Origin of the sequence: Geodermatophilus marinus (assembly GCF_003428645.1) — a bacterium.
In the GTDB taxonomy this organism is placed as follows: domain Bacteria; phylum Actinomycetota; class Actinomycetes; order Mycobacteriales; family Geodermatophilaceae; genus Geodermatophilus.
On the sequence record NZ_QVQH01000007.1, the window covers coordinates 1 to 56,218 of the forward strand.

Annotated in this window: 55 protein-coding genes and 1 pseudogene (1 of these 56 cut by a window edge); 32 read left to right on the top strand and 24 right to left on the bottom strand. The window is 76.1% G+C overall.

Translation table 11 applies throughout. From position 1 onward, the window contains the following. The 6 genes from D0Z06_RS09675 to D0Z06_RS09700 all read right to left on the bottom strand — a co-directional run. Positions 1–641: alpha/beta hydrolase (locus D0Z06_RS09675; RefSeq protein ID WP_117377175.1), on the bottom strand; the 641-nt coding region annotated here is incomplete at its 3' end. Positions 642–660: 19 nt separating this feature from the next. Further along, entirely contained in the window at positions 661–1,425 is a 765-nt protein-coding gene (locus tag D0Z06_RS09680) for an SDR family NAD(P)-dependent oxidoreductase (protein WP_199522234.1), read from the bottom strand. Then, positions 1,422–2,402, bottom strand: coding sequence for a fumarylacetoacetate hydrolase family protein (locus D0Z06_RS09685; RefSeq protein ID WP_117377176.1), 981 nt, complete (start codon positions 2,400–2,402; stop codon positions 1,422–1,424). Before D0Z06_RS09685 ends, D0Z06_RS09680 begins: the two co-directional genes overlap by 4 nt. Next, complete coding sequence (locus D0Z06_RS09690) at positions 2,402–3,340, bottom strand: VOC family protein (protein ID WP_117377177.1); 939 nt, start codon at positions 3,338–3,340, stop codon at positions 2,402–2,404. Before D0Z06_RS09690 ends, D0Z06_RS09685 begins: the two co-directional genes overlap by 1 nt. Before the next feature lie 114 nt (positions 3,341–3,454). Further along, on the bottom strand, positions 3,455–4,585 hold the full coding sequence (locus D0Z06_RS09695; RefSeq protein WP_117377178.1) for an FAD-dependent oxidoreductase: 1,131 nt from the start codon (positions 4,583–4,585) through the stop codon (positions 3,455–3,457). Positions 4,586–4,595: 10 nt separating this feature from the next. Beyond that, positions 4,596–5,600: a cyclase family protein gene (locus D0Z06_RS09700; protein WP_117377179.1), complete on the bottom strand. Its 1,005-nt coding sequence runs from the start codon at positions 5,598–5,600 to the stop codon at positions 4,596–4,598. 85 nt (positions 5,601–5,685) lie between these two features. On the opposite strand from D0Z06_RS09700, the gene D0Z06_RS09705 reads away from it, so the two are divergent. Together D0Z06_RS09705 and D0Z06_RS09710 are read left to right on the top strand one after the other, a co-directional pair. Next, positions 5,686–6,606, top strand: a complete 921-nt coding sequence (locus D0Z06_RS09705) for a LysR family transcriptional regulator (protein ID WP_117377180.1) — start codon at positions 5,686–5,688, stop codon at positions 6,604–6,606. 140 nt (positions 6,607–6,746) lie between these two features. Then, positions 6,747–7,976: an MFS transporter gene (locus D0Z06_RS09710; RefSeq protein WP_199522235.1), complete on the top strand. Its 1,230-nt coding sequence runs from the start codon at positions 6,747–6,749 to the stop codon at positions 7,974–7,976. A gap of 105 nt (positions 7,977–8,081) precedes the next feature. On the opposite strand, the gene D0Z06_RS09715 is transcribed toward D0Z06_RS09710, so the two are convergent. Continuing rightward, positions 8,082–9,422: an HNH endonuclease signature motif containing protein gene (locus tag D0Z06_RS09715; RefSeq protein ID WP_233517575.1), complete on the bottom strand. Its 1,341-nt coding sequence runs from the start codon at positions 9,420–9,422 to the stop codon at positions 8,082–8,084. After that, positions 9,404–9,715: a hypothetical protein gene (locus D0Z06_RS26265; protein ID WP_233517576.1), complete on the bottom strand. Its 312-nt coding sequence runs from the start codon at positions 9,713–9,715 to the stop codon at positions 9,404–9,406. The genes D0Z06_RS09715 and D0Z06_RS26265 overlap by 19 nt, the downstream gene beginning before the upstream one ends. Before the next feature lie 171 nt (positions 9,716–9,886). Between D0Z06_RS26265 and D0Z06_RS09720 the strand changes: the two genes are divergently transcribed. Next, on the top strand, positions 9,887–10,447 hold the full coding sequence (locus tag D0Z06_RS09720; protein WP_117377182.1) for a dihydrofolate reductase family protein: 561 nt from the start codon (positions 9,887–9,889) through the stop codon (positions 10,445–10,447). A gap of 2 nt (positions 10,448–10,449) precedes the next feature. Here the strand turns inward: D0Z06_RS09720 and D0Z06_RS09725 are convergent, their stop codons facing one another. Beyond that, positions 10,450–10,647, bottom strand: a complete 198-nt coding sequence (locus tag D0Z06_RS09725; RefSeq protein ID WP_117377183.1) for a helix-hairpin-helix domain-containing protein — start codon at positions 10,645–10,647, stop codon at positions 10,450–10,452. Between the two features lie 106 nt (positions 10,648–10,753). Between D0Z06_RS09725 and D0Z06_RS25310 the strand changes: the two genes are divergently transcribed. From D0Z06_RS25310 to D0Z06_RS09740, 3 genes and pseudogenes are all read left to right on the top strand, one after another. Beyond that, complete coding sequence (locus tag D0Z06_RS25310) at positions 10,754–11,437, top strand: peptidyl-tRNA hydrolase (protein WP_158579927.1); 684 nt, start codon at positions 10,754–10,756, stop codon at positions 11,435–11,437. Between the two features lie 199 nt (positions 11,438–11,636). Then, positions 11,637–12,599: pseudogene (locus D0Z06_RS09735) on the top strand (PDR/VanB family oxidoreductase); the annotation flags it as partial. A 13-nt stretch (positions 12,600–12,612) separates the two neighbouring features. Continuing rightward, positions 12,613–13,818, top strand: a complete 1,206-nt coding sequence (locus tag D0Z06_RS09740) for a cytochrome P450 (protein ID WP_117377185.1) — start codon at positions 12,613–12,615, stop codon at positions 13,816–13,818. 10 nt (positions 13,819–13,828) lie between these two features. On the opposite strand, the gene D0Z06_RS09745 is transcribed toward D0Z06_RS09740, so the two are convergent. Further along, the gene (locus D0Z06_RS09745) at positions 13,829–14,416 is read right to left on the bottom strand and encodes a TVP38/TMEM64 family protein (protein WP_233517577.1); all 588 of its coding nucleotides are present in this window, start codon (positions 14,414–14,416) and stop codon (positions 13,829–13,831) included. A 56-nt stretch (positions 14,417–14,472) separates the two neighbouring features. On the opposite strand from D0Z06_RS09745, the gene D0Z06_RS09750 reads away from it, so the two are divergent. The 3 genes from D0Z06_RS09750 to D0Z06_RS09760 are packed head-to-tail and all read left to right on the top strand — an operon-like array spanning position 14,473 to position 17,328. After that, positions 14,473–15,600, top strand: coding sequence for a hypothetical protein (locus tag D0Z06_RS09750; protein ID WP_117377186.1), 1,128 nt, complete (start codon positions 14,473–14,475; stop codon positions 15,598–15,600). Positions 15,601–15,621: 21 nt separating this feature from the next. Continuing rightward, positions 15,622–16,161 (top strand): GNAT family N-acetyltransferase, encoded by a 540-nt coding sequence (locus D0Z06_RS09755; protein ID WP_117377187.1) that lies wholly within the window; start codon positions 15,622–15,624, stop codon positions 16,159–16,161. Positions 16,162–16,176: 15 nt separating this feature from the next. Beyond that, complete coding sequence (locus D0Z06_RS09760) at positions 16,177–17,328, top strand: acyl-CoA dehydrogenase family protein (RefSeq protein WP_117377188.1); 1,152 nt, start codon at positions 16,177–16,179, stop codon at positions 17,326–17,328. On the opposite strand, the gene D0Z06_RS09765 is transcribed toward D0Z06_RS09760, so the two are convergent. The 3 genes from D0Z06_RS09765 to D0Z06_RS09775 all read right to left on the bottom strand — a co-directional run bounded on the left by D0Z06_RS09765 (position 17,291) and on the right by D0Z06_RS09775 (position 20,981). Further along, positions 17,291–18,283, bottom strand: coding sequence for an NAD(P)H-dependent flavin oxidoreductase (locus D0Z06_RS09765; RefSeq protein WP_117377189.1), 993 nt, complete (start codon positions 18,281–18,283; stop codon positions 17,291–17,293). The two genes, D0Z06_RS09760 and D0Z06_RS09765, sit on opposite strands and share 38 nt — an antisense overlap. A gap of 77 nt (positions 18,284–18,360) precedes the next feature. Next, positions 18,361–19,728, bottom strand: a complete 1,368-nt coding sequence (locus D0Z06_RS09770; protein ID WP_117377190.1) for a phosphotransferase family protein — start codon at positions 19,726–19,728, stop codon at positions 18,361–18,363. Continuing rightward, the gene (locus D0Z06_RS09775; protein WP_117377191.1) at positions 19,725–20,981 is read right to left on the bottom strand and encodes an acyl-CoA dehydrogenase family protein; all 1,257 of its coding nucleotides are present in this window, start codon (positions 20,979–20,981) and stop codon (positions 19,725–19,727) included. Before D0Z06_RS09775 ends, D0Z06_RS09770 begins: the two co-directional genes overlap by 4 nt. A 185-nt stretch (positions 20,982–21,166) precedes the next feature. On the opposite strand from D0Z06_RS09775, the gene D0Z06_RS09780 reads away from it, so the two are divergent. From D0Z06_RS09780 to D0Z06_RS09830, 11 genes are all read left to right on the top strand, one after another. Next, on the top strand, positions 21,167–22,213 hold the full coding sequence (locus tag D0Z06_RS09780) for an LLM class F420-dependent oxidoreductase (RefSeq protein ID WP_117377192.1): 1,047 nt from the start codon (positions 21,167–21,169) through the stop codon (positions 22,211–22,213). After that, on the top strand, positions 22,210–23,016 hold the full coding sequence (locus tag D0Z06_RS09785) for an enoyl-CoA hydratase/isomerase family protein (protein ID WP_117377193.1): 807 nt from the start codon (positions 22,210–22,212) through the stop codon (positions 23,014–23,016). The genes D0Z06_RS09780 and D0Z06_RS09785 overlap by 4 nt, the downstream gene beginning before the upstream one ends. A gap of 20 nt (positions 23,017–23,036) precedes the next feature. Then, positions 23,037–23,909 (top strand): enoyl-CoA hydratase/isomerase family protein, encoded by an 873-nt coding sequence (locus D0Z06_RS09790; RefSeq protein ID WP_117377194.1) that lies wholly within the window; start codon positions 23,037–23,039, stop codon positions 23,907–23,909. An 11-nt stretch (positions 23,910–23,920) separates the two neighbouring features. After that, complete coding sequence (locus tag D0Z06_RS09795) at positions 23,921–25,102, top strand: acyl-CoA dehydrogenase family protein (RefSeq protein ID WP_233517578.1); 1,182 nt, start codon at positions 23,921–23,923, stop codon at positions 25,100–25,102. After that, entirely contained in the window at positions 25,095–25,874 is a 780-nt protein-coding gene (locus D0Z06_RS09800) for an SDR family NAD(P)-dependent oxidoreductase (protein WP_199522236.1), read from the top strand. Before D0Z06_RS09795 ends, D0Z06_RS09800 begins: the two co-directional genes overlap by 8 nt. Next, on the top strand, positions 25,874–27,016 hold the full coding sequence (locus D0Z06_RS09805; RefSeq protein ID WP_117377196.1) for an acyl-CoA dehydrogenase family protein: 1,143 nt from the start codon (positions 25,874–25,876) through the stop codon (positions 27,014–27,016). The genes D0Z06_RS09800 and D0Z06_RS09805 overlap by 1 nt, the downstream gene beginning before the upstream one ends. Positions 27,017–27,194: 178 nt before the next feature. Beyond that, positions 27,195–27,908: a TetR/AcrR family transcriptional regulator gene (locus D0Z06_RS09810; protein ID WP_117377370.1), complete on the top strand. Its 714-nt coding sequence runs from the start codon at positions 27,195–27,197 to the stop codon at positions 27,906–27,908. A 273-nt stretch (positions 27,909–28,181) separates the two neighbouring features. Then, positions 28,182–31,415: a fused isobutyryl-CoA mutase/GTPase IcmF gene (icmF, locus tag D0Z06_RS09815; protein ID WP_117377197.1), complete on the top strand. Its 3,234-nt coding sequence runs from the start codon at positions 28,182–28,184 to the stop codon at positions 31,413–31,415. Between the two features lie 103 nt (positions 31,416–31,518). Continuing rightward, on the top strand, positions 31,519–32,280 hold the full coding sequence (locus D0Z06_RS09820; protein WP_117377198.1) for a helical backbone metal receptor: 762 nt from the start codon (positions 31,519–31,521) through the stop codon (positions 32,278–32,280). Between the two features lie 128 nt (positions 32,281–32,408). Then, positions 32,409–33,548: a globin domain-containing protein gene (locus D0Z06_RS09825; protein WP_117377371.1), complete on the top strand. Its 1,140-nt coding sequence runs from the start codon at positions 32,409–32,411 to the stop codon at positions 33,546–33,548. Next, a complete protein-coding gene (locus D0Z06_RS09830) occupies positions 33,545–34,243 on the top strand; it encodes a DivIVA domain-containing protein (protein WP_117377199.1) in 699 nt (232 codons plus the stop codon). Before D0Z06_RS09825 ends, D0Z06_RS09830 begins: the two co-directional genes overlap by 4 nt. Positions 34,244–34,281: 38 nt before the next feature. Here D0Z06_RS09830 and D0Z06_RS09835 read toward each other — a convergent pair whose 3' ends face one another. From D0Z06_RS09835 to D0Z06_RS09850, 4 genes are all read right to left on the bottom strand, one after another. After that, positions 34,282–34,866: a hypothetical protein gene (locus D0Z06_RS09835; RefSeq protein WP_117377200.1), complete on the bottom strand. Its 585-nt coding sequence runs from the start codon at positions 34,864–34,866 to the stop codon at positions 34,282–34,284. An 86-nt stretch (positions 34,867–34,952) separates the two neighbouring features. Further along, the gene (locus D0Z06_RS09840) at positions 34,953–35,291 is read right to left on the bottom strand and encodes a hypothetical protein (protein WP_117377201.1); all 339 of its coding nucleotides are present in this window, start codon (positions 35,289–35,291) and stop codon (positions 34,953–34,955) included. A gap of 134 nt (positions 35,292–35,425) precedes the next feature. Then, positions 35,426–36,985 (bottom strand): acyl-CoA synthetase, encoded by a 1,560-nt coding sequence (locus D0Z06_RS09845; protein WP_117377202.1) that lies wholly within the window; start codon positions 36,983–36,985, stop codon positions 35,426–35,428. Between the two features lie 9 nt (positions 36,986–36,994). Further along, positions 36,995–37,456: a MaoC family dehydratase gene (locus D0Z06_RS09850; protein ID WP_117377203.1), complete on the bottom strand. Its 462-nt coding sequence runs from the start codon at positions 37,454–37,456 to the stop codon at positions 36,995–36,997. Positions 37,457–37,589: 133 nt separating this feature from the next. Here D0Z06_RS09850 and D0Z06_RS09860 point away from each other — a divergent pair, with 133 nt between their 5' ends. Genes D0Z06_RS09860 through D0Z06_RS09870 form a run of 3 tightly spaced genes read left to right on the top strand, consistent with a single transcriptional unit; the run spans position 37,590 to position 40,847 of the window. Continuing rightward, a complete protein-coding gene (locus D0Z06_RS09860) occupies positions 37,590–38,741 on the top strand; it encodes a CaiB/BaiF CoA transferase family protein (RefSeq protein ID WP_117377204.1) in 1,152 nt (383 codons plus the stop codon). Between the two features lie 29 nt (positions 38,742–38,770). After that, positions 38,771–39,535 carry a crotonase/enoyl-CoA hydratase family protein gene (locus D0Z06_RS09865; RefSeq protein ID WP_117377205.1) on the top strand — a complete coding sequence of 255 codons (765 nt, stop codon included), beginning with the start codon at positions 38,771–38,773 and terminating at the stop codon, positions 39,533–39,535. Positions 39,536–39,560: 25 nt separating this feature from the next. Continuing rightward, positions 39,561–40,847 carry an MFS transporter gene (locus tag D0Z06_RS09870; protein ID WP_117377206.1) on the top strand — a complete coding sequence of 429 codons (1,287 nt, stop codon included), beginning with the start codon at positions 39,561–39,563 and terminating at the stop codon, positions 40,845–40,847. A 1-nt stretch (position 40,848) separates the two neighbouring features. Here D0Z06_RS09870 and D0Z06_RS09875 read toward each other — a convergent pair whose 3' ends face one another. Continuing rightward, positions 40,849–41,241 carry an ester cyclase gene (locus tag D0Z06_RS09875; RefSeq protein WP_158579928.1) on the bottom strand — a complete coding sequence of 131 codons (393 nt, stop codon included), beginning with the start codon at positions 41,239–41,241 and terminating at the stop codon, positions 40,849–40,851. Between the two features lie 107 nt (positions 41,242–41,348). On the opposite strand from D0Z06_RS09875, the gene D0Z06_RS09880 reads away from it, so the two are divergent. Both D0Z06_RS09880 and D0Z06_RS09885 read left to right on the top strand, forming a co-directional pair. Further along, entirely contained in the window at positions 41,349–42,497 is a 1,149-nt protein-coding gene (locus tag D0Z06_RS09880) for a thiolase family protein (protein WP_117377208.1), read from the top strand. 16 nt (positions 42,498–42,513) lie between these two features. Continuing rightward, the gene (locus D0Z06_RS09885; RefSeq protein WP_117377209.1) at positions 42,514–43,644 is read left to right on the top strand and encodes a DUF2332 family protein; all 1,131 of its coding nucleotides are present in this window, start codon (positions 42,514–42,516) and stop codon (positions 43,642–43,644) included. Here the strand turns inward: D0Z06_RS09885 and D0Z06_RS09890 are convergent. Both D0Z06_RS09890 and D0Z06_RS09895 read right to left on the bottom strand, forming a co-directional pair. Continuing rightward, the gene (locus tag D0Z06_RS09890) at positions 43,641–44,465 is read right to left on the bottom strand and encodes an IclR family transcriptional regulator domain-containing protein (protein WP_117377210.1); all 825 of its coding nucleotides are present in this window, start codon (positions 44,463–44,465) and stop codon (positions 43,641–43,643) included. The genes D0Z06_RS09885 and D0Z06_RS09890 overlap by 4 nt on opposite strands. 135 nt (positions 44,466–44,600) lie before the next feature. Next, on the bottom strand, positions 44,601–46,094 hold the full coding sequence (locus D0Z06_RS09895) for an amidohydrolase family protein (protein WP_117377211.1): 1,494 nt from the start codon (positions 46,092–46,094) through the stop codon (positions 44,601–44,603). Positions 46,095–46,316: 222 nt separating this feature from the next. Here D0Z06_RS09895 and D0Z06_RS09900 point away from each other — a divergent pair, with 222 nt between their 5' ends. The 5 genes from D0Z06_RS09900 to D0Z06_RS09920 are packed head-to-tail and all read left to right on the top strand — an operon-like array spanning position 46,317 to position 50,544. After that, the gene (locus D0Z06_RS09900; RefSeq protein ID WP_117377212.1) at positions 46,317–47,498 is read left to right on the top strand and encodes a CaiB/BaiF CoA transferase family protein; all 1,182 of its coding nucleotides are present in this window, start codon (positions 46,317–46,319) and stop codon (positions 47,496–47,498) included. Then, a complete protein-coding gene (locus tag D0Z06_RS09905; RefSeq protein ID WP_117377213.1) occupies positions 47,495–48,328 on the top strand; it encodes a citryl-CoA lyase in 834 nt (277 codons plus the stop codon). The genes D0Z06_RS09900 and D0Z06_RS09905 overlap by 4 nt, the downstream gene beginning before the upstream one ends. Beyond that, entirely contained in the window at positions 48,321–49,214 is an 894-nt protein-coding gene (locus tag D0Z06_RS09910; protein WP_117377214.1) for a DODA-type extradiol aromatic ring-opening family dioxygenase, read from the top strand. The genes D0Z06_RS09905 and D0Z06_RS09910 overlap by 8 nt, the downstream gene beginning before the upstream one ends. After that, the gene (locus tag D0Z06_RS09915; protein WP_117377215.1) at positions 49,211–49,570 is read left to right on the top strand and encodes a hypothetical protein; all 360 of its coding nucleotides are present in this window, start codon (positions 49,211–49,213) and stop codon (positions 49,568–49,570) included. Before D0Z06_RS09910 ends, D0Z06_RS09915 begins: the two co-directional genes overlap by 4 nt. 2 nt (positions 49,571–49,572) lie before the next feature. Next, positions 49,573–50,544 (top strand): quinone oxidoreductase family protein, encoded by a 972-nt coding sequence (locus D0Z06_RS09920; RefSeq protein WP_117377216.1) that lies wholly within the window; start codon positions 49,573–49,575, stop codon positions 50,542–50,544. On the opposite strand, the gene D0Z06_RS09925 is transcribed toward D0Z06_RS09920, so the two are convergent. Beyond that, positions 50,534–50,872, bottom strand: a complete 339-nt coding sequence (locus D0Z06_RS09925; RefSeq protein ID WP_158579929.1) for an STAS domain-containing protein — start codon at positions 50,870–50,872, stop codon at positions 50,534–50,536. The genes D0Z06_RS09920 and D0Z06_RS09925 overlap by 11 nt on opposite strands. Positions 50,873–51,160: 288 nt before the next feature. On the opposite strand from D0Z06_RS09925, the gene D0Z06_RS09930 reads away from it, so the two are divergent. Both D0Z06_RS09930 and D0Z06_RS09935 read left to right on the top strand, forming a co-directional pair. Continuing rightward, the gene (locus D0Z06_RS09930; RefSeq protein ID WP_117377218.1) at positions 51,161–52,189 is read left to right on the top strand and encodes a chemotaxis protein CheB; all 1,029 of its coding nucleotides are present in this window, start codon (positions 51,161–51,163) and stop codon (positions 52,187–52,189) included. Continuing rightward, on the top strand, positions 52,179–54,080 hold the full coding sequence (locus D0Z06_RS09935) for a CheR family methyltransferase (RefSeq protein ID WP_199522237.1): 1,902 nt from the start codon (positions 52,179–52,181) through the stop codon (positions 54,078–54,080). Before D0Z06_RS09930 ends, D0Z06_RS09935 begins: the two co-directional genes overlap by 11 nt. Before the next feature lie 12 nt (positions 54,081–54,092). Here the strand turns inward: D0Z06_RS09935 and D0Z06_RS09940 are convergent, their stop codons facing one another. The 3 genes in view from D0Z06_RS09940 to D0Z06_RS09950 are tightly spaced (at most 59 nt apart) and all read right to left on the bottom strand, a layout consistent with a single transcriptional unit that may run on beyond the window. Further along, positions 54,093–55,430, bottom strand: coding sequence for an ANTAR domain-containing protein (locus D0Z06_RS09940; protein WP_117377219.1), 1,338 nt, complete (start codon positions 55,428–55,430; stop codon positions 54,093–54,095). Beyond that, positions 55,427–55,840, bottom strand: coding sequence for a hypothetical protein (locus D0Z06_RS09945; RefSeq protein WP_147332008.1), 414 nt, complete (start codon positions 55,838–55,840; stop codon positions 55,427–55,429). Before D0Z06_RS09945 ends, D0Z06_RS09940 begins: the two co-directional genes overlap by 4 nt. Before the next feature lie 59 nt (positions 55,841–55,899). Then, positions 55,900–56,218, bottom strand: partial view of an LLM class flavin-dependent oxidoreductase gene (locus tag D0Z06_RS09950; RefSeq protein ID WP_117377221.1) — the final stretch only. 593 nt of this gene lie beyond the right edge of the window; the window shows 319 of its 912 coding nt (coding positions 594–912); its start codon lies off the right edge, out of view — the gene reads right to left on this strand; its stop codon occupies positions 55,900–55,902.

A 56,218-nucleotide genomic window follows, 5' to 3' on the forward strand; every position in this document is an offset into this window, starting at 1 on the left:
GCCGCGCCGGCCCAGGCCTCGGTGTCGATGCGGGCGGTCAACCCCTGCAGCCGCAGGGCCTCGCCGGTGCCGGGCTGGTCGAGCATCAGGCAGGAGATGCCGCGGGCCGCCAGCTCCGCCCAGTGGTTCGAGGCGTACATGTGCTCCTTGGTGGAGTCCAGCCCGTTGACCAGCACGACGACCGGCGCGGGACCGTGCTCGGTGGCCGGCGCGGCGCTGAAGTAGGCCGGCAGCGTCGTCCCCTCGTAGGGGACGGCCACCCGGGACACCCGCGGGCTGTGCGTCTCGAACGCCTTCTGCGCGATCTCCAGCAGGCGCCGGTAGGTGGGTACCCGGTCCGGATCGGAGTGGGCCAGCATCCGCTCGGCCTGGGCCAGGTAGTTGCTGGCCCGGAACCACAGCTGGCCGGCGGTGCGGGTGTGCCCGGCCTTCTCCGCTGTCTCCGCCTGCCCGACCAGCTGGTCGGTGAGCGCGGTCCAGGCGCGCAGGAAGTCCGGCGTCCCGGCGTCCTCGCCGGCATTCGCCGCGTCCCTGATCGGCCGGCAGGCCCGGTCCACCTCGTCGATCAGCCCGCCGGAGTTCAGCGTGGCGACGACGGACAGGTTCCAGGTGTAGGGGCCGGTGGGGAAGTACTCGAACACGGGGGTTCCTCTCGGTGGTTCAGGAAGCGGTGCGGACGGCGTCGCTGATGGACTTCACGCCGCCGTGGGCGGACAGCCCGCCGTCCACGGGGATCTCGGCGCCGGTGACGAACGAGGCGTCCTCGCTGAGCAGGAAGACGACCAGCGGGGCCACCTCGTCGGCGGTGCCGGTGCGGCCGAGCGGGGTCTCGGCGACGTTCGCGGCGCGGAACGCCGGGGCCGCGGACGCGGTCATGGGGGTCTCGATGTAGCCGGGGTGCACCGTGTTGACCCGGATGCCGCGGGGCCCCAGCTCGACGCAGGCGGCCTTGGCCAGCCCGCGCAGCGCCCACTTGCTGGCCGTGTAGGCGACCGGGAAGTGGCCGGTGAGCGCGGCGACGGAACCCACCACGACGACCGAGCCGCCCTCGGGCATCAGCGGGGTGAGCGCCTGGACACCCAGCAGGACCCCGGCGACGTTGACCTCGTATGCCCGGGCCAGGTCGGCGGCGTCGAGGTCCGCCAGCCGGGCCCGCCGGGTGATCCCGGCGCTGGCCACGAGGCCGTCCACGCGGCCGAACCGGCTGCGGAGGTCGGCGGCCACCGCATCCCACCCGGGGGCGTCGGTGACGTCGAGCTGCTGGTACTCGATCCCGGGGAGGGCCCCGGCCGGCGCCTCCCCGAGATCGAGAGCCACGACGGTCGCGCCCTCGGTGGCCAGCAGCCTCGCCGCGGCCGCGCCCAGGCCCTGCGCGGCACCCGTGACGACGACGACCTTGCCGGCGACCCGGCCGCTGCGGATCACCGGGCGGTGCCCGCGGGCCGCGTCCGGGTGCGGGGCCGGGGCCGGGCCGCGCGCACCGGGGGGAGCTGCCGGCCCTCGACGACGCGGTTGCGGATGGTGCCGATGCCCTCCACGGTCATCTCCACCACGTCGCCCGGCCGCAGCGGCGGGGGAGCGGCCTCCCCGCGCACGCCCCACAGCTCGGCCAGGCAGCCGCCGTTGCCGCAGGTGCCCGAGCCGAGGACGTCACCGGCGCGCACCTCGGTGCCGCGGGAGGCGTAGGCGATGAGCTCCTCGAAGGGCCAGCCCATGTTGGACAGCAGGTCCTGGCCGACCTCGACGTCGTCGACCGACACCCGCAGGTCGAGGGCCAGGAAGCCGTCACCGTCGCGGTAGGGCTCGAGCTCGTCGGCGGTGACGAGGCAGGGGCCCAGCGTGGTGGCGGAGTCCTTGCCCTTGGCCGGGCCGAGGTTGACCTTCATCTCCCGGGCCTGCAGGTCGCGGGCGGACCAGTCGTTCAGGATCGTGTAGCCGAAGACGTGCTCGCGGGCCTGCTCCGGCGTCAGCGAGGCGCCGTCCCTCCCCACGACGACGGCGACCTCGAGCTCGAAGTCGAACCGCTGCGACCCCGGCGGGATCGGGACGTCGTCGTGCGCGCCGATGAGCGCGTACGGGTTGGTGAAGTAGAACGTCGGCGCCTGGTACCACTCCGGCGGCACCTCGGCGACGCCGTCGATCGCCTTGCGCACCCCCTCGACGTGCTCCTCGAAGGCGACGAAGTCGCGCACGGTCGGGGCCTGCAGCGGCGGCAGCAGCCGGACCTCCGCCGGCGGCACCGGCGGCGCGGACAGCGCCGCCAGCCCCGCGTCGAGCGCCGCCGGCAGCCCGGCGCGCACGAGGTCGAGCACGGTGACGTCGGGCGGCAGGGCGTGCAGCCCGTGCTCGCCGACGACGCCGGCGGTGACGACCCCGCCGTCGTCCCAGGTGGCGAAGCGCATCAGACCGGCGGGGCCACGAACAGGCCCTTGTCCGGGTCGTTGAACGACTTCTGCGCGACGAACTCGTTCATGGCGTTCGCCGTGCCCCACTGGTCCGAGACCTCGGGGTTGCTGATGTCGTAGAGGTGCGGATGCCAGGTGTCCTCGTCGATGGTCTCCAGCTCGGTCGTGTACTCGACGGTGTTGCCGTGCGGGTCGAGGAAGTAGCTGAACGTGTTGTTGCCGGCCAGGTGCCGGCCCGGCCCCCAGACCTTCTCCACGCCCGCGCGCAGCAGCCGGCCCGTGCCCCTCATGTACTCGTCGAGGCCGCGCATCTCGAACGAGGCGTGGTGCAGGGAGGGGTGCGGACCCCGCGCGATGGCCATGCTGTGGTGCCAGGCGTTGGTGCGGAGGAACCACATCATGTTGCCCATCCGCGGGTGCATGAGCGTGTCCGACAGCGAGAAGGCCAGGTGCTTGTCGTAGAACGCGACGGTCCCCTCGGGGTCCGCCGAGTTGATCACCACGTGCGACAGGCGCACCGGGATCGACTCCCCCTCCTCGATCGTGCGGTGCTGCCGCACCTCGACGTCGGAGCTGACCTCGATGGTCCGGCCCTCGTTGTCGAAGAAGCGGAAGCCGTAGCCGCCGCCGGGGGTCTGCAGGTCGCGCGGCTCGTGCACCAGCTGTACGCCGTCGCGCGCGAGGGTGCCGGCGAGGGTGTCGACGTCGGCCCGGTCCTTCGCGCCGAAGGAGATGAGGTCGATCCGCTTGTCGGTGGCCTCGCGCAACCGCACGATGTACTGCTCGGGCGAGCCCTCGGCGGCGAGGAAGGCCAGGCCGGGATCGGTGTGCTCGGGCGTGAGGCCCCAGATGCCGGCGTAGAAGTCGAGCTGCTCGGCGAAGTCCGGCACGGCGAGGTCGACGTGCCGCAGGTGGGTGATCAGGCGCTGGGTCATCGGGTGTCCTTCGGTGATCCGTGTCGGCCCCGTCCAGAGGCTCGCCGCGAGCGGGCGAGCGGTGAGGAGGACGGGGTCCTCTTACGAGCGCTGGGGGGGCAGGAGGATCCTCTGTCAGGCGGGCTGGCTGGTGAGCATGGCGATGGAGCGCATCAGGGACGGGATGTCGCCCTGCACGTGGTCGAGCTGCCACTGGGCCAGTGAGTCGGAGGCCTCGACGACGGTCCTGGCGCGCTCGTACCTGCGGGCGTGGAAGGCGTTCCACAGGTCCTGGTCGAGCGCGGCCCGCCCGGTGAGCAGCTCGGCCAGGACGACGGCGTCCTCCAGGGCCATGGCGCCGCCCTGGGCGATGGTCGGCGGGCAGGTGTGCGCCGCGTCGCCGACCAGCACCACGCGGCCGCGGTTCCAGGGGGCCTCGAGGAGGTGCGTCTCGAACCAGGTGTAGTTGACCCGGGAGGGGGCGGTGAGCGTCCCCCGGATCTCGTCCCACGGGCCGTGGTAGGCCTCCGACAGCCGCCGCATCGTGGCCAGCTGCTCCTCGGGGGTGAGGCCGCTGCGGTCCTGGGCGTCCTCGACGATGTAGGCGTAGAGGGTGTCCTCGCCGGTCGGGCAGTAGCCGGCGATGTAGGAGGGCCCGCCGTAGTAGAGGTCGGTGCGGGTGACCGACGCCGGGCGGGGGCCGAAGGCGCGCCAGATGCCCATGCCGACCGACCTGGTCTCCAGGTGGATGCCCAGCGCCCGGCGGGTCCACGAGCGGACGCCGTCGGCACCGACGACCAGGTCGTAGCGCCCGGTCGACCCGTCGGAGAAGGTGACGTCGACGCCGGTGTCGTCCTGGGCCAGCTCGGTGGAGGTGGTGCCGAGCCGCACCTTGACGCCCACCTCGGTCGCGCGGTCGACCAGGAGGCGGGCCAGCTCGGGGCGCGGCATGCCCATGGCGGCGGGCAGGTCGGGCCCGCCGGTCCGGGCGTCGGGGATCTCGGCGACGACGCTGCCGTGCGGGTCGGGTGCGCGGATGCCGGTGACGTCGAAGGCGTAGCCGGCGGCCCGCACCTGGTCCCAGACGCCGAGCGAGCGCAGCTCGCGCAGCGCGTTGCCCTGCAGGGTGATGCCGGAGCCGAGGGCGGCGACCTCGGGCTTGATCTCGACGAGGTCGACGGCGACGCCGGCGGCCGCGAGGTGGATGGCGGTGCCGGTGCCGGCGAGGCCGGCCCCGACGACGAGGACGCTGGTCACGGCGGGCACGGGGTGCTCCTCACTTGACGGCGATCGGGTTGACCGGGGCGCCGACGGCGCCGGTCACGGGCAGGGGGGCGGCGGTGAGCCAGAAGTCGTAGCGGCCGTCCTGGGCGCAGTCGGCGGCGAGGGCGTCGGGGTCCCACATCTCGCCGACGAACAGGCCCATGTTCGGGATGACGACCTGGTGCAGCGGCTGGAAGGCGTCGTCGAACTCGTTGGGGCGGACCTCGAAGCCCCAGGTGTCGGTGGCGATGCCGGCGATCTCGGTGGCGTGCAGCCAGTCGGCGGTGGTGAACGACAGGCCGGGGGCGGCGCCGCCGGCGTAGTCGCCCCAGCCGCGGCCGGCGGCGAGGTCCCGGCGGGCGCGGGCGAGCCGGCCGGTGCGGACGACGAGCAGGTCGCCGCGGCCGACCCGGGCGCTCTCGCCCTGGGCGGCGATGGTGGCCTGCAGGTGCTCGGTGGTGATGGCGAAGCCGTCGGGCAGCTCGCCGTCGTCCCCGATCGCGCGGCCGACGTCGAGCAGCACGCCGCGGCCGGCGAACTGCGACGCGGCGGTCTCGATGCCGGTGACCCGGTCGCCATCGCTGGTGACCACGTCGCCGGCGCGGCGGCCGTTCCAGGCCACGCCGTGGTCGAAGATGTGGCCCAGGCCGTCCCACTGGGTGGAGGCCTGCAGCGGCATGGCGATCACGTCGTCGGCGCCGCCGATGCCGTGCGGGAAGCCCTGCACGCCGCGCTCGGCGTCGGTGCCGGTGTCGAGCATCGTGTGCACCGGGTTGGTGCGCCGCCGCCAGCCCTTCTGCGGGCCGTCCATGTCGAAGCGCAGGGCCAGGGAGAAGCTGACCCCGCGGCGGACCAGCCGGGCGCCCTCCACCCGCTTGGCCTCGTCGAGGAAGTTCAGCGTGCCGAGCACGTCGTCGGCGCCCCAGCGGCCCCAGTTGGACACCCGCCGCGCCGTGGCGGCGATGGCGCCCTCGGGGTCGGTGCGGTCGAGGGGGGTGGCATCGGTGGTGCGGGTCACGTCACCACGGTCGGCGGTGCGAGGCCATCAGGGAAGTGCCATTGGGTGATGTACGGCATCGACGCCGCTTATAAGGTCGGCGGCCGTGAACCTGGCCAACCTGGACCTCAACCTGCTGGTGTCCCTCGACGCCCTGCTCGAGCAGCGCAGCGTCACCCGGGCCGCGCAGCAGCTGGGGCTCAGCCAGCCGGCGCTGTCGGCGTCCCTGGCCCGGCTGCGCCGGCACTTCGGTGACGAGCTGCTCTCCCGGGTGGGCAACAACTACCGGCTGACGCCGCTGGCCGCGCAGCTCCGGCCGCGGGTCCGGGTCGCCCTCGACGGCGTCGAGCGGGTGTTCACCGCCCAGCCGGAGTTCGACCCGGCCGAGTCCACGCGGGAGTTCTCCGTGCTGGTGAGCGACTACGGCTGCGCCGTCCTCGGGGACGCGCTCGCCCGGCTCCTCGCCGAGGAGGCGCCGGGGGCCCGGCTGCGGCTGGCGCACAACACGCCGGAGGCCGTCGACCAGGCGGCCCAGACGCTGCTCGCCACCGACCTGCTCGTCCTGCCGCACGGGTTCGTCACCGACCTGCCGCACGCCGATCTGCACCGTGACCGGTGGGTGATCGTCGTGGCCGCGGACAACCCGGACGTCGGCGAGGAGATCTCCGTGGGGCAGCTGGAGACGATGCCGTGGGTGGCCACCTACTACGGGCCGACGGCGTCCACCCCGGCCGCCCGGCAGATGCGCATGCTCGGCATCGAGCCGCGGGTGCAGGTGGTCACGGAGAGCTTCCTGACCGTGCCGGGCCTGGTGGCCGGCAGCGACCGGATCGCGCTGCTGCAGGAGCGGCTGGTCCGGCGGCTGCCGCCGGACGCCGGCATCCGGGCGCTGCCGTGCCCGTTCGAGGCCGGGCCCCTCCTCGAGGCGGTGTGGTGGCACCCGGTGTACGACCGGGACCCGGAGCACGCCTTCTTCCGCGAGCTCCTCGTACGGGCGGCGCGGGAGATCGGTGACCCGCCGGCCTGACGCTGGCGCGGGGATCATCAGCCGCGCTGATGATGGGCATCAGCGATCGGCTGTTCCCTGATGCTGCCCGCCCTGCCCACACTCCTCGGCCAGTGACGCCGGTCACCGGAGGCCGGCGCCCGTTCCCGCTGGAGTCGCCCGTGTCCGAGAACGTCCTCGACCCCGCGCGGTCACCGGCCGAGCCGCTGGCCGGCGAGGTCGCCGTCGACCCGACGACCGGCCGTCCCGCCGGCCGCCCGCAGGCCCTGGTGCTGCTGTTCTCCAGCTGCCTGGCGGTGCTGGGCGCGGTCCTGCTGGCGCCCGTGCTGCCCCGCATCCAGGACGCCTTCGCCGGCACCCCCGGCGTCGAGGCGCTCACCCCGGTGGTGCTCACCGCCCCGGCGCTGGTCATCGGGCTGACCGCGATGATCGCCGGGCGGATCGTCGACCGGGTGGGCCGCAAGCGGCTGCTCGTGGGTGCCCTGGTGGTCTACGCCGTCGTCGGCACCGCGCCGGTGTGGCTGCCGTCGCTGCAGCTCATCGTGGCCAGCCGCGTGCTGCTGGGTCTCACCGAGGCGGCGATCATGACCTGCTGCACCACGTTGCTGGCCGACTACTTCTCCGGCTCGCAGCGGGAGCGCTACTTCGGCCTGCAGGTCGTGTTCACCACCGTCGCGGCGACGATCTTCTTCGGCCTGGGCGGCGCCCTCGGGGCGGCCGACTGGCGCACCCCGGTCTGGCTGTACGCGGTCAGCCTGCCGCTGGCCCTGCTCGCGGCGAGGTACGTGTGGCAGCCGGCGCCCGCCGCGCGGTCCGGCGTGCTGCCCCCGCTGCCGTGGCGGCAGCTGCTGGCCCCGGTCGGGGTGAGCCTGCTCGGCGGGCTGGTGTTCTACGTGCTCATCGTCGAGCTGTCGTTCAAGCTCGACGCGATCGGCGTGGAGTCCACCGGCACGATCGGCGCGGTCAGCGCGATCGGCTCGCTGGGCACGGCCTGCGGCGCGTTCGTCTTCGGCCGGGTGGCCCGGCTCGGCCCGGCGGTCACGGTGCCGGCGGCCTTCGCCTTCTCCGGCGTCGGGCTGCTCGGGCTCTCGATGGCCGGCTCGGTCCCGGCGGTGGTGGTGTTCGCGGTGGTGACCGGGTTCGGCAACGGCCTGCTGCTGCCCTCGCTGCTGACCTGGGCGCTGGGGTCGCTGACCTTCGAGCAGCGCGGCCGCGGCACCGGGGTGTGGACCTCGGCGGTCTTCCTCGGCCAGTTCGTCTGCCCGCTGCTGGTGCTGGCCCTGTCCGACGCCCTCAGCGGCCTGGACTCGGCGCTGCTGGTGCTCGGCGTGGTCGCCGCGCTGGCCGCGGTCGGCGTCCGGCTCGTGCGGCCGATCGGCACCGCGCACTGACCACCGAGCGGGCCGGGGGTCGCCCCCGGCCCGCCCCTCGGCCGGCCCGCGGCCGGTCACCGCTCTCCTCACGGCAGCGGGTGGCCGGCCGCGGTGCGTCCTCGGTCAGAAGGGCGGGTCGTCGCTGGCGTCGGTGGGGTCGCCGGCGTCGGTGGGATGGCCGGTGCGGCTCATGCCGGTCGGCCGGCCGGGTGGTGGACCGGTGGGTGGTGCGCCGTCGCGGTCGGTGCCCGGTGGGGTGCTGAGGCGGGTGACGCCGCTGGGGGTGCGGACCAGCACGCGGCCGTCGGCGAGCAGCAGGAAGGCCCAGCCGGGGGTGTGGGTCTTGATCCGGTGGTGGGTGCGGCACAGGCAGCACCGATTCCAGCAGTCGGTGGCCCCGCCGGCAGCGTGGGGGGTGGCGTGGTCGAGGTCGTGGCGGGCCGGGGGTCGGGCGCAGCCGGGCCAGCGGCAGCGGCGGTCGCGGGCGCGCACGAAGCGGCGCTGGGCGGCGGTGGGCCGGTAGCGGCGGGTGGCCGGCGGGCGGCGCAGGCCGGGCCCGTCGGCGGTCGGCTCGGCGTCGTATCGGTGTGCCGATGAGTCGCCTCGGGGACATGTCGCCGTGTCGACACCGCGACTCCCCGCGCCGCCGCTCCCGGTGGCCCCGGCGCGGTGTCGGCGGCGGCGGGTCAGTCCGGCGGCGCGGGCCAGTTCCTGTCGGGTGGCGACCGCGCGCAGCGCGCCGGTGGTCGGGTCGTGCACCGCCAGGGTGATGCTGCCCCCGCGCGGGGCGGTTGCCACCCCGAGCATGCCCAGGGCGGTGAGCAGGGCCCGGCACTCGGCGGCGGTGACCACGACCCCGTCGACCTCGCAGGCCGGCTGGGCCGGGGCGGCGGGGTCCAGGGCGGGCAGGTCGGCGTGGACGGTCAGCTGGGCGGTGACCGGCGGGCGGGAGCTGCCCCAGGGGCGCAGGATCAGATCGCGGGCCACCGCGGCGCGGATCACCCCGATCGGGCGATCGTCGCCGCCGGCGCGCTGCTGGTCGGCCAGCCGGCGCACCGCGTCGCGGCAGGCCAGCGCGTCGGTGGTGGGCAGCTCGGCGACGAGGGCGGCCAGGCCCTCGGCGACCGGGCGGACGGTCACGTCGGCGCGGCGGGCGGCGCGCTCCCGGCGGGCGGCCAGCGCGTCGGGGTCGATGCCCGCCAGGGCACGGCGGGTGCGCTCGCGCAGCCGGGCGGCGGTGGCCTCCCCGGCGGCGGGCAGCACCCGTGCGAGCACCGCAGCGGCGGTCGCGGGGGTGACCTCGCCGAGCAGGTCGGCCAGCACCGCGGCGCGGCGGCGGTCGATCCGCCCGGCGTACAGCGCGCTCCACACCGCCGGCAGCCGCTCGACCAGCACCAGGGACTCCACGGCCAGCACCGCGGCCTCGGCCTCCGAGCAGCGGCGGATCAGGGCCAGCTCTGGCACGAACCCCTCGCACACGTCGGCCAGCACCGGCGGGCGGCGGTCGATCGTGTCCGGGCCCGGCCCGCCCCGGCCGGCGCGCAGCCCGGCGTCCCGGGCGGCGCGGTCGATGCGCCGGCGGCGGGCCAGCCGGCGACCCACACCGCCAGCTCGGCGGCGGCCCGGGCGGCGCGGGCGTCGGCGGCCCAGATGTCGGCGAGCTGCTCCAGCTCGCTGCCCTCGGTCAGCAGATCGGCCGGGCCCACCTCCAGCAGGAAGCCGGGCTCGGGCGGTCGCGGGGGCTGCATCTCCAGCACGCCCCCATCCTGACCTGCAGGTATGACAGTTCCCGGTCGTCGGCAGCGGCCTCGTGCACGAGGGGAGGCGGCGGTCACCACGACCGCCCGCCCGATGAGTTCCGGGTCCTGCGCGGGTCACAGCCTCCGGGACCACCCAGCAACCATCGCGCACGTACCCGGAGGGGATCCGTGGGAAAGCTCATCTACTCGATGATCACCTCGCTCGACGGCTACGCCGAGGCAGCCGAGGGTGACCTCGGCACCGGAGCGGCCGACGACCCGGAGGTGCACACCTTCATCGGCGACGTCTTCCGCTCCGTCGGCACCTACCTCTACGGCCGGCGGATGTACGAGACGATGGTCTTCTGGGAGACCGTGCAGGACGAGCCCGACGTGCCTCCGCACGTCCTGCAGTACGCGAAGGACTGGCAGGCCGCCGAGAAGATCGTCTACTCCACGACGCTGGGGTCGGTGTCGAGCGAGCGGACCAGGATCGAGCGGACCTTCGACCCGGACGCGGTGCGCCGGCTCAAGGCCGAGGCCGATCACGACCTCACCGTCGACGGTCCGGACCTCGCCGCCCAGGCGATCGCGGCCGGCCTGGTGGACGAGTACCACCTCTTCATCACCACGAGCGTGGTCGGCGGCGGCAAGCGCTTCTTCCCCGACGGCGTGCGTCTCGATCTCGACCTGGTCGAGCAGCGTGCCTTCGACAGCGGGCTGATCTACGCGCGCTACCGGACCCGCTGAGCTCACGCCCCGGCGAAGCCCAGACCGCGCTCGGTCAGCTCCGCCCGCAGCAGCCGGACCGCCTTCGGGCCGACGCCGTGCAGGGCGAGCAGCTCCTCCTCCCGGAGCCGGGCCACCTCGGACAGCGTGGTGATCCCCGCCGCGCGCAGCGCACCGAGCGCCGGGCGGCCGATGGACGCGGGCAGGTCGCCGTCGGTCATGCCGGTGCAGACCCCGCCCGGACCGGGGACTCATCGCCCCGCCCGCGCCGTCGTCCCCGCCGGACCCGCCGGTACGGGACGACGGCGCGGGCGGCAGGGTGGCGGCGTGCACGTCGACCGCGAGAGCGGACGGGAGGGGGACGCGCCCTGGGCGATGCAGCTGGTGGCGCGCGTCGAGCGCACCGGCCCGCCGACCCGGACGGCGGTCTGCGCGGCCGCGGCGGTCGCGGTCGTCCGGCTGCTCGCCGACGACCGCGCGCAGCCCGGCGGCGAGTGGTCCGCTCGGGTCCGGCAGTGGACCGACGGGCCGATCCGCAAGCACTGCCGGCGGGCCCGCGGCGCCGCCTGGGACCGGGCGCTGGCGCTGCCCGGGGTCACCGCCGAGGTGGCCGGTGCCGAGGTCCGCGCGCTCGTGCCCACCCCGACCGACGCGATGCCCCGGGAGGTCGCCCGGCTGCAGCTGACCGGCCGCGAGCTCGACGACCCGGATGCGCTCGGCGCGGTCGACCCGGTGCCGGGCGGCCCCGTCGTGGTGTCGATCTGCCCGGCGCCGCTGCTGCCGCTGGGCAAGGCCGCCGCGGCCGCCGGGCACGCGACCCAGCTCACCGCCGGCCGGATGGCCGCGGAGCGGCTGGCCACCTGGGCGCACGCCGGGTTCCCGGTGGTCGTCGAGCACCCGGCCCCCGCCCGGTGGGCGGAGCTGCGCGGGCACGCCCCCGTGCAGGTCCTCGACGCGGGGTTCACCGCGGTGGCGCCCGGGACGTGCACGGCGCTGGCCCGCTGGGCCTAGCTCCTGCCGGTGCCGTCCCGGCGACCCGTCGCGAGCGCGCGCGGCGTCCCGGGCCGGCTGCGCGGCGACCGAACCGCCCTCTCGACCAGTGAGAGACCGCTGGGCCGTGGTGTGGCGGGGTCGCATCCTCGTCACACCGCGACCTGGAGGTGACATGTCCGACGCCGGCACCCTGCTCGCCCCGCCGGGAACCGCCCCGGCCGTACCCGGCCGGGGCGCGAGCACGACCGTGGCGACCCTCGAGGTGGTCGGGAAGGCCACCGTCGCCGAGGACGTCGTCGCCCTCACGCTCGCCGACCCCGACGGACGACGGCTGCCCGACTGGACCCCCGGCGCGCACATCGACCTGGTGCTGCCCTCCGGCGACACCCGCCAGTACTCGCTGTGCGGCGACCGGTTCGACCCGCGCACCTACCGCGTCGCCGTGCTGCGCGAGCGCGACGGCCGCGGCGGGTCGGCCTACGTGCACGACACCCTGCGCGCCGGCGACCGCGTCGGCGTCGGCGGCCCGCGCAACAACTTCCCGCTCGTGCCCAGCGAGCGCTACCTGTTCGTCGCCGGCGGGATCGGCATCACGCCGCTGCTGCCGATGGTGGCCCAGGCCGAGGTGCTCGGCGCGGACTGGCGGCTGCTCTACGGAGGGCGCCGCCGCGCGTCCATGGCCTTCCTCGACGAGCTCGCCCGCCACGGCGAGCGGGTCCACGTCATGCCGCAGGACGAGACCGGCCTGCTGGACCTGCCGTCCTTCCTGGGCGAGCCCGACCCGGCGACGAAGGTCTACTGCTGCGGCCCCGGCCCGCTGCTCGACGCCATGGGCGTCGCCTGCACCGCCTGGCCCCCCACCGCGTTGCGCACCGAGCGGTTCGTCGCCGAGCAGGCCGCCCCCGTGCGCTCGGCGCCCTTCGAGGTCGAGCTGGCCCGCACCGGCGCCACCGTCACCGTCGAGCCGGGCACCTCGGTGCTGGAGGCCGTCGGCGCCGCCGGGGTCGAGGTGCTCTCCTCCTGCCGGCAGGGCACCTGCGGGACCTGCGAGACGACCGTGCTCGCCGGCGTCCCCGACCACCGCGACTCGATCCTCGACGACGCCGAGCGCGCCGCCGGCGACTGCATGTTCATCTGCGTCTCCCGGGCGGCCGACGACCGCCTCGTCCTCGACCTGTAGTGAGGGACCGGCCGTGACCAGCACCGCAGCCCCCGCCCACCTGCCCACCACCGCCGCCGACCCGTTCGCCCACGAGGCCCTCGAGGACCCGCTGCCGCTGCACCGGGAGCTGCGCGAGGCCGGCCCGGTCGTGCACCTCGAGCGCTACGACGTCTTCGCCCTCGCCCGGTACGCCGAGGTGCGCGCGGCGCTGGTCGACTGGCAGGACTTCTCCTCCGGGGCGGGCGTCGGGCTGTCCAACTTCCGCTACGAGAAGCCGTGGCGGCCGCCGTCCCTGCTGCTGGAGGCCGACCCGCCCCGGCACGACGCCCCCCGCCGCGTGCTGTCCAAGGTGCTCGGTCCCCGCGCGCTGCACCGGCTGCGCGAGCGCTGGGCCGCGGACGCCGAGGCGCTGGTCGACGAGGTCCTCGACCGCGGCGAGTTCGACGCCGTCCCGCACCTCACCGAGGCCTTCCCGCTGCGCGTCTTCCCCGACGCGGTGGGCATCCCGCAGGAGGGCCGGGAGAACCTGCTGCCCTACGGCAACCACGCCTTCAACGCCTTCGGCCCCGACAACGACCTCACGCGGGCCGGCGCCCCGCGGGTCGCCGAGCTCTCCGCCTGGGTGGCCGCGCAGTGCGCCCGCGACGTGCTGGCGCCCGAGGGCTTCGGCGCCGACATCTGGGCGCAGGCCGACCGGGGCGAGATCACCCCGGAGCAGGCGCCGCTCGTCGTCCGCTCGCTGCTCACCGCCGGGGTCGACACCACGGTCCACGGGCTGTCCGCCGTCCTGTACGCCCTGGCGACCCACCCGGCCGAGTGGGAGCGGCTGCGCGCGCAGCCCGCGCTCGCCCGGGTGGCCTTCGACGAGGCGGTGCGCTGGGAGTCCCCGGTGCAGACGTTCTTCCGGACGGCGACCCGGGACGTCGCCGTCGGCGGCACCGTCATCCCGGACGGGCGCAAGATCCTCATGTTCCTCGCCGCGGCCAACCGCGACCCGCGCCGCTGGGCCGACCCGGACCGGTTCGACCTCACCCGCGACCCGTCGGGCCACGTCGGCTTCGGGTTCGGCATCCACCAGTGCGTCGGCCAGCACGTCGCCCGGCTGGAGGCCGGGTCGCTGCTCACCGCGCTGACCCGGCGGGTGGCCCGCATCGAGCTCGCCGGGCCGACGACGCGGCACCACAACAACACCCTGCGCGCCTGGGGGAGCATCCCGGTCCGGCTGGTCCCGGCCTGACGGCCGCCGCTCAGAGCCAGCTGATCAGCGAGGCGCCGACGGCCACGTGCAGCACCGAGCCGGGCACCACCCCGACCGCGGTGCCCAGCACGTAGGGCCGCCAGCGCAGCCCGGTCAGCCCCGCGGCGTAGCTGGTGAGCACGAACGGCAGCGGGCTCACGCGGGCGGTGAGGACGGCGAGGAACCCGCGGTCGGCCAGCAGCCGCTCGGCCCGGTCCAGCCGCCGCCCGGCGACCCGGGCCACCGCGTCCCGGCCGAGCACCCGGGACAGACCGAAGCCCGCCACCCCGCCGAGGAACCCGCCGGCCACCGCCACCCCCAGGCCGGCCGGGAAGCCCGCGGCGGCGCCGAGCAGCACCGACACCGCCGTCCGCGGCACCGGCACGAGCATCGCCAGCGACGTCGCGAGGACGAGCAGCGTCCAGCTGCCGGGCCCGGCGGAGTCCAGCCAGCCGCGCACGGCGGGCACCCCGGGGCGGTCCACGGTCAGCGCCAGCACGACCGCGACGACGAGGAGCACCCCCAGCAGCGCCAGCCGGGCCCACGGCCCTCGCAGGGTGCGGAGCACCCGGTCGAGGTCGGGTCGGGCGGGGCTCACCCGCGCCAGGCTACGGCCGCGGGAAACCGCTTGCGGGCGCTGCGACGGTGGGCGGCGTGACACCCGACCGGCTGCTCGTCGACTTCTTCTACGCCCAGCAGCTCGGGCACGCCGTCGAGGCGCTGCAGTACTGCGTGGGCCACGCGGCGGCGGTGCCGGGGCGGGAGGTGTCGCTGCTGCTCAACGCCGCGACACCGACCGAGCTGGCCACCTGGTGCGCCGCGGTCCGGGCGGTGCACCCGGTCCGGCAGCCCTTCCTCGAGCCCGCCCCGGGCGCGGCGGCGGCGCTGGCCGGCGTCCCCCGGGACTGGGACTGGGTCGTCGACGACGCCCGCCGCCACCAGCCGTTCCAGCTGGAGCTGTTCCCCGGCATGCGCGACCACTACGCCGCCTCCGACGCGCACCTGCGGGCCCGCGCCGGCCGGTCGGTCGCCGGGGCCCGCCGCGCCGGGTACCTGCCGCGGCAGCGGGTGCGGCTCGACCTGCCCGCCGGCGCCCGGGCGGCCGCCGCCCGCCGCCTGCCCGGGGGGCCGCGGCTGGCCCTGCTGCCCGCAGGGTCCGCGGAGCCCGCCCTCTACCCGTCGGTCGCGTCGTGGGAGCTGGTGCTCGACGCGCTGGCCGCCGCGGTCCCGGGCCTGCGGGTGGTCCTGCTCGGCCGCACCGCCCGGGACGAGCGCACCGCGACCGGGCTGCCGCCGGCCGACCTGCGCCGCCTGCTCGGCCACGCGAGCGCCCCCGTCGACGGCGTCGACCGGCCGCTGGCCGAGCAGCTCGCCCTCGTCGAGGCCTGCGGCGTGTTCCTCGCCCCGCACACCGGGTTCGGGCTGGCCGCCCTCGCCGTCGGCACGCCGTGGCTGGCGCTGTCGGGCGGCCGCTGGTTCGAGTACTGGTTCAACGGCGTGCCGTTCCGCTCCGTGCTGCCCGACACGGCGCGGTTCCCGGCGTTCACCCAGTTCGACCCGGCCGCGGTCGTCGACGACGGGGACGACGGCCCGCGCACGCCGAGCATGACCCGCGCCCGCGTGCGGGCCGACCTCGACCGGCTGGTCACCGCGGCCCGCGAGCTGCTCGCCGGCGGGCCGGCCTACGAGCAGGCCGTCGCCGACTACTTCCGCGAGCTGCGGGAGGTGGTCGACCCCGCGGCGATCTGGTCGATCGACGGGGTGCACGCCGACCACGTGTGACGCGACGGGCAGGATGGCGGCGTGGCCGACGGGCAGCGGGTGAGGGACGCGACGGCGGCCGACGCGGCGGCCTGCGCGGGGATCTACGCGCCCTACGTCCGCGACACGGCGTTCTCGTTCGAGGCCGAGCCGCCGTCGACCGCCGAGATGGCCGGCCGCATCGACGCCGCCTTGGCCGCGCACGCCTGGGTGGTCCTGGAGGACGGCGGCGAGGTCGCCGGCTACGCCTACGGGACGGCCTTCATGACCCGCGAGGCCTACCGCTGGTCGACGACGGTGAGCGTCTACACCGACCCCGGCCGCCGGCGACCCGGTGCCGGCCGGGCGCTCTACGCCGCGCTGCTCGACCGGCTGGCCGGCCGGGGCTACCGCCGCGCGCTCGCCGGCATCGTCCTGCCCAACCCGGCCAGCGAGGGGCTGCACCGGGCGCTGGGCTTCGTGCCGGTGGGCACCTACCGCCGGGTGGGCTGGAAGCTGGGGCGCTGGCACGACGTCGCCTGGTACCAGCGCCCGCTCGGGCCCGAGGGGGACGACGACGGCGCGCCGGAGCCGCCGCGCTGAGGACGGGAGGTCCGCATGACCGCGCTGAGCGGCCAGGAGCAGGAGATGGTGGCCCTCACGGCCGCCTTCGTCGACGAGCGGGTGCGCCCGCGGGTCCGGGAGTTCGAGGCCGGTGACCACTACCCGGAGCCGCTGATCGAGGAGATGAAGGCCCTCGGCGTCTTCGGGCTGCTGGTGCCCGAGGAGCACGGCGGCAGCGCGGTCAGCACCGCCTGCTTCGCCCGGGTCACCGAGGAGCTGGCCCGCGGCTGGATGAGCCTGGCCGGCGCGATCGGCGGCCACTCGGTGATCGCGCACCTGCTGCGGACCTACGGGACGCCCGAGCAGCAGGCCGCCCACCTGCCGCGGATGGCCGACGGGTCGCTGCGGGCCACCATGGCGCTCACCGAGCCCTCGGGCGGCAGCGACCTGCAGGCCATGCGGACCACCGCCCGGCTCGACGGCGGCACCTACCGGGTCACCGGCAGCAAGACGTGGATCTCCAACGCCCAGCACGCCGGCCTGATCGGCCTGCTGTGCCGCACCGACCCCGACGCGGACCCGCCGCACCGCGGGATGGGCGTGCTCCTCGTCGAGCCGGGGGAAGGACTCACCGTCGGCCCGAAGATCGACAAGCTCGGGTACCGGGGCGTCGAGGCCTGCGAGATCGTCTTCGACGACATGGCCGTGCCCGCCTCCGCGCTGCTCGGCGGCGAGCCCGGCCGCGGCTGGGTGCAGATGATGCGCGGCCTGGAGGTCGGCCGCATCCAGGTCGCCGCCCGCGCGGTCGGGGTGGCCCAGGCCGCGCTGGCCGCGGCCACCCGTTACGCCCAGGAGCGGGAGTCCTTCGGGCAGCCCATCTGGCGGCACCAGTCGGTGGGCAACCTGCTCGCCGACATGGCCACGCGGGTGCAGGCCGCCCGGCTGCTCACCGCCGACGCCGCGCAGCGGCTCGACGCCGGGGGCCGCGCGGACATGGAGGCGGGCATGGCCAAGCTGTTCGCCTCCGAGACCGCCATGCAGGTCGCGCTCGACGCGATGCGCGTGCACGGCGGCTACGGCTACAGCCGCGAGTACGACGTGGAGCGCTATTTCCGCGACGCCCCGCTGATGATCCTCGGCGAGGGCACCAACGAGATCCAGCGCTCGGTCATCGCCGCCCAGTGGATCGCCCGGCACCGGGTCTGAGCGCGGCCTCGGCGTGCGCCGCCAGGTCGGCGACCACCTCGGCGGCCGGCCGCACCGCGGTCACCCCGGCCACGCCCGCACCGGCGTACAGGGCCATGGCCGCCACGTCGCCGGAGACGGCGGTCAGCGGCGGCAGCCCGGCGCCGGGCGGGAGCGGCACCTCGCGGCCGCCGGCGCTCAGCGTGCCGACGACGTCGCCGTCGAAGGAGCTGACCCGCGCGACGGCGCTGCTGAGCACCCGGGCCCGGGCGTTCGTCGCGCACAGCGGGCACCCGGCGGCGAACGCGCCGGTCACCTCGGTGGTGCCGGGGCCGGCCTCGACCAGGGCCCGCTTGTACCCCGGGTGCGCCCCGGACTCCTCGGTCGCGACGAAGAGCGTGCCGATCCGGGCGCCGTCCGCGCCGTCGGCCAGCACCGCCGCCAGGGCCGGGCCCGAGGCGATCCCGCCGGCGGCCAGGACGGGGACGGGCACCGCGCCGAGGACCTCGGCCAGCAGCGGGCGCAGCGGCCGCGAGCCCCGCACGTGCCCGCCCGCCTCCACCCCCTGGACGGCCACCACGTCGCAGCCGGCGTCCGCGGCCGCCCGGGCCTCGTCCGCCGAGCCGACCTGCCAGCTCGCCAGCGCGCCCGCGCCGTGCACCAGCTCCACCAGCCGGGGCCGCGGGTCCAGCCAGAAGAAGTCGACCAGCCGCACCCGCTCGGCGACCGCGACGACGAGGTCCTCGTCGACGTCCTCGGTGAGCACGTTGACCGCGAGCACCCCGGTGGTGCGCGCCCGGGCCTTCGCCACGGCGCGCAGGACCTGGTCGAGCTCCAGGCCGAGGGCCGACAGCGTGCCCACCGCGCCCGCCGACGCGACCGCCGCGGCCAGCGCCGGGGTGGAGACCGCGCCCATCGGCGCCTGCTGGACCGGGACCGTGCAGCCGGTCAGCTCCGTGAACCGGGTGGCGGTCATGGCGCCTCCTCGACGCGGTGCCGGGGGACGACGGTCGCGCCGGGGCCGGGCCACGTCAAGGGCCCGCGGCCCGCCGGTCAGCCGGGCACGGCCAGGTGCCGCGGGTTGCCGATGGCCAGCCGGTCGCGCACCGCGGCCCGCACCACCCCGACCACCTCGTCGCGGCGGTCGTCGAGGGAGCCGTCGGTGATCGCCCGGGAGAGCGCCGCGTCGTCCGCGCAGCCCAGCGCGGCCAGCGCGGCCCGGTGCCGCTCCCGGGCGGCGGGGCCCAGCGCCAGCTCGCGCCGCACGGCGGCCAGCACGTTGCCGGCGACCCGGGCGTGGAACCCCGTGCGGCCCGGGGCGTGCGCGCGCACGTCGTCGTCCAGGTAGGCGGTCACCGCGGCGAGCAGCTCGGTCGCCGTCGGCCGGCCGGTGAGCAGCTCGTCGCCGGCCGGCGGCGGCGGGTCCGGCGGCGCCGCGCCGTCCGGGGCGTCCAGCCCGAGGGCGAGCAGCGCGTCGAACTCCTGCTCGCACGCCCGCCGGCCGATCGCGGCCAGCTCGACCGAGGGCTCGGCGCCCGACAGGTGCCGGCCGGCCATGACCCCGCACATCAGCCCCCACTGGACGGTGCCGTAGAGCTCCCACCAGTGCAGCTGCTCGAGGGTCGGCCGCCACCCGGCCACCGCGGCGTAGGCGTCCAGCAGCTCCTCCCGGGTGCCCACCCCACCGGCCGGCAGCGGCGAGCCGAAGCGCCAGACCTTCGCGCACAGCCAGCCGAGGTCCTCGACCGGGTCGCCGCGGTGCACCAGCTCCCAGTCCAGGACGGCGCGCAGCCCGTCGGGGCCGACCACGAGGTTGCCCAGCCGCAGGTCGCCGTGCACCAGCGCCTCGGGCGCCGGCGCCGGCCGCTCGTCGCGCAGCCGGCGCAGCGCCAGGGCCAGGCCCGGCGGGGGAGGGGAGTCCCCGCCGTAGGCGGTCAGCAGGCGCTCGAGCGGATCGGTGGGCGGCGCCACCGACGGCACCTCCGCCGCCGGGACGGCGTGCAGCCGGGCCAGGGCCGCCGCCAGCTGCGCCACCAGCCCGGACCGGGCCGCGGCGAACCCGGGCTCGCGCAGCAGCCGGCGCGGGATCGTCTCGCCCTCCACCCGGTCCATGAGCAGGTAGCCGCGCCCCAGCGGTCCGCCGTCGTCCCCGAGGTCGACCACCTCCGGCACCGGCACCCCGGCCCGCGCCGCGGCCGCCATCGCCTCGGCCTCCACCGCCAGCGGCACCCCGCCGGTGCCCGCGCCGCTGCGCAGCACCAGATCCCGGCCGCCGCCGTCCGCGCCGACGGAGGTGAACGCCCAGGTCTCCCGGCTCGCGCCGCCGGAGAGGCGCGCCAGCCCCTCGACGCGCACCGGCGCACCGGCCAGCGCGGTCAGCCGCGCCGCGAGCCGGTCGGCGAGGGCGGCGTCCGGGGTCACCGGAGGAAGCCGAACAGCTGCCCGGCGACCCGGCGCATCTGGATCTCCTCGGCGCCCTCGGTGATCCGGTAGCGGCGGTGGTGCCGGTAGATGTGCTCGAAGGGCAGGTGGCGGCTGTAGCCCATCCCGCCGTGCACCTGCATGGCGCGGTCGGCCGCGTCGCAGACCAGCCGGTTGCCGCGGTAGTTGCACATCGACACCCGGTGGCCGATCGAGACGGCCGGCTCCCCGCGGGAGGTCAGCTCGTCGAGCTCGACCGCGGTCCGGCGGATGAGCGTGCGCACCAGCTCCGCCTCGGTGTGCAGCTCGACCAGCGGCCACTGCACCGCCTGGCGCTCGGCGAGCGGCCGGCCGAAGGTGACCCGCTGCCGGGCGTGCGCCACCGAGCGGTCGATGCAGTACTGCGCCGCGCCGACCCCCGAAGCGGCCTGCCGGATGCGGTTCTCGTGCACGAAGGTCTGCGCGATCGCCAGCCCCTCGCCCTCGGCGCCCAGGATCGCCGCGTCGGGCACCCGGACCCCGTCGAGCACGACCTCGCCGTGGTCGGAGGGCATGTTCAGCGTCCACCAGAAGAACGGCACCGAGAAGCCGGGGGCGTCGGTGGGCACGAGGAACGCGGTGATGCCCCGGGCGTCCCCCGGCGAGCTGGAGGTGCGGGCGAACACCAGGTCGTGGGTGGCGGTGTGCACGCCGGTGTTCCACCGCTTGCGCCCGTCGACCACCCAGTCGCCGTCCCGCCGCACGGCGGTGGTCTCCAGCCACGTCGCGTCGCTGCCGTGGTCGGGCTCGGTGAGCCCGAAGGCCAGCCCGCGTGCGCCGGTGATCAGCGGCTCGACGAACTCCGCCCGCTGCTCGGGCGTGCCGAACAGGTGCAGCAGCTGGGGCATGACGAGGTTGCCGACGACGCTGTGCTCGTTCTGCAGGTCGTTGTGCAGGCCCAGGCCGCGGTGCGCCAGGTGCTCGCGGATGACGGCCATGTCCAGGTTGCCGCCGTCCCGGCCGCCGAGCTCGGCCGGCAGGGAGTACCGCAGCCACCCGGCCGCGTCGGCGCGCCGCCGCACCTCGGCCAGCAGCTCCTCCCACTCCCGGGCCGGGACGCCCCCGGCGTCCACGTCGGTGCGCGCGAACTCCCGCCGGTGGTCGAAGAAGCGGGCGTTGTCGTCCTGCTCGTGCAGCGGGTCGATCTCCTCGGCGACGAAGGTGTCGAGGTCGGACAGCAGCGCGGTCAGCCGCGGGGGGAGCGAGGGGTCCACGTCGGTCCTTCCGGGGTGGGGAGAGCGGGCCCGGGGGGAGGTCGTGCGGACGATGGCAGCGCCTCCCGCCGCCGTCAAACGCCGGGTCCGTGACGGGGTCCCGGCCGGTTGACGCACGCCTCAAGTCGTCCCTACCGTGCGGTGGTGGACGCCGGCCACGCCGGCACCGGGAGGAGGGGAGCGGCGTGCGCATCGGGATGCGGGTCGGCTACAGCGGCGGGTTCCGGGAGGCGGCCGAGGAGCTGGCCGATCTCGAGAAGGCGGGCCTGGACATGGTCTCGATCGCCGAGGCGTACAGCTTCGACGCGGTCAGCCAGCTCGGCTACCTCGCCGCGGTCACCGACCGGCTCGAGCTCACCTCCGGGATCCTGCAGGCGTTCACCCGCACGCCCACGCTGACCGCGATGACCGCGGCGGGCCTCGACCACGTCTCCGGCGGCCGGTTCACCCTCGGCCTCGGTGCCTCCGGGCCCCAGGTCGTCGAGGGGTTCCACGGCGTCCCGTACGACGCCCCGCTGGGGCGCATCCGGGAGATCGTCGACATCTGCCGGATGGTGTGGCGGAGGGAGCGGGTCGAGTACCCCGGCCGGTACTACACGCTCCCCCTGCCCCCCGAGCAGGGCACGGGCCTCGGCAAGCCGCTCAAGCTGATCAACACCCCGGTGCGCGAGCGCATCCCGGTGACCCTGGCCGCCATCGGGCCGAGGAACGTCGAGCTCGCCGCCGAGATCGCCGAGGGGTGGGAGCCGATCTTCTTCCACCCCGGCCGGGCGGCCGAGACCTGGGGGGCGGCCCTCGCCGCCGGCCGGGCCAGGCGGGACCCGGCGCTCGGGCCGCTCCAGGTGCTGGTCGGCGCGCCCTGCGCCGTGGGCGAGGGTCTCGAGGAGCTCCGCGACGCCGCCCGCCACCAGCTCGCCCTCTACATCGGCGGGATGGGTGCCCGCGGCAAGAACTTCTACAACGAGCTGACCGTGCGCTACGGCTTCCCGGAGGCCGCCGCGCGGGTGCAGGACCTCTACCTGGACGGCCGCAAGGAGGAGGCGGCCGCGGCCGTGCCGCAGGAGCTGGTCGACGCGACCTCGCTCGTGGGCCCGGCCGGCTGGGTCGCCGAGCGCCTGGCGGCCATGGCCGAGGCCGGCGTGACCACCGTCGTCGCCCACCTCGTGCAGGCCGACCGGGAGGACCGGCTGCGCACGGTCGAGCAGCTGAAGAACCTGGCCGCGGACCTGTGAGCTCGAGCGGTGCCGGGGACCGGCCCGCCGACGGCGGGGGAGCGGTCCGGCTGACCCGGGACGGCCCCGTCGCCACCCTCACGCTGGCCAACCCGCGGCGGAAGAACGCCGTCGCGCGGTCCTCCTGGCGGCTGCTGCGCGCCGCGCTGGACGACGTGGTCGACGGCGGTGCCCGGGTCCTGGTCGTCACCGGCGCGGGCGAGGACTTCTGCGCGGGCGCCGACCTCTCCGACGCCGGGGCGGGGCGGCGGCCGCCGATGGTCGACATGGCCGAGGTCAACGCGGCCTGCCTCGCGCTGCACCGGCTGCCCGTCCCGACCGTCGCCCGCGTCGACGGGGTCGCCGTCGGCGCCGGGATGAACCTCGCCCTCGGGTGCGACTTCGTCGTCGCCTCGACCCGGGCCCGGTTCTCGGAGATCTTCGTCCGCCGCGGGCTGTCGGTCGACTTCGGCGGCTCCTGGCTGCTGCCCCGGCTCGTCGGCGCCCACCGCGCCAAGGAGCTGGTGCTGCTCGGGGACGAGATCGGCGCCGAGCGGGCCCGGGAGTGGGGTTTGGTCCGGGAGGTCGTGGCCCCCGAGGAGCTCGACGGGACCGTCGACCGGCTCGTCGCACGGCTGCTCGCCGGCCCCCCGGTCGCCATGCGGCTGTCCAAGCGGATGCTCGACGACGCCTGGGAGGTGTCCTTCGAGCGCGCCCTGGAGGACGAGGCCCGCGCCCAGCAGGTCAACTTCGGCACCGAGGACACCGCCGAGGCCGGCCGGGCCTTCCTCGAGAAGCGCGACCCCGTGTTCCGCGGGCGCTGACCCCCGACCAGGAGGCGACGATGACGTCCCCCGAGCCCGGCGCCCCCGTGCCGGTGCCGGCACCCCTGCCCGCCGGTCTGCCGGCCGACCTCGGCACCCTCCGGCTGGCCGCCCCCGAGCCCGGCGTCCTGGTGCTCACCCTCGACCGGCCCGAGCGGCTCAACGCGATGTCGGCCGACCTGCTCCGCGAGCTGCACGCGGTGCTCGACGCGCTCGCCGACGACCCCTCCGTCCGCGTGCTCGTGCTCACCGGCGCCGGCCGCGGCTTCTGCGCCGGCCTGGACCTCACCGCCTTCGACATGGGCGGCCCCGACCGGGCCACCCGGTCCCCGCAGGCCGGCCTGGCGCTGCAGAAGCACATCGCCGCGCTGGTGCCGAAACTGCGCGCGCTGCCGCAGGTGGTGATCGCCGCGGTCAACGGCCCTGCGGCCGGCGGCGGGCTGGCGCTGGCGCTGGCCGCGGACGTGCGGATCGGGGCGGCGTCGTCCCGCTACACCGTCGCCTTCGTGCGGCTGGGCCTCTCCGGCTGCGACATCGGGGTCAGCTGGCTGCTGCCCCGCCTGATCGGCGCCTCCCGCGCCTTCGAGCTGCTGCTCACCGGCCGGGTCGTCGACGCCCCCGAGGCCGACCGCATCGGCCTGGTCACCCGGGTGGTGCCCGACGAGGAGCTCCTCGACGCCGCCCTGGGCACCGCGCGGGCGGTGCTGGCCAACTCGCCGATGGGCGTGCGCATGACCAAGGAGGTCATGTGGAGCCAGCTGGAGGTGTCGAGCCTGCAGGCCGGCATCGACCTGGAGAACCGCACCCAGATCCTCAGCTCGTTCACCGGCGACCACCGGGAGGCCGCGCTGGCCTTCCGCGAGCGCCGGTCCCCGCACTTCCGCGACGCCTGAGAGGGGTGTCCGTGACCGACCGCGACCGCGTCGTCGAGACCGCCCGGAGCGTGGTGGCCGAGCACCCACCTGCCACCACCCCGCAGCGGGCGTTCCTCGGCGCCTGCTTCGACGCCGGCCTGGCCTGGGTGCACTTCCCGGAGGGCTTCGGCGGCCTCGGCGTCGCCCCCGGCCTCCAGGCCGTCGCCGACGGCATCCTGCAGGGCGCCGGCGGCCCCAACCCCTTCTGGCTCAACCCGATGGGCTACGGCATGGCCGGCCCCACGGTGATGGCGCACGCCTCCCGCGAGCTGGCCGCGCAGCTGCTGCGCCCCGACTACGTCTGCGACGAGATCTGGTGCCAGCTGTTCAGCGAGCCCGGCGCGGGCTCCGACCTCGCCGGGCTGGCCACCCGGGCCGTGCGCGACGGCGACACCTGGGTGGTCACCGGCCAGAAGGTGTGGACGTCGAACGCGCACAAGGCCCGCCGCGCGCTGCTGCTGGCCCGCACCGACCCCGACCAGCCCAAGCACCGCGGGCTGACCTACTTCGTGCTGGACATGACCGACCCCGGCGTCGAGGTCCGCCCGCTGCGCCAGATGACCGGTGAGGCCGAGTTCAACGAGGTGTACCTGCGGGAGGCGCGGATCCCCGACGCCCACCGCCTCGGCGAGGTCGGCCAGGGCTGGCACGTCGCCATGACCACGCTGATGAACGAGCGGACGGCGATCGGCGGCGGCAGCAGCGTCCGCGGCAGCGGCAGCATCGGCACCGCGCTGCGGCTGTGGCGCGAGCGCCCGGACCTGCGCACCCCGGCGCTGCGCGAGCGCCTGGTGCACCTGTTCGCCCGGGCCGACGCCGCCCGGCTCACCGGCGACCGCCAGCGGGCCGAGGCCGGCGAGCGGATCGGCCCCGAGGGCAGCATCGGCAAGCTCGTCGGCGCCGAGCTCAACCAGGACGTCCACGAGTGGTGCATGGACGCCCTCGGCGTCGAGGCCACCCTCTACAGCGGCTACGAGCCCCGCCCCGACGGCTCGCCACCGCCGGTGGAGGGGGAGGACCGGCAGCGGATGTTCCTGCGCAGCCGGGCCAACACCATCGAGGGCGGCACCTCCGAGGTGCTGCGCACCATCCTCGGCGAGCGGCTGCTCGGCCTGCCCGGCGACCTGCGCGCCGACACCGGCCGGCCGTGGAGCGAGGTGCCGCGTGGCTGAGGCGGGGGCCGGCGCGGCCCTGGCCGGGCGGGTCGCCCTGGTCACCGGCGGCGGCCGGGGCATCGGCGCGGCGATCAGCACCGAGCTGGCGCTGGCCGGCGCCGCCGTCGTCCTGACCTACCGGCGGGACGCCGACGCCGCGGCCGCGCTGGTCGACGAGCTGACCGGCGAGGGCGCCCGGGCGCACGCCGTCGAGGCGCACGTCGAGGACCCCGCCTCCTCGGAGCGGGCGGTCCAGGCCGCCGTCGAGCGCTTCGGTGCGCTCGACGTGCTGGTGAGCAACGCCGGGGTCGCCAGCCGCGGGAACCCGGTGGCGGCCACGACGCACGAGGAGCTGTCGTGGGTGCTGGCGGTGCACGCGCTCGGCCCGCACCAGCTGGTGCGGGCGGCGCTGCCGCACCTGCGCCGGCAGCCCCGCTCCGACGTCGTGTTCATCAGCAGCATCGCCGCCTCCACCTGGACACCGGGCGGTGCCCCGTACGCCATGGGCAAGGCGGCGGTCGAGGCGCTCGCGCACACCCTGGCCCGCGAGGAGCGCCGCGCCGGCGTGCGCGTCAACGTCGTCGCCCCCGGGCTCACCGACACCGAGATGGGCCGCCGGCTGGCCCGCGCCACCCGCAGCGTCGAGGACATCCACGAGCTCGACACCTCCTCGCCGTTCGGCCGGGTCTGCGCCCCCGAGGACGTCGCCCGGGTGGTGCGGTTCCTCGTCGGGCCCGAGGGCGGCTACGTGAACGACCAGCGGATCGTCGTCGACGGAGGGACCTTCTGATGGTCGAGTTCGAGTTCACCCCCGAGCAGCGCGACCTGCGCGCGGTCGCCCGGGAGTTCTGCACCGAGCGGTTCGCCGGGCCCGAGGTGCGCCGGCTGGTGGAGACCCCCGACGGCTTCGACCGGGAGGTCTGGCGCCGGCTGGGCCGCGACGTCGGGCTGCTCGGCCTGGCGCTGCCCGAGGAGCTCGGCGGGGCCGGCGCCGGCCTGGTCGACCTCGCGCTGGTCGCCGAGGAGTTCGGCCGGGCCGTCGCCCCGGCACCGTTGGTCGGCACGGTCGCGCTGGCGGCGACGGCGCTGCGGCTGGCCGGCGACGACGGCACCGCCGAGGAGCTGCTGCCGGCGATCGCCGAGGGCGAGGCCGTCGTCGCGCTCGCCGCCACGGACGACCGCGGCGCGTGGGCACCGGCCCAGCCGACCGTGCGGGCCACCCGCACCGACTCCGGCTGGCGGCTGACCGGCGAGCAGGCGCACGTGCTCGACGGCGCCGCCGCGGACGCCGTGCTGGTGCTCGCCACCACGGAGACCGGCACCGGCCTGTTCGCCGTCGACGGGGCGGCCGACGGCCTCACCCGCGAACCCCTGTCGGTGCTGGACCTGACCCGCCGGCTGGCGCGGCTGCGCTACGCCGACGTCCCCGCGCGGGCGGTGGGGGAGCCCGGGCAGGCCGCCACCGCGGTCGCCGGGGCGCGCGACGTCGCCGCCGTCGTCCTGGCCGCCGAGGCGGTCGGCGGCGCCCAGCGGCTGCTGGACATGTCGGTGGAGTACGCCAGGACCCGGCTGCAGTTCGGCCGGGCGATCGGCTCCTTCCAGGCGGTCAAGCACCGCTGCGCGGACATGCTGGTCGACGTCGAGCACGCCCGGTCGGTCGCCTACCACGCCGCCTGGGCGCAGGACGCGGGCACGGACGACCCCCGGGTCGCCGCCGACCTGGCCACGACGGTCACGGCCGAGGCCTACCTGCGCGTCGCGAAGAACACCGTCCAGGTGCACGGCGGCATCGGCTTCACCTGGGAGCACCCCACCCACCTGTACTACAAGCGCGCCGTCGGGGACGCCGCACTGCTCGGCGGCCGCGCCGCGGCCGCCGAGCGGCTCGCCGCGGCCGTGCTCGACGGCCCCGCGCTCGGCGGGGTGGCGTGACGCACACCCGACTCCTCCCGGCTGCCGCGCGGCCGCGGCGGTGACCGTCGGCAGCGACCGACCGGGGGTGCGCCGGCTCCTCCGCTCGTACCGTGACGTCGAGAGCGAACCGGTCGGCGCCGGGTCGGACCGGGAGGTACGCGGCCGCGCGAGCCGGTTCCCGATCGAGGGAGGGGTCGTGGGCGCGCAGCCAGCCGCAGGGATCGTGACCGTGCCGGGCCCGGCGCAGCAGGAGCGCCGCGACGCCGGGCCGCTGACCGGCAAGGGCCGGGCCCGCAAGGCCGAGCTCCTCGACGCAGCCCGTCGCGTGTTCGAGCGCCGGGGGTTCCTCGACACCCGCGTGGCGGACATCGTGGGCGAGGCCCGGGTCGCGCAGGGGACCTTCTACACCTACTTCGACTCGAAGGACGCGGTGTTCCAGGCCGTGGCCCGGGCGGTCGTGGCCGAGCTGCTCGAGGCCCTCCAGGCCGCCGGCCCGCACGCGGGCACGCCGTACGAGCGGGCCCACGCGGCGATGGAGCGCTTCGTCGACGCCTACCAGCCCCGGGCGCGGATCATCGCCCTCATCGAGCAGGTGGGCACCTTCACCCCGGAGCTCAAGCACCTGCGGCTGCAGGTCCGCGAGGCCTTCGTCGAGCGGGCCGCCCGCGGCATCGCCCACCAGCAGGAGTCCGGCGTCGCCGACCGGTCCCTGGACCCGGTGCTCACCGCCGAGGTGCTCGGCGCGATGGTCGACCACACCTGCTACGTGTGGCTCAACCTCGGCAAGGAGTTCGACCGCGAGGCGCTGCTGCGCACGCTGACCCTGGTCTGGGTCCGGGCGATCGGGGCCGAGGAGGCCGGGGGCACCGGCCGGCCCGGCGCGGCCGATCCGGTGCACGCCACCTCCTGACCCCTCGGGGCGGGTGCCCGGCGTACGGGCCGGGGGCGGCTCGCGGCCGGGGACGGCTCGCGGCCGGGGGCGCTCGCGGCCGGGGGCGCTCGCGGCCGGTCCGCTGCGTTCCGCGCGGCTTCCTACGGCTCTGAGTGCCGGTGCACTCAGAGACGTAGGAAGCCGGAAGGGTGTTCCAGGCGCGGCGTGGACGGGGCGGACGCGCCCTGGGATAGTAGGACGTCCGAACAGTTCGGCCCGACGGCGCCGCGGCGTCCGACCCCGAGGAGCGGCATGCCCGCCGACCTGCACGTCCCCGTCCACCCCGTCCGGTTCGTCACCGCGGCCAGCCTGTTCGACGGGCACGACGCGGCCATCAACGTGATGCGGCGGCTGCTGCAGAGCCAGGGTGCGGAGGTGGTGCACCTCGGGCACGACCGCAGCGTGGACACCGTCGTCCGCGCCGCGCTGGAGGAGGACGTGCAGGGGGTGGCCATCTCCTCCTACCAGGGCGGCCACGTCGAGTACTTCAGCTACCTGGTCGAGCGGCTGGCGCAGGCCGGCGCCGGCCACGTCAAGGTCTTCGGGGGCGGCGGCGGGGTGATCGTGCCCGAGGAGATCGCGCTGCTGCGCGAGCGCGGCGTGCGCATCTTCAGCCCCGAGGACGGCCAGCGGCTCGGCCTGCCCGGGATGATCAACGAGCTGATCCGGGAGTGCGACGTCGACCTGGCCGCGCAGGGTCCGGACGTCGACGCCCTGCGCACCGGCGACCCGGCGGCGCTGGCCCGCACGATCTCGGTGCTGGAGACCGGCCGCGACGAGGAGCTCGCCGCCCGGGTGCGCGAGGCCGCCGCCGGCCGGACCGTGCCGGTGCTGGGCATCACCGGCACCGGCGGGTCGGGCAAGTCCTCGCTCACCGACGAGCTGCTGCGCCGGCTGCGGACCGACCAGGAGGACAAGCTGCGGGTCGCCGTCCTGGCGATCGACCCGACCCGCCGCCGCGGCGGGGGCGCGCTGCTCGGCGACCGGATCCGGATGAACGCGCTGGAGACCGGCGAGGGGTCGCACACCTTCTTCCGGTCGATGGCCACCCGCTCGGCCGGCGCGGAGACGCCTGCGCACCTCGAGGACGTCCTCGCCGCGGTGAAGGCCGCCGGCTTCGACCTCGTCATCGTGGAGACGCCGGGCATCGGGCAGGGCGACGCCGGCATCGTGCCGTTCTCCGACGTGTCGCTGTACGTGATGACGCCGGAGTTCGGTGCCGCCTCGCAGCTGGAGAAGATCGACATGCTCGACTTCGCCGACGCGGTCGCGGTCAACAAGTTCGAGCGGCGCGGTGCCGAGGACGCCCGCCGGGACGTCGCCCGGCAGATGGTGCGCAACCGCGAGGCGTTCGGGCAGCCCTGGGAGGAGATGCCGGTCTTCGGCACCAGCGCCGCCCGGTTCAACGACGACGGGGTCACCGCGCTCTACCACCACCTGCTCGGGCTGCTCACCGAGCAGGGGCTGCCAGCCGGCACCGGCGTCCTGCCGCGGGTCGACACCCGCACCTCCACCGGGCTGGCCAGCGTGGTGCCCTCGCAGCGCTCCCGGTACCTGGCCGAGATCTCCGAGGCGGTGCGCGCCTACCACGCCGAGACCGAGGCGCAGGCGGCCGTCGTCCGCCGGCGCCAGCACCTGCGCACCGCCGCCGAGGTGCTCGAGGGGGAGCCGTCCGAGGCCGCCGCCGCGGCGGCGGAGGCCGCCGACGCCGAGCTGTCACCGGGAGTCCGCGCGCTGCTGGAGGAGTGGCCGGCCCGCGTCCAGGACTACTCCGGCGACGAGCACGTCTACACCGTGCGCGGGCGGGAGATCCACGTCCCGCTGACCCGGGAGACGCTGTCGGGCACCAAGGTGCGCCGGGTGGCGCTGCCGCGCACGAGGGATGAGGCGGAGCTGCTGGGCTTCCTGCGGCGGGAGAACCTGCCCGGCGCCTTCCCGTTCACCGCCGGGGTCTTCCCGTTCAAGCGCTCCGGCGAGGCCCCGGCCCGGATGTTCGCCGGCGAGGGCGACGCGTTCCGCACCAACCGCCGGTTCAAGCTCCTCTCCGCCGGCAACGAGGCCACCCGGCTGTCGACGGCGTTCGACTCGGTCACCCTCTACGGGCGCGACCCCGACCCGCGCCCGGACGTCTACGGCAAGGTCGGCACGTCGGGGGTCTCGATCGCCACGCTCGACGACATGGAGGTCCTCTACTCCGGTTTCGACCTGTGCAGCCCGACCACGTCGGTGTCGATGACCATCAACGGCCCGGCGCCGGCGATCCTGGCGATGTTCCTCAACACCGCGATCGACCAGCAGCTCGACCGGTTCCGGGAGGACGAGGGCCGGGAGCCCGACGCCGCCGAGGCCGAGGAGATCCGCGCCCGGGTGCTGACGACCGTCCGGGGCACGGTGCAGGCCGACATCCTCAAGGAGGACCAGGGCCAGAACACCTGCATCTTCTCCACCGAGTTCGCGCTGCGCTGCATGGCCGACATCCAGGAGTGGTTCATCGAGCACGGCGTCCGGAACTTCTACTCGGTGTCGATCTCCGGCTACCACATCGCCGAGGCCGGGGCGAACCCGATCAGCCAGCTGGCGTTCACGCTGGCCAACGGCTTCACCTACGTGGAGTCCTACCTGGCCCGCGGCATGGACATCGACGACTTCGCGCCGAACCTGTCGTTCTTCTTCTCCAACGGCATGGACGCCGAGTACTCGGTGATCGGCCGGGTGGCCCGCCGCATCTGGGCCGTCGCCATGCGCGAGAAGTACGGCGCCAACGCCCGCTCGCAGCAGCTGAAGTACCACGTGCAGACCTCGGGCCGCTCCCTGCACGCCCAGGAGATGGACTTCAACGACATCCGCACCACGCTGCAGGCGCTGTGCGCCATCTACGACAACGCCAACAGCCTGCACACCAACGCCTACGACGAGGCGGTGACCACCCCCTCGACGCACTCGGTGCGCCGGGCGCTGGCCATCCAGATGATCATCGACAAGGAGTGGGGGCTGGCCGGCAACGAGAACCCGCTGCAGGGCTCGTTCGTCGTCGACGAGCTCACCGACCTGGTCGAGGAGGCGGTGCTGGCCGAGTTCGACCGCATCGCCGAGCGCGGCGGCGTGCTGGGCGCCATGGAGACCGGCTACCAGCGCGGCAAGATCCAGGACGAGTCGATGCTCTACGAGCACCGCAAGCACGACGGCAGCCTGCCGATCGTCGGCGTGAACACCTTCCTCGACCCGCACGCCGGCGAGGAGGCCCCGAAGACGCTCGAGCTCGCCCGCGCCACCGAGGCGGAGAAGCAGTCGCAGCTGCAGCGGCTGGCCGACTTCCACGCCCGGCACGCCGACGAGGCGCCCGCGGCGCTGGCCCGCCTCCAGCAGGTCGCCATGGACGGCGGCAACGTCTTCGCCGCCCTGATGGACGCCGTCCGGGCCTGCTCGCTGGGGCAGATCTCCGACGCCTTCTTCGAGGTGGGCGGCCAGTACCGCCGCAACGTGTGAGGACCCCCGTGCCCCCCGAGAAGGACCCCCTCCTCCCCACGCCTCGCACGCTCGGCGCGGGCCCCGGGAGGGGGCCGCAGCGGCACGCGAGGGGCTGGCCCGGGTGCTGACCGACGACCTCGGGACGGCGGTGGACCTGCCGCGGCCGCCGCGGCGGGTCGTGTCGCTGGTGCCCTCGCTGACCGAGGCCCTCGCGGAGACGGTCCCGGACCGGCTGGTGGGTGCCACCGACTGGTGCACCCACCCGGCCGGCCTCGACGTGCCGCGGGTGCGGGGCACCAAGAACCCCGACCGGGCGGCGATCGAGGCGCTGGCCCCCGACCTGGTGGTCGCCAACCGGGAGGAGAACCGGCGCCTCGACGTCGACCGGTTGCGGGCGGCCGGGGTCCCGGTGTGGGTGACCGTCATCGAGTCGGTGGCCGAGGCCCTGGCCTCGCTGCGCCGGCTGTTCGGGGAAGTCCTCGACGTCGGTGAGCCGGGCTGGTTGACCGCCGCCGCGGCCTCGTGGGCGGCCCCCGTGCCGGGCCCGCCGCTGCGGGTCGCCGTCCCGGTCTGGCGGGACCCCTGGATGGTGGTCGGCCCGCGCACCTTCACCGGTGACGTGCTGGCGCGGCTCGGCTTGGTCAACGCCTTCGACGCCGGGGAGGACCGCTACCCGAAGGTCTCGGTCGAGGAGGTCGCGGTGGCCGGCCCGGACGTCGTCGTCCTCCCCGACGAGCCCTACCTGTTCACCGCGGACGACGGCCCGGAGGCGTTCCCCGGCACCCGCTGCGCGCTGGTCCCCGGCCGCGACCTGACCTGGTACGGGCCCTCGCTGGCCGGCGCCCGGGACCGCCTGCTCCGCGCCGTTCGCACGGCCGGGTGATCCGGGGCGGAGGGGCTCAGGATCGCGGGCCGGCCGACCGATCGATACGGTCGGGTCGAGTCGGAACCGGCTCCGGCGTCGAGCACGGGGCCGACGCGCGTCGAGCGGCACGGGGGACGGAGGTGCTGATGGACATCCCCGCCATGCGGGCCAGCTTCGCCAAGGCGGCAGCCGCCGGGGACGAGGCGCCGCTGTTCTTCTACTCCCACCTCTTCCTCAGCCACCCGGAGACCCGGCAGCTCTTCCCCGTGTCCATGGCGCACCAGCGGGACCGGTTGTTCCAGGCCCTAAGCGACGTCGCGGCCTACGTCGACGACCTCGACCGGCTCGTGCCGATCCTCCAGGCCCTCGGGCGGGACCACCGCAAGTTCGGCACCGTCGCCGGCCACTACCCGGCGGTGGGGGCCAGCCTGATCGCCACGCTGCGGCACTTCGACGACCGGTGGGACGCCGCGCTCGAGCAGAGCTGGACGGAGGCCTACGGGCTGGTCGCCCAGGTGATGATCGAGGCGGCCGAGGCGGCGTCGGGCCAGCCGCCGTGGTGGGACGCCGAGGTGGTCGCGCACGAGCGTCGCGGCGTCGACACCGCGGTGCTGTGGCTGCACCCGAAACCGGAGTTCCCCTATGCGGCGGGGCAGTCGGTGTCGCTGGAGACCGACGTCCGGCCCAAGCTGTGGCGGTACTACTCGCCGGCCAACGCGCCGCGCCCCGACGGGCTCGTCGAGCTCCACGTCCGTGCCTACGACGGCGGCCCGGTCGGCGCCGCCCTGGTCCGCCGGATCGGTGCGGGGGACGTCGTGCGCCTGGGCCCCCCGGTCGGTCACCTCGCCTTCGACGCGGACTCCGACCGCGACCTCCTCCTGGTCGCCGGCGGGACGGGCCTGGCCCCGCTCAAGGCACTGGTCGACCACGTCGCCCGCGCCGGTCCGCCACGGCGGGTCGACCTCTTCGTCGGCTCCCGCACCGAGGAGCGGATCTACGACCGGGCCGCCCTCGAGCGGCTGGCGGCCGAGCACGGCTGGCTGACCGTGACGTTCGCGGTCTCCGGGGACGAGCTCTCGCCGCTCGAGCAGGGCGACGTGGGCGAGGTCGTCGCGCGGCACGGGCCGTGGAACAGCCGGGACGTCTACGTGGCCGGGCCGGCCCCCATGGTGGAGGACACCACGAAGCGGCTGCTCGCCGACGGTGTCCGGCCCGACCGCATCCGCAGCGAGGTGTTCGCGCCCAGCCGGCTGGGACCCAGCCTGGACGGAGAGGTGACCGGATGAGCATCCACCCGCCCCAGGGGGAAGACCGGCGGCTGAGCCCCGGCGAGATCCGCAGCGTGCAGTTCGCGCGCGCCGCGATGCTGCGACCGGGGTACGTCGAGGCCGACGTCGACCGCTTCCTCGACCGGGTGGCCGAGGAGATGGCCCGGCTGCACGCCGACAAGGCCGAGCTGCGCGACCGGGTCCGCGCGCTGCAGGAGCAGGTGGCCGGGACGGTCGCGCCGGAGGCCCCGAGCGACCAGGCCGTGCGCATCCTGGCCACCGCGCAGCAGACCGCCGACAGCTACGTCGCCGAGGCCGAGGACTTCAGCCGGCAGATCACCGCCGACGCCCGCGCCCAGTACGAGGAGCAGGTCCGGCGGGCCAAGGAGAACGCCGGCGCCATCATCGAGGCGGCCCAGGAGGCCGCGGCCCGGATGACCGCCGGTGAGCGACCGCCGGATGCCGGCAGCCCGCAGCGCTCGACGCAGGAGCTCGAGGAGCAGGTGGCCTACCTGAAGGCCTTCGGGCAGGCCTGCCGCACCCAGCTGCGCGCCTACCTCGAGGCGCTGCTGGCCGACGTCGAGGCCGAGTGGGGCCGCGCCGACCCCGGAGCGCTGCCCCGGCCACCCGTCCCCCCGGTGCAGCGCGGCGGCCGGGCCCCCGCGGCGCCGAACGTGGCCCAGGACGCGGCTGCGGGCGGCGACCCGGCGTAGCCGGTCCCGGCCGGGACGTCACCACCTGGTGGACCCGGTCATCCAGCGGCCGGCCGCGCCCGGCACGGCCCCGCGCCGCGGGCACTCGGACCCGCCGGCCCGGCGTCGTGGCGACAGCCGAAGGCGGCCGTCGGCCACCGGTGGCGGGCCAGGTGCAGGGCCCCGGCCGCCAGGACCGGGTTCCCCAGCGTGTAGGGGCCCAGCGGCGTGGTACCGAGGGCGAAGGCCGCCACGGCCAGGAGGCCGAGCCGGGCGGCCGGGTCGCGTCCCAGGACGGCGGCGGCCACCACCGTCTCGCCCGCGGTCATGGCCACGCCGAACGCCCGCGGGGCGGGGCCGGTCAAGGCCAGCCCGGCGCGCCGGTACCAGCCCCAGGGGGCGCGCCGGGCGAGCGCCGGGTACTGCTCGGGGGCGGTCACGGTGGTGACCCCGTTCCAGACCAGGCCCGTGAGGGCGAAGAAGACGCCGAGGGCCCGCCGCCCGGCCGCCGGCCGCCGGTAGGCCAGTCCGGTGAGGAGGGAGTAGACGGCGACCGCGACGAGCACCTGGCGGACGTCGTCGGCCGTCGTCGGTGCGGCCCCGGCCGGCCGGGCGCGGGTGCGGGGGTCCGCCGTCCTGGTCACGGGGTCCGCCGCCGACGCGTCATGCTCCGAGGGTCCGGGACGCCGCCCGGTCCCCGTCAGGGTCCGACGGCCCGCGCGACCGGTGATCAGCGGCCCGGGCCGGCGGCACGCATCCTGGCCTGCGCCCACAGAACCAGGCAGCGCAGGGCCGCGTAGCCCTCTGGGGACGCGAACCCCTGCTCCAGCCTCGCCGCGGCGATCAGCGCGTGGGCGTCGACGGAGCCGTACGTGTGGAAGCGGTCGAGCACCCGGCCCGAGGTCGCCGCGTTGCGGAAGAGGCAGGCAATCCCCAGCGCCACCCCGTCCGACACGGTGAGGTCGACCGGTGGGTGCTCGAAGGCCGACCGCCGGTCGAGGACGCGGGCCACCTCGCGGAACACCTGCCCCTCGCCCGCCGCCCTGGTCGTCCTGGCGGTGATGATCACGTGCTGTCCTCGGCCGGGTCGTTCCACCCCGACGTGGTCGGCCACCCGGGCGAGGTCCTGGAGCCCTGCCGCCGGGCGGCTGACCTGATCGGGTCAGGCGCAGCGTCGTGCTCAGGGCGCCCCCGGGCCCGCCGTCAGGGCCGTCGGCCCGCGTCCTCCGTCGCCGCGTACCGCCGGCGGAGCAGGTGCTTCTGCAGCTTGCCCGTGGGGGTGCGGGGCAGCTCGTCGACGAACTCGACCCGGCTCGGGCACTTGAAGTGCGACAGCCGCTGCCGGGTGTAGGAGACCAGCTCGTCGGCCAGCCCGGCGGTGCCGGTGCCCGGGGCCGGCTGCACCAGCGCGAGCACCGACTCGCCCATCTCCTCGTCCGGCACCCCGATCACCGCGACGTCGTGCACGGCGGGGTGCAGGGCCAGCACGTCCTCGGCCTCCCGCGGGTACACGTTCACCCCACCCGAGATGATCATGTTGGACTGCCGGTCGGTGAGGTACAGCCAGCGGTCCTCGTCGAGGTAGCCCATGTCGCCGACGGTGGACCAGGTCGGGTGGTCGAGGTGCTGGGCCTGCGCGGTCCGCTCGGGGTCGCCGAGGTAGGCGAAGGGCATGGCCTCGCGCTCGAAGTAGATGACGCCAACCTCGCCGGGCGGCAGCTCCCGGCCGTCGTCGCCGACGACGTGCACGGTGCCGAGGAAGCCGTCCCGGCCCACGGTGCCCGGGTGCGCCAGCCACTCCGCGCTGCCCACCATCGTGACCCCGGCGCTCTCGGTGGAGGCGTAGTACTCCTCGAGCACCGGCCCCCACCAGTCGATCATCGCCCGCTTGACGTCGGGCGGGCACGGCGCGGCCGCGTGGACGGCGACCCGCAGGCTGGACACGTCGTGGCGGCCCCGCACCTCCGGCGGCAGCTTGAGCATCCGGACGAACATCGTCGGGACGAACTGCCCGTGGGTGACGCCGTACCGCTCGATCGCGGCCAGCGCGGCCTCGGCGTCGAAGGCCTCCATCATCACGACGCTGCCGCCGGTCGCCTGCACCGCGCCGATGAACCGCAGCGGCGCCGCGTGGTAGGCCGGGGCCGGGGAGAGGTAGACGGTGTCCTCCCCGAAGCCGTAGCGGGTGCCGAACACCGCAGCGATGCTGTCGCCGGGCTCGGTGACCTGCCGGTCGGGCAGCGGCGGCCGGATGCCCTTGGGCCGGCCGGTCGTGCCGGAGCTGTAGAGCAGGTCGGCGCCGCGTGGCTGGTCGGCCGGCGGGACGGGGTCGCCGGCGGCCAGCGCGTCGGCGTACCCGGTGAAGCCCTCGACCGGCCCGCCGACGGAGAGCGCGGCCTCGAGAGCCGGGACGGCGGCCCGCAGGTGCCGCGCCAGCGGGGCCAGCGTCGCGGCGGCCACCAGCACCCGGGCGCCGCTGTCGGCGACGACGTAGGTGGCCTCGGCCGGGGCGAGGTGCCAGTTCACCGCCGTGACGTAGAGCCCGGCGCGCTGGCAGGCCCAGTAGACCTCCGAGACCTCCAGCCGGTTGTCGGTGAGCAGCGCCACGACGTCGCCGGGCCGCAGGCCCTGCGCCCGCAGCCACGAGGCCAGCCGGGTCGACCGCTCCTCCAGCTCGGCGTAGGTGAGCGTGGCGCCGGAGCCGGCCATCACCAGGGCCGGCCGGTCGGGGGCGGTGCGCGCGAACGCGCCGGGCCAGGGCATCGCTCCTCCTCAGCCGGTCGGGCGGGTGCGGACGAGGTTCATCGCCACCATCGACAGGACGACGTCCCCCGCGCCGTTGGCCAGCTCCACGCGGGTGCGCAGCAGGCCGCGGTCGGGCTTGCTGCGGGAGAGCCGGGCCTCCTCGACCGTCGTCCGCAGGGTGAGCTCGTCACCCGGCCGCACCGGCGCGCGCCAGCGCAGCTCGTCGACGCCCGGCGAGCCGAGGCTGGAGACGGGGGAGAGGTACTCGTCGGCGAACAGCCGCATCATCAGCGCGCAGGTGTGCCAGCCGCTGGCGATCAGCCCGCCGAACGGCCCGGCGGCCGCGGCCTCCGGGTCGACGTGGAAGGGCTGCGGGTCGAACCGGCGGCCGAAGTCCACGACGTCGTCGGCCCCGACCCGCAGCGGGCCGTGCTCGGTCGTCGTCCCCGGCGCGTAGTCCTCGAACCACCGTTCCCCGGCCGCTGTCACCGCTCGCTCCCGCGGGACGCTCCGCTCCTCGCTCGTCCCTCGCTGCGGTGCTCGCGCCCCTGTCCGCTCACCGACCCGAACGTAGGGGGCGGGCGGGCGGTGCGCCAGGTCACCCGTTGCTAGGTTGGCGGCCGTGCAGCCGCCCTCCGGCCCGCTCGCGGGCACCCGCGTCGTCGAGCTCGCCGGCATCGGCCCCGCGCCCTACGCCTGCATGCTGCTGGCCGAGCTGGGCGCCGACGTGGTCCGCGTCGACCGCCCCGGCGGCGGCACGCAGTTCGTGCACCCGGCCAAGGAGGCGCTGCACCGCAGCCGCCCCTCCGTGGCGGTCGACCTGAAGACGCCGGCCGGCCGGGACGTCGTCCTGCGCCTGGTCGAGGCCGCCGACGTGCTGGTCGAGGGGCTGCGGCCGGGCGTCACCGAGCGGCTGGGCCTCGGGCCCGACGCCTGCGCCGAGCGCAACCCGCGGCTGGTCTACGCCCGCATGACCGGGTGGGGCCAGGACGGGCCGCTGGCCGACCGGGCCGGGCACGACATCAACTACCTGGGGCTGACCGGCGCGCTGCACGCCATCGGCCCGGCCGAGAAGCCGGTGGCGCCGCTCAACATCGGCGCCGACTTCGGCGGGGGCTCGATGTTCCTGCTGGTCGGCGTGCTCGCCGCCCTGCTGGAGCGGGCGACCAGCGGGCGCGGCCAGGTGGTCGACGCGGCGATGGTGGACGGCGCGAGCTCCCTGGTGACCATGGTGCACGGCATGCTCGCCGCCGGCCTCTGGCAGGACCGCCGCGCGGCCAACCTGCTCGACGGCGGCGCCCCCTTCTACGACACCTACCCGTGCGCCGACGGCCGGCACGTCGCCGTCGGCGCGCTGGAGCCGCAGTTCCACGCCACGCTGCTCGCCGGGCTCGACCTCGACCCGCACGAGCACGGCGCGCAGATGGACCTCGCCCGCTGGCCGCAGCAGCGGGCCCGGATCGGCGCGGTGTTCGCCACGCGCAGCCGCGACGAGTGGGCCGCGCACTTCGCCGGCACCGACGCCTGCGTGACCCCGGTGCTGTCGCTGACCGAGGCGCCCGCCCACCCGCACCTGGCCGCCCGCGGCACCTTCGTCGACCGGGGCGGGCACCCGGAGCCGGCGCCGGCCCCGCGGTTCTCGCGCACGCCGGCGGCGGTGCGGGGCGAGCCGCGGGCGGCGGGCCAGGACACCCGGGCGGCGCTCGCGGCCTGGGGCCTCGGGGCCGGCGAGATCGACGACCTGCTGGCCGCCGGCGCGGTCACCCAGGCCTGACACGGACGACGGACGCGGGAGGAGACCCGGTGGCGGACGAGGTGCGCGTCGAACGGCGCGACGGCGTCATGGTGATCACGATCAACCGTCCGGAGGCGCGCAACGCCCTGGACCGCGCGGTGGCCGAGGGCGTCGCGGCGGCCGTCGACGAGCTCGACGCCTCGGACGAGCTGCGGGTCGGCGTCCTCACCGGCGCCGGGGGCACGTTCTCCTCGGGCATGGACCTCAAGGCCTTCCTGCGCGGCGAGACCCCGGCGATCGAGGGCCGGGGGCTGTGCGGCATCACCCAGGCCCCGCCGCGCAAGCCGCTGATCGCGGCGGTGGAGGGCTGGGCGCTGGCCGGCGGCTTCGAGCTGGTGCTCGCCTGCGACCTGGTCGTCGCCGCCGGGACGGCGCGCTTCGGGGTGCCGGAGGTCAAGCGCTCGCTGGTCGCCGCCGGCGGGGCGGCGCTGGCGCTGCCGTCCCGGGTGCCCACCAACCTGGCGCTGGAGCTGCTGCTCACCGGCGACCCCGTGGACGCCCACCGGGCGGCGGCGATGGGGCTGGTCAACCGGGTCACCGCCGAGGGCGGGGCGCTGGAGGGGGCGCGGGAGCTGGCCGCCACCATCGCCGCCAACGGGCCGCTGGCGGTGGCGGCCACCAAGGCCGTGGCCCGCGGCGCCCGCGACTGGCCGGCCGAGGAGCGGTGGGCCCGGCAGGGCGAGCTGGTCGGCCCGGTGTTCGCCAGCGAGGACGCCCGCGAGGGCGCCACCGCGTTCGCCGAGAAGCGCGCCCCGGTCTGGCGGGGGCGCTGACCCCTCCCGCGGGCCGGGGGCCGGCGTGAGCGCGGAGACCGCTCCGGGCACCGGGACGGCGGGGCCCGGGAACCCGCCGCCGCTCGGCGCGCTCGGCCTGCTGCGCACCCCCGGCTACCTGGTGCTCTACCTCAACGCCGCCGCGATCTTCCTCGGCGTCATGGGGCAGGCCATCGCCCGCTCGTGGCTGGCCTACCGGCTCACCGGGTCCAACGCGGCGCTCGGCGGCGTGCTGCTCTCCTTCGGGGTGGCGCTGCTCATCGCCACCCCCTGGGGCGGGGTCGCCGCCGACCGGTTGCCCAAGCGGCTGGTGCTGCAGCTGTCGGTGCTCGTGCTCGCCGGCTCCAGCGCCTGGATCGGCGTCGCGGTGCTGCTCGACGTCGTCCAGTACTGGATGCTGCTGGTCGCCGGGGTCCTGCAGGCGATCGGGTTCGCGCTGTTCAACCCGGCGCGCATGGCCTTCCTCGGCGAGCTGGTGCCCCGCGGGTCGGTGCCCCAGGCGGTCTCGCTGCTGCTGGTCAACACCGAGGCCAGCCGGGTGGTGGGGCCCGCGCTGGCCGGCGTGGTCATCGGCGCGGCCGCCTGGGGTACGGCGGCGGTGTTCCTCGCCAGCGCCGGCCTGGCCGCCGTCGGCCTGCTGCTCACCGGGGCGCTGCCCCCCGGCCGGCGGCGCGGGGAGCCCTCGAACCGCTCGCCGCTGGGTGAGCTGGTCGACGGGGTCCGCTACGTGCGGCGGCACCCGACGCTGGGCGCGCTGGTGCTGTGCGGCATCGGCGTCACGATGCTGGGGATGCCCTACCTGGCGTTCATGCCGACCATCGCCGCCGACCTGTTCGGCCTCGGCTCGGCCGGCTACGGCGTGCTGTCGGCGACCTCGGCGGTCGGCGGCGTCGCCGCCGGCCTGGTGCTGGGCCGGCGGTCGTCCCGGTCGCACGAGACGCGGCTGCTCGTGGGCTCCGGCGCGGTCTTCGGCCTGGCGCTCGTCGCGCTGGCGTTCGTGCCCTCGGCCGCGCTCGCGGTCGTCGCCCTGCTGCTCGTCGGCGCCGGGATGCTGGCCTTCCAGACCACCAACCAGTCGCAGCTGCTGGCGCTGTCGGACCTGGAGTACCAGGGCCGCGTGCAGGGGCTGGTGATGCTCAGCTTCGGCGCCTTCGGCATCGCGGCCCTGCCGCTGGGGCTGCTCGCCGACGCCGCGGGGCTGCGCTGGACCCTGCTGGGCATGGGCGCCGGCGTCGTCCTCGTCGTGCTGCTGTTCGCCGTCCGCAGCCGCCGCCGGGTCGCCGACGCGCAGCGGCTGCGCGACCTCGGGTAGGTCAGCGCGGCCGCCAGTCCACGCCCGGCAGCGTCGCGCTCCAGGACTCGGCGATCCGGCCGTCGGCCACCCGGTGCACCACCAGCCAGGTGACGACGGAGGTCTCGCCGGTGTCGAGGTTGACACCGGTCGTGGTGGCGCGGGTCCACACCCGGTCGCCGGCGGCCACCTGGTCGTCCACGGTGGTCGCCGCGTCGTGCAGCAGCTGCCAGGAGTCGCTGACCTCCCGGCGGAACTGGGCGCGGGACAGCGCCCGGGTGCCGGCCGAGGAGTGCCGCACGTAGGGCTCGGCGATCAGCTCGTCGATCACCCCGAGGTCCCGGCGGTTCCACAGCCCGTCCCAGTAGCGGCGCACGAGCGCTGCGGCGTCCTGCTGTGCTCCCGGCTGCCCCACGGAGCGCGATCCTAGGCGGAGGGGTGAGTGCGCACCCGGCCACCGGCGTGCGAATGTGGTCGGGACGACACCAGCGGCGGTGCCGCCGAGGACCGGGAGGACGGGACATGCAGGACGCAGTGATCGTGGAGGCTGTGCGCACGCCGGTCGGCAAGCGCAACGGCGGGCTCTCGGGGGTGCACCCGGCCGACCTGTCCGCGCACGTGCTCAGCGCCCTCGTCGAGCGGACCGGGGTCGACCCGGCGGTGGTCGAGGACGTCGTGTGGGGCTGCGTGTCCCAGGTCGGCGAGCAGACCTTCGACATCGGCCGGACGGCGGCGCTGGCGGCCGGCTGGCCCGAGACGGTCACCGGCGTCACGGTCGACCGGCAGTGCGGCTCCTCGCAGCAGGCGGTGCACTTCGCCGCCGCGGGCCTGGTCTCCGGCCAGTACGACGTGGTCGTCGCCGGGGGCGTGGAGTCGATGTCCCGGGTGCCGATGGGCTCGTCCTCCGCCGGCGCCGACCCGTTCGGCACCCGCTTCTCCGCCCGCTACGGCGGCGTGCGGCCGAACCAGGGCGTCGGTGCGGAGATGATCGCCGAGCGCTGGGGACTCTCCCGCCGGCAGTGCGACGAGTACTCGGTCGCCTCCCACGAGAAGGCCGCCGCCGCGCGGGCCGAGGGCCGCTTCGAGGGCCAGATCGCCCCGGTCACCACGCCGGACGGGACGGTGGTCAGCGCCGACGAGGGCATCCGCGAGGGGACCACCACGGAGGTGCTGGCCGGGCTGAAGACGGTGTTCAAGCCCGAGGGCGGGGTCATCACCGCCGGCAACTCCTCGCAGATCTCCGACGGCGCGGCCGCGCTGCTCATGACGACCAGCGACAAGGCCCGCGAGCTGGGCCTGACGCCGATCGCCCGGGTGCACACCGCGGTGCTGGCCGGCGCCGACCCGGTGATCATGCTGACCGCGCCGATCCCGGCCACGCAGAAGGCGCTGGCGAAGTCCGGGCTGTCGGTCGACCAGATCGGCGCCTTCGAGGTCAACGAGGCCTTCGCCCCGGTGCCGCTGGCCTGGCTGGCCGACATCGGCGCCGACGCCAAGGCGCTCAACCCGAACGGCGGGGCGATCGCGCTGGGCCACCCGCTCGGCGGCTCGGGCGCCCGGATCATGACCACGCTGGTGCACCACATGCGCGACAACGGCATCCGGTACGGCCTGCAGACGATGTGCGAGGGCGGCGGCCAGGCCAACGCCACCGTCCTCGAGCTGCTCTGACCGGGCGGGAAGCGGAGTGCCCCGTGCGAGGTCCCCTCGCACGGGGCACTCCGCCGCCCGGGGGCGCACGCTCGCCGGGGTCTACCGGCGCTTCGGCGGGTCCGGCGTCGCCGGGACCTCGCCGCTGGAGGGGCGCGTCGCCCTCGCGCTGAGCGGGTCGGAGGAGGCGCTGCACGCCCTGGAGGCGGTGCCGGCGCGCCGGCGGGACCCCGCGGTGGTCCTCGCCGCGCTGCACGACCTCGCCCTCGCCGGGCGCGCCCCCGCGCTCGCGGCGGCCTACGCGGCCGGGGACGGCGACGCCGCCGCCCGCGCGGCGGTCGACGTGCTGGTGACCACCACCGACGCGGTCGTCGCCACCGCCACGCGCCGGCGCCCGCGGACGCGGGAGACCGACCGCTGCGCCGTGCTGTACCCCGTCGTCGCCGAGGCGGCCCGCCGGGTCGGTGCGGACGCGGTCGGGCTGGTGGCCGTGGGCGCCTCGGCCGGGCTCGACGCCCACGTCGACCGCCTCGGCATCACCTACGGCGGCACCCCGGGCGGCGGCGGGCGGCTGCTGGGCGACCCGTCGTCGCCGGTGCAGCTGTCGTGCTCGGTCGTCGGGGACCGGCCCGTCCCGGCGCGCGCCGTCCCCGAGGTCGTCGCCCGGGTCGGCGTCGACCCCGACCCGGTGGACCCGACCGACCCGGAGGACGCGCGGTGGCTGCGCGCCTGCCTGCCGCCGGACCGGCCGGAGCAGGCCGCGGCGCTCGCGGCGGGCAGTGCGCTGGTGGCCGCCGAGCCGCCGGTGCTGCTGCGGGGAGACGCCGTCGACCTGCTGCCCGAGGCCGTGGCCCGGGTGTCCGAGGGTGCCCTGCCCGTCGTCACCACGGCGTGGGCGCTGTCGCGGCTGGCGCCCGAGCGCCGCCTGCGCTTCCTGCACCGCCTCGGCGACGCGGCGGCCGGCCGGGCGGTGGCCTGGGTGTCCGCGGAGGGGGTGGGCGTCGCACCGGCCGTCCCGACCCTCGGCGACCGCCGCGCCTCCGGCCACAGCACGGTGGGCCTGGCGGTGGCCGACCGGTCGACGCTGCACGCCGAGGCCGTCGGCCGCTGCTGGTCGCGGGGCCGCCTCCTGGCGTGGCTGGCGGACCCCGGGGCGCCGGGGCGCTAGGCGCTCGCGGTGCCGCTCGGCCGGCCGGTCTCCACGTGCGGCCGGGACTGCCACAGCGCCCACTCCGCGCTGATCTCCCCGGCGGCCCGCAGCAGCCGCGGCAGGTGCTCGGCCAGCAGCCGCTCGGTCGAGGTCTCCGCGGCGTGCACCGTCACGTTCACCGCCGCCCGCACCGCGCCGCTGCCGTCCCGGACCGGGACGGCGACCGACCGCACCCCCGGCGCCAGCTCCTCGTCGGCCAGGGCCCAGCCGCGCGCCCGGACGGCGGTCAGCTCCTCGGCCAGCTGCGCGGGGGTGCGCCCGATGTACGGGGGCAGCCCCGACCGGCTCGGCTGGGCCAGGGTCGCCTCCAGCTCCCCGGGCGGCAGCGCGGCCAGCAGCACCTTCCCCTGCGAGGTCTGCGCGGCGGGGAAGCGCGTGCCGATCTCCACCCGCAGCGCGATCAGCTTCGGCACCGACACGCGGGCGACGTAGACGATGTCCGACCCGTCGAGCTGGGCCATGGACGACGACTCGCCGGTCCGGGCGACCAGGTCCTCCAGGTGCGGCCGGGCGATGTCCCACAGCCCCAGCGCGCCGACGTAGGCCATCCCCAGCGACAGCACCCGCGGGGTCAGCGCGAACGTGCCGCCGGAGGAGCGCACGAAGCCGAGCTCCGCCAGCGTCAGCAGCAGCCGACGGGCGGTCGGCCGGGCCAGGCCCGCCTTCGTCGCCACCTCCGTCAGGCTCATCCGCGGGTGCCCGGCGTCGAAGCAGGCCAGCACGTCCAGCCCGCGCGCCAGCGCCTCCACGAAGTCCGGCCCGTTCCCGCGCCCCGCCATCTCCTCGCTCCTCCCCGCCGGCCCCCGCCGCCGCGCCGTCCCCGACCCGCGACCGGCCGCCCCGGGTGGGGGGGACCGCCCCCGGAGGCCGGGACGCCGCACCGGGGGCGGCAGGTACGGCGCCCCGGGTCCTCGTCAGCGGCCGAGCACGCGGTCCTCGCCGCCGGCCCGCTTCGACTCGTCCACGAAGTCGGTGTACTGGTACGGGTTGTCGAGGATCGCGGCCTCGGCCTCGGGCATGTCGGGGAACATCCCGGCCTCCCAGACCTCCTCGCCGCACTCGGCGCGCAGGTACCCGATGGTGTCCTCGATCTCCCGGCGCGAGGCGGCGAGGTCGACGCCGACCAGCCGGTGGTCGTGCTTCACCACGCGGCCGTCCACGACGACGGTGTGCACGTCGGCGCGCTGCGCCTGGAACGCGACGTGCCCCAGCGGGTTGAGCAGCGGGAAGGACACGGGGGAGTGGTCGTTCTTGACCAGGACGACGTCGGCCTTCTTGCCGGCCTCCAGGCTGCCGAGGTCGGCGTCCCGGCCGATGGTGTGCGCGCCGCCCCGGGTGCACCACTCGACGACCTGCTTGGCCCGCAGCCGCAGGTGCGTGATCGTCTCGCCCTCGAGGTGTGCCGTGAGGTGCTCGGCCATGCGGTCGGCGTTCAGCGTGGCCCGCATCGCGGAGAACATGTCGCCGTTCCACCACACGCTGGTGTCCATCGACAGCGACACCGGGATGCCGTACTGCAGCACCTGCTCGGTGGGGGCGTGGCCCTGCCCGGCGCTGCACTCCGACTCGGTCGAGATGGAGATCGACCCGCCGGTGGCCGCGATGCGCTGGTAGCTGTCCCGGGTGAGGGTGGCGGCGTGCACGTAGGTCGTCTCCGGGGTCATGAAGCCGCCGTCGTACATCTGCTGGATGCCGGTGTCGCTGGTCGCGCCCCACACCCCGGCGTGCGTCGTGACCGGCAGGCCGAGCTCCCGGGCCACCTCGAACGCCGCCCGCTCCGGGAACGCCGGGTCGCCGGTGACGTCGAAGGCGATCTGCACGCCCATCATGTCGTCGCGCTCGTCGCGCAGCCGCTCGAGGAAGGAGCGGACGGCCGGGTCGGCGGTCCACTCCCACGGGCCGGCCTGGATGTTGCCGTAGGCCAGGACGAACCGGCCCGGCACCGAGCGCAGCGCCTCCAGTGCGGCCTCGGCGTGGTCGACGCTCTGCAGGTTGTGCGACCAGTCGACGGTGGTGGTGACGCCGGCGTCGAGCGACTCGAGCGCGGCCAGCCGGTTGCCCGCCGCGATGTCCTGCGGGCGGAACTTCCTCCCGTGCTCGAGGTAGTACCAGACGAAGTACTGGGTGAGCGTCCAGTCGGCCCCGTAGCCGCGCATCGCCGTCTGCCACATGTGCCGGTGCGTGTCGATCATGCCCGGCATCACGATGCCGCCGGAGGCGTCGATCTCCCGGGTCCCCTCGGGGACCTCCAGCCGCGGGCCGACGGCGGCGATCCGGTCGCCCACCACGAGCACGTCCGCGTCGGTGAGCACGGTGCAGGCGTCGTCCATGGTCAGGACCGTGCCGCCGCGGAAGACCAGCGGCCGGCCGGCCTCCGGAGCGGGGGTGGGGCTCGCGGGCTGGCTCATGCGTCTCCTCCTGTGCCTCGTCGTCCCGTCGCCGGACTGCTGTCCGCACAGCGGGCACACGGGTGTGCGTTCGCACGATGCTGTGGCGTGGCCCACGTGTCAAGGCCAGGAGCGCCGACGTCGGCCGGGTTGACAGCCGGGGGTGCACGCCACTGGAATGGCGAACGGACGAACGTCCGTCTGGTGGCGGGCGGCCGAGGAGCGAGGAGTGGGCGCGCACCGATGACCGCAGCACGCGAACCCGGGGACGACGGGCCGCGCGGCCCGCTCGCCGGCCTCCTCGTGGCCGACTTCTCGCGGATCCTGGCCGGGCCGTACAGCACGATGCTCCTGGCCGACCTCGGCGCGGAGGTGGTGAAGGTGGAGGGCCCGCGGGGCGACGACACCCGCACCTGGGCGCCGCCGGTCCGCGACGGCGTGTCCACCTACTACCTCGGCGTGAACCGCAACAAGCGCTCGGTGGCCCTGGACCTCACCGCCCCCGACGACGCCGCCGCCGCGCAGGAGCTGGCCCGCCGCGCCGACGTCCTGGTCGAGAACTTCAAGCCGGGCGGCCTGGCCCGCTTCGGCCTGGACTACGACTCCGTCGCCGCGGCCAACCCCGGCATCGTCTACGCCTCCATCAGCGGCTTCGGCAGCGCACCGGAGGGCGCCTCGCTGCCCGGCTACGACCTCATCGTCCAGGCGATCTCCGGGCTGATGAGCCTCACCGGCGACCCGGGCGGGGACCCGTACCGCGCCGGGGTGGCGGTGTTCGACGTGATGGCCGGGCTGCACGCCACCATCGGGGTCCTGTCGGCGCTGCACGCCCGGCGGGAGACCGGCCGCGGCCAGCACGTGGAGGTCAACCTGCTCTCCTCGGCGCTGTCCGGCCTGGTCAACCAGACCAGCGCGTTCGTCGCCGGGGGGGTGGTGCCGTTCCGGATGGGCAACAGCCACCCGAGCCTGTTCCCCTACGAGCCGCTGCCGTGCGCCGACGGCGAGCTGATCATCACGGCCGGCAACGACGGGCAGTTCCGCAAGCTGTGCGACGTCCTCGGCGTCCCCGAGCTCGTCGACGACCCGCGCTTCCTGCACAACGAGGACCGCACCGCCAACCGGGAGGAGCTGCGGCCGCTGCTGGTCGAGCGGCTGCGCACCCGCGGCAAGCAGGAGTGGTTCCGCGACATCATCGGCGCCGACGTGCCGTGCGGGCCGATCAACACCGTCGACCAGGGGGTGGCCTTCGCCGAGGAGGTCGGGCTGGCTCCGGTGGTGAGCGCGGGGGAGGGGGACGCCGCGGTGCCGTCGATCCGCAACCCGATCCGGTTCTCCGAGAGCGCGGCGAGCTACCGGCTGCCGCCGCCGGCCCTCGACGAGCACGGCGCGGAGATCCGCCGTTGGCTGGCTAAGGAGCAGCCGTGAGCGAGCGCCCCGTCTACCCGACCGCGCTGGGCGCCTCGAGCCGGGAGTCGATCACCCTGCTCGGGCACGACCTGGCCCGCGACGTCATGGGCACCGTCGGCTTCGGGGAGCTGGCGTTCTGGCTGGCCGCGCAGCGGCGGCCCACCCGGGGGGAGACCCGGGTCTTCGAGGCGGTGCTCGCCGCCCTGGCCGACCACGGGTTCACGCCCACGGCGATCGTCACCCGCCTCACCTGGCTCTCGGCGCCGGACTCGGTGCAGGGCGCGCTGGCCGCCGGCCTGCTCGGCGGGGGCTCCCGCTTCCTGGGGGTCACCGAGGACTGCGGCCGGTTCCTGCACGGCGTCCTGACGTCGGTCGAGGGCGGCCTGCCCGGCGACGACGCCGGCTGGGACGCCCTCGCGCTGGAGACGGTCACCGCGCAGCGCGCGGCCGGGCGGTTCGTGCCGGGCCTGGGTCACCACGTGCACAAGGACGGCGACCCGCGCACCCCGCGGCTGCTGGAGATCGCCGCCGAGGAGGGGCTGACCGGGCCGCACCTGGCGCTGTTCACCGCGATCGGCCGGGTGCACCCGCAGGTGCTGGGCCGGACGCTGCCGCTCAACGGCGCCGGCGTCTGCGGCGCCGCCCTCGCGGACCTCGGACTGCCGCTGGAGCTGCTGCGGGGCTTCGCGCTGCTGGCCCGCACCGCGGGCCTGATCGGCCAGCTGGCCGAGGAGATCCGCAGCCCGGTCGCCAACGACGTCTTCCTCTCCGTGGACCTCAACAACCGGTCGGTCGCCCCCGATCCGTACACCCCTGACATCGACGCCAACGGAGGTCGGCATGGCTGAGGTCGCCGCGGTCATCGCGTCCACCCACCACCCCTTCTACCACCGGGCCAGCACGTCGACCGGGGCCGACCGCCCGCCGTTCGCCGACGAGTGGGTGGCCAAGATCGAGCGGTTCCGGGAGACGCTCACCCGCGCCGAGCCCGACGTGCTGGTCATGGTCGGCAGCGACCACTTCCACCAGCTGTGGCTGGACAACATGCCGCAGTTCCTCGTCGGCAAGGCGCCGTTCTTCGACGCCAACTGGTACAACGAGGAGCGCGAGTTCGGCCTGCCGCGGATGCGGCTGCGGGGCCAGGAGGAGCTCGCCGCGCACATCCTGCGCGACGGCCTGGACCGCGACTTCGACCTGGCGTTCAGCAACGAGCTGCGGATCGACCACAGCATCACCTGCCCGATCATCACGCTGCGGCCGCAGGCCGACCTGCCGATCGTGCCGGTCTACACGAACATCTTCGCCCCGCCGCTGCCGCAGCCGAGGCGGTTCGTGCAGCTGGGCCGGGCGCTGCGCGAGATGGTCGAGTCCTGGGAGAGCGACCAGCGGGTGGCGATCATCGGCACCGGGCACCTGTCGCTGGAGCTCGGCGGGCCCCGCCAGTTCGGCGAGCACGGCCCCGACCCCGAGTTCGACCGCAAGGCCGTCGAGTGGATCGCCTCCGGCGACATCGAGGGCTGCCTGGCCGAGGTGAGCCTGGAGTCCCTGCACGCCCCGGGCAACGCCACCCACGGTTTCATGGACTTCATGCTGATGATGGGTGTGGCCGGCGACGGGCGGAAGGCCGACCACGTCGACACCCTCGACCTCTTCCACACCATGGAGGCCTACTTCACCTGGTACCCGGACGGGGTGCCGGCCGGCCCCGGCGACACGGCGGAGGCGACGCGATGAGCAGGTACCTGCTGGACAAGTTCCTGTTCACCGTCGACCGCGACCCCGCCCTCGTCGAGCGCTACCGCGAGGACCCCGCCGGCACGGTCGAGTGGTGGGAGGCCGAGATGGCCAACACGATCCTCAACTGCACCGCCGACGAGCGGTCGACCTGGTTGGAGTTCACCGAGGACGAGCGGCGCGCACTGCGCGAGCACGACCACGTGACGCTGTTCCGGATGGGCGCCCACCCGTTCCTCACGCTCACCCTGTTCATCGCGATGTTCGAGCGCGACCACGGGCCGCTGGAGTACCAGAAGGCCTACGGCAGGGCGATGGAGCACATCACGCTGCCCTACCCCGACATCGCGACCTGACCGTGCGCGCCGCCGTCCTCACCACGCCGGGGCAGCCGCCGGCCCACACCGACCACCCGGACCCGTCGGCCGGGGAGGGGCGCACCCTGGTCCGCGTCACCGCCGCGCCCGTGGTGCCGCTGGACCTGCTCTGCGCCTCCGGGACCTCCTACTTCGGCCGCCCGGCCACGCCCTACGTCCCCGGCGTCCAGGGCGTCGGGGTGGTCGAGGAGTCGGCGCGGGTCGCCCCCGGCACGCGCGTCTGGTTCGCCACCTCGGCGGGGATGGCGCCCGGCGACGGCAGCCTCGCCGAGCTCTGCGCCGTGCCGGACGCCGACGTGGTGCCGGTGGCCGCCGCCGTCGACGACGCGCCGCTGGCGGCCCTGGGACTGTCCGCCGTCGCGGCCTGGATGGCACTGAGCCGGCGCGGGCGGCTGCGCCGGGGCGAGACGGTCCTGGTGCTCGGCGCCGGCGGTGCCGTCGGCCAGGCCGGCGTCGCCGCCGCGCGGGAGCTGGGGGCCGGCCGGGTGGTGGCCGCCTGCCGCCCCGGCCGGGGCGAGGACCGGGCCCGCGCGGCGGGTGCGGACGCCGTCGTCCCGCTCACCGGGGACGCCGACGACCTGGCCGCCCGCCTCGCGGAGGCGGCCGGCGGCCGGTTCGACGTGGTGCTGGACCCGGTGTTCGGCGTCCCCGCGACCGCGGCGGGCCGCGTGCTCGCCGAGGGCGGCCGGCTGGTCAACCTGGGCGGCGCGGCGGGGGACTCGGCGGAGTTCTCCTCCGCCGTGCTGCGCGGCCGCTCGGCCGACGTGCTCGGGTACACGAACAACGCGCTGACCCCGCCGGAGAGGGCCGACGCCCTGACCGCGGTGGCCGAGGTGGCCGCCGCCGGGCGGATGGCGGTCGCGCACGAGGTGCGGCCGCTGGCCGAGGTCGCCGCCGCCTGGGACGAGCAGGCCGCGGGCCGGACGAGCGCCCGGCTGGTCCTCAGCCCCTGACCGACCCGGGCCCCCGGGGGGCGGGGAGGGCCGCGGGGCGCCGCTCGGCGAGCACGTCGCCCAGCCCCGCGAGCGCGACGACCTCGGCGAGGACGGGGCACGCGCCCGTCACGCGCAGCCGCCGACCCGATCCGCGGGCGCGGGCGGCGCCCTGCGCCAGCGCCCGCAGGCCCGTGGTGTCGCAGAACGAGAGGTGCGAGGCGTCGACGGTCCACACCGGGTGGTCGGTGAGCCCCAGGGCGACCAGCGCGTCCAGCAGGTGGTGCGCGGTGGAGCGGTCGAGCTCCCCGCGGACCTGGACGCGGCCGCCGCGCAGGTCGACCGACACGGTCAGCGGGCGTGGGAGCGTGCGCGGCGGTGGGCCGGACGATCGCATGGTGGGTACCCCCGTGGGCGGCCCGCACCCAGAGCCCCGGCGCGGCGCACGCATCCGTGCACGTCGGGCCGGGAGCTCGACCCGCGCCGACGGTAGCAGCGCGGGGACCGGCACGGCCAGTGCTCGCGGGCAGGCGGGGCCGTGGTCCCCGGCCCGCCTGCGCACCGGCTAGGTTGGGAGGACCGCCCGTGTCGCGTCGAGATCCCGGCGACCGCGGGTTGACGGGTGAGGTGGGCGCACGTGGTGATCCGGCGGGATCTGGTGGTGGTCGGCGCCTCCGCCGGCGGGGTGGAGGCCCTGCGCGACCTGGTGCGGGGGTTGCCGGCCGACTTCCCCGCGGCGGTGCTCGCGGTGCTGCACATGCCCCCCAGCGCCCGCAGCCAGCTGCCGGAGATCCTGGCCCGGGCCAGCGACCTGCCCGTCCGGCCGGCGCGGCACGGTGACCTCATCGAGCCGGGCACGGTGACCGTGGCCGTCCCCGACCGGCACCTGGTGGTCGTGGGGCGCAGGATCGCGCTGCCCCGGGGGCCGCGGGAGAACGGGCACCGGCCGGCGGTCGACGTGCTGTTCCGCTCGGCAGCCCGGTCCGCGGGCCCGCGTGCGGTCGGCGTCGTCCTGTCCGGTGCGCTCGACGACGGGACGGCGGGCATGGTGGCACTGCGGGCGCGGGGCGGGGTCGGCATCGCGCAGTTCCCTGGCGACGCGCTCTACCCGAGCATGCCCCTGCACGCGCTGGAGGTCGGCGGCGCCGAGCACACGGCGCCGGTGGCGGAGATCCCCGCCCTCCTGGGCCGCCTGCTGGCCGAGGAGGTGGACGTGACCGGCGTGGAGCCCGCGTCGGAGCTCATGAAGACGGAGGTCGCCATGGCCGAGCTCGACGGCGACGCCTACGACGGCGAGGACCGGCCCGGCACGCCGTCGGGCTTCGGGTGCCCCTCGTGCCACGGGGCGCTGTTCGCCATCGACGAGGGCGGCATGCAGCGCTACCGCTGCCGGGTCGGCCACGCGTGGTCCCCGGAGGCCCTCGCCGAGGAGCAGGCCCAGGCCCTCGAGGGGGCGCTGTGGATGGCCCTGCGCGGCCTGGAGGAACGGGCCGCGCTCAGCCTGGCCATGGGCCGGCGCGCCGAGGAGAGGGGGCACGCCCACAGCGCCCTCCGCTTCCGCGCGCGCCACCGGGAGGCCACCGACGCCGCCGCGCTGCTGCGCCGGTTGCTGCACCGCGGCGAGCTGAGCGCCGAGGCGTTGCCCGACGAGCTCGGTGAGGGCTGAGGACGTGGCGACCGGCCCGGGGGACGCCGGGGAGGAGGCCGCGCGGGGGGCTCGCTCGGACGTCCCGGACCCGGACTTCGAGGCGATGCTGCTGTTCCTGCGCGAGCGGCGCGGGTTCGACTTCACCGGGTACAAGCGGCCCAGCCTCGTGCGGCGGGTCCGCCGGCGGATGGCCGAGGTGGGCATCGCGTCGTTCGGCGAGTACCGGGACCACCTCGAGGTCCACCCCGACGAGTTCACCCCGCTGTTCAACACCATCCTGATCAACGTCACCGGCTTCTTCCGCGACCAGGCCGCCTGGGACCACCTCCGGGACCGGTTGCTGCCCGAGCTGCTGGCGTCCTGCGGTCCCGACATCAGGGTGTGGAGCGCCGGGTGCGCCTCCGGCCAGGAGGCCTACAGCCTGGCCGTCCTCCTGGCCGACGCGCTCGGTGCGGAGGAGTTCCGGCAGCGGGTCAAGATCTACGCGACCGACGTCGACGAGGAGGCGCTGGCGCACGCCCGGCTGGCGGTGTACGGCGAGCGCGAGACGACCGGGTTGAGCCCGGAGCAGCTGCGCACCTACTTCACCCCCGAGGGCACCCGGTACGCGTTCCGGAAGGACCTGCGCCGCGCGGTGATCTTCGGCCGCAACGACCTGGTGCAGGACGCACCGATCTCGCACATCGACCTGCTGCTGTGCCGCAACACGCTGATGTACTTCACCGCCGAGACCCAATCGCGGATCCTCGGGCGGCTGCACTACGCGCTCGAGCCGCACGGCGTGCTGTTCCTGGGCAAGGCGGAGATGCTGCTGTCGCACAACCAGCTCTTCGAACCCGTGGACCTCACCCGGCGGTTCTTCCGCAGGCGGGACCCCGGCCCCTCGCCGGGACGGCGGTCACCCGGCCCGCCGCTGCGGCCCCCGCTCCCGGTCGAGGACGACCTGGAGCTGCTGCGCCAGGAGGCGCTGCTGGCCGGGTCGGCCGCGCAGGTGGCGCTCGACGCCTCCGGGGTGCTGGCGGTGGTCAACCACCGGGCCGAGCGCGAGCTGGGCGTGGACCGGCGCGACGTGGGCCGGCCGTTCCAGGACCTCGAGATCTCCTACCGGCCGGTGGAGCTGCGCGGGGCGATCGCCGAGGCCACCCAGAGCCGCGCCCCGCGGTGGCTGCGCGACGTGGAGCGCCGCCGGCCCGGGCAGGAGCCGGTCCTCTACGACGTCCAGGTCCTGCCGGTCCTGCGGGACGACGGCACCCCGCTGGGCACCACGATCGTCTTCGACGACGTCACCCGGTACCGGACCCTGCAGGAGGAGCTGGAGTACGCCAACCGGCAGCTGGAGACCGCCTACGAGGAGCTCCAGTCGGCCAACGAGGAGCTGGAGACCACCAACGAGGAGCTGCAGTCCACCGTCGAGGAGCTGGAGACCACCAACGAGGAGCTCCAGTCGACCAACGAGGAGCTGGAGACCATGAACGAGGAGCTCCAGTCCATGAACGACGAGCTGCACTCGACCAACGAGGAGCTGCGGGTCAGCACCTCGGAGGTCGGTGCGGTCAACCAGTTCATGAACGGCGTGCTGAGCAGCTTCCGGGCCGGCGTGGCCGTCGTCGACCCCGACCTGCGCGTCCTCGTGTGGAACGCGGCGGCGGAGGACCTCTGGGGCCTGCGCCGGGACGAGGTGACCGGGCGGCACCTGCTCAACCTGGACATCGGCCTGCCGGTCTCGGCGCTGCACCCGCTGCTGCGCCGCCAGGTCGCCGGCGACGGCGAGCGGCACGACACCGTCGAGCTGGACGCGGTCAACCGGCGCGGCCGGTCGATCCGGCTTCGGGTGACCGTCACCGCGTTCGCCCAGGTGGCGGGCGTGGGCGGCGGGGCCGTCGTCCTCATGGACCCGATCGACCGCTGACCGCCGGGCCGGTCACCGCTCGCCGGCGGCGAGCACCTCGGCGGCGTTGCCCTCCACGACCAGGTGCGCGAGGTCCCGGACCTTGATGTTGAGCCGGTTGCTCAGGGCGACCAGCCGGGCGAACGCGTCCTCGGCGTCGATCCCCAGCCGGGCGATCAGCACCCCCTTGGCCTGGTCGATGACCGCGCGGGAGGTCAGCGCCTTCTCCAGGTTCGCCGCCAGGTCCCGCAGCGACTCCCGCTCCGCCACGCTCTGCAGCACGCCGCCGACGGCGGCGCCGACGAGCTCGGCGATGCGCCGGCTGTCCCCGTCGAAGGCGTCGGGGGCCGCGGAGTAGACGTTGAGGACGCCGACCGGCTGCTCGCCCTCGCGCAGGGGGACGGCGAGCACGCTGCGGACCGGGGCGTCCTCGCTCCGCCGCGCCAGGCGCGGCCACCGCCGGTCCACCGTCACGTCGGGCGTGAGGACGACCCGCCCGGTGACGTGGGCGTCCCAGCACGGGCCCTCCTCGGCCTGCACCTGCCGGCCGTCGGCCTCCTGCGCCGTGACCGAGTCGCTGCCCAGTTGCTGCGGGGCCAGCGGCGAGCCGAGGGTGATGCTCACCCCGTCGGCCGCCGGGACGGCGCTGCGCACGAGCACCGCCATCCGGGAGAGCAGCCGCTGCCGGTCGGCCGCCTCGATCGGGAGGGTCGCCAGCTCGGCCAGCGCGGCGGCCAGCCCCAGGGTGCCGGCCGCGGGCAGGCCGGAGGCCGCGCGGTCGCCGGCCGGGTGCTCGTCGTCCCGGCGCTCGCCATCCGGGCTCCGGGAGGTCCCCGCGGGCACGGCGGGGACCAGGACCCATTGCAGCCGGGTGTCCCGCGACTGCCCGGCCGGGTGGTCGGCGAAGCCGAAGAGGTCGGCGGCGGACCTGCCCTGCCGGCGACCGCGCAGAGTGACCTGGAGGCGGTGCTCGGCGGTCGTCCCCGAGGCGAGCTCCCGGACGACGGACCGGAACCGGGACACGTCACCGCGGTCCAGGTAGACCGCCAGCGGCTTACCACGGAGCCGGTGCAGCGGGAGCTCCAGCAGGTGGGCCATGGCCGGGTTGGCGTCGGTCAGCGCCCCGGCGCCGTCGGTGGTGCAGAGCGCCACGGGCACCAGGCCGGACAGCTGGCTGCGCCACCGTCGCTCGGCCTCGTAGCCGCTGAGCAGGTGGTCGATCTGCTCCTGCTGGTCGCGCATCTCCTCCTCGGCGACGCGCAGCTCCTCGTGCGCCACGCGGAGCTCGGCCAGCAGGCCCAGGGCCCGGCCGGCCTCGAGCGGCTCCTGCGGGTCGGGCACGGCGTCCTCCTCGGGGAACGAGGTGGTCATGGGGCGTCCCCGCTCGTGGTGCGCTGCCGGGCGGCGTCCTCCTCGGCGAGGTGGCCCTCGTCCGCGGCCGCGGCCCGGTCCTCGTCGGCCCCCCGCCGGTGCTCCTCGGCCCGGGCCCGGTGCTCCGCCACGTCGCCCAGGCCGCGGCCGGCGGCCGCGTCGTGGGCCCTCGCGGCCGCCTCGTGGCTCAGCGCCGCCCGCTCGTGCCCGGCCAGCGCCCGCTCGTGCGCGCGTCGCGCGTGCTCGGCGGCCTCCGCGGCGCGGCGCCGCGCACGCTGCAGGTCCTCGGGGGAGGACCCGCCGTGCTCGTCGGCCATGCGCGCCAGCCGCTCGGCGAGTTCGCGGGCCCGCCGGGCGGCCTGCTCGGCACGGGTGGCCGCCGCGTGCCGGCCGGCGTCGTCGCTGTCCACCCCCGGCATCATCCTCCTCGGCGGCCGGCCGTGCGGGGCTGTGGGCGCCGGTGCGCGGGTCAGCCGCGCAGCACCGGGAGGACGGCCGCGGTGAACAGCTCGACGACGCGCTCGCGGTCGGCGCCCTCGCCGACGGGGGAGAGCACGAGCGTCCCGGCCCCGGCCTCGGCGTACTCGCGGGCCCGGGCGGCGACCCGGTCGGGGTCGCCGTGCAGCAGGTAGCGGTCGGCGAGCCGGTCGAAGTCCTGCTGGTACACCGCGCTGACCGTCTCGACCACCTGCCGCCTCGACCGGGCGGCGTCCTCGTCGACCCCACCCCAGCAGAACACCGCGCCGCGCACCGCCGCGGGGTCGCGGCCGGCGGCCTCGGCCGCCCGC

Coding starts and splice junctions, on each gene's coding strand:
- D0Z06_RS09685 (WP_117377176.1), bottom strand. CDS start 2,402: ATGCGCTTCGCCACCTGGGACGACGGCGGGGTCGTCACCGCCGGCGTC.
- D0Z06_RS09690 (WP_117377177.1), bottom strand. CDS start 3,340: ATGACCCAGCGCCTGATCACCCACCTGCGGCACGTCGACCTCGCCGTG.
- D0Z06_RS09725 (WP_117377183.1), bottom strand. CDS start 10,647: ATGACCGACGGCGACCTGCCCGCGTCCATCGGCCGCCCGGCGCTCGGT.
- D0Z06_RS09760 (WP_117377188.1), top strand. CDS start 16,177: ATGACCGCGCTGAGCGGCCAGGAGCAGGAGATGGTGGCCCTCACGGCC.
- D0Z06_RS09765 (WP_117377189.1), bottom strand. CDS start 18,283: ATGACCGCCACCCGGTTCACGGAGCTGACCGGCTGCACGGTCCCGGTC.
- D0Z06_RS09790 (WP_117377194.1), top strand. CDS start 23,037: ATGACGTCCCCCGAGCCCGGCGCCCCCGTGCCGGTGCCGGCACCCCTG.
- D0Z06_RS09805 (WP_117377196.1), top strand. CDS start 25,874: ATGGTCGAGTTCGAGTTCACCCCCGAGCAGCGCGACCTGCGCGCGGTC.
- icmF (WP_117377197.1), top strand. CDS start 28,182: ATGCCCGCCGACCTGCACGTCCCCGTCCACCCCGTCCGGTTCGTCACC.
- D0Z06_RS09825 (WP_117377371.1), top strand. CDS start 32,409: ATGGACATCCCCGCCATGCGGGCCAGCTTCGCCAAGGCGGCAGCCGCC.
- D0Z06_RS09830 (WP_117377199.1), top strand. CDS start 33,545: ATGAGCATCCACCCGCCCCAGGGGGAAGACCGGCGGCTGAGCCCCGGC.
- D0Z06_RS09845 (WP_117377202.1), bottom strand. CDS start 36,985: ATGCCCTGGCCCGGCGCGTTCGCGCGCACCGCCCCCGACCGGCCGGCC.
- D0Z06_RS09880 (WP_117377208.1), top strand. CDS start 41,349: ATGCAGGACGCAGTGATCGTGGAGGCTGTGCGCACGCCGGTCGGCAAG.
- D0Z06_RS09890 (WP_117377210.1), bottom strand. CDS start 44,465: ATGGCGGGGCGCGGGAACGGGCCGGACTTCGTGGAGGCGCTGGCGCGC.
- D0Z06_RS09895 (WP_117377211.1), bottom strand. CDS start 46,094: ATGAGCCAGCCCGCGAGCCCCACCCCCGCTCCGGAGGCCGGCCGGCCG.
- D0Z06_RS09900 (WP_117377212.1), top strand. CDS start 46,317: ATGACCGCAGCACGCGAACCCGGGGACGACGGGCCGCGCGGCCCGCTC.
- D0Z06_RS09910 (WP_117377214.1), top strand. CDS start 48,321: ATGGCTGAGGTCGCCGCGGTCATCGCGTCCACCCACCACCCCTTCTAC.
- D0Z06_RS09915 (WP_117377215.1), top strand. CDS start 49,211: ATGAGCAGGTACCTGCTGGACAAGTTCCTGTTCACCGTCGACCGCGAC.
- D0Z06_RS09940 (WP_117377219.1), bottom strand. CDS start 55,430: ATGACCACCTCGTTCCCCGAGGAGGACGCCGTGCCCGACCCGCAGGAG.